This is a genomic window from Pseudomonas sp. TWI628 (assembly GCF_039673865.1).
Lineage (GTDB): Bacteria > Pseudomonadota > Gammaproteobacteria > Pseudomonadales > Pseudomonadaceae > Aquipseudomonas.
In genome coordinates this window covers 56,078-113,748 of record NZ_JBDJMM010000008.1, presented here as the reverse complement: position 1 = coordinate 113,748, position 57,671 = coordinate 56,078, and the positions used below count along the sequence as shown (strand labels likewise).

At 63.4% G+C, this 57,671-nt stretch carries 46 protein-coding genes (2 of these 46 running past the window's edge); 26 read left to right on the top strand and 20 right to left on the bottom strand.

The genetic code is table 11. From position 1 onward, the window contains the following. From ABE528_RS08355 to glpD, 4 genes are all read left to right on the top strand, one after another. A protein-coding gene (locus ABE528_RS08355; protein WP_152954512.1) for an MIP/aquaporin family protein crosses the window boundary here: on the top strand, positions 1-511 show its 3' portion. 341 nt of this gene lie to the left of the window's left edge; the window shows 511 of its 852 coding nt (coding positions 342-852); the start codon falls outside the window, past its left edge; the stop codon is at positions 509-511. Positions 512-553: 42 nt separating this feature from the next. Then, positions 554-2,053 (top strand): glycerol kinase GlpK, encoded by a 1,500-nt coding sequence (gene glpK / locus ABE528_RS08350; RefSeq protein ID WP_346652656.1) that lies wholly within the window; start codon positions 554-556, stop codon positions 2,051-2,053. A 100-nt stretch (positions 2,054-2,153) separates the two neighbouring features. Beyond that, the gene (gene glpR, locus ABE528_RS08345; RefSeq protein ID WP_152954517.1) at positions 2,154-2,909 is read left to right on the top strand and encodes a DNA-binding transcriptional repressor GlpR; all 756 of its coding nucleotides are present in this window, start codon (positions 2,154-2,156) and stop codon (positions 2,907-2,909) included. Between the two features lie 245 nt (positions 2,910-3,154). Then, entirely contained in the window at positions 3,155-4,681 is a 1,527-nt protein-coding gene (gene glpD, locus ABE528_RS08340) for a glycerol-3-phosphate dehydrogenase (RefSeq protein ID WP_346652655.1), read from the top strand. A gap of 21 nt (positions 4,682-4,702) precedes the next feature. On the opposite strand, the gene ABE528_RS08335 is transcribed toward glpD, so the two are convergent. Continuing rightward, positions 4,703-8,851 carry an NEL-type E3 ubiquitin ligase domain-containing protein gene (locus ABE528_RS08335; protein WP_346652654.1) on the bottom strand — a complete coding sequence of 1,383 codons (4,149 nt, stop codon included), beginning with the start codon at positions 8,849-8,851 and terminating at the stop codon, positions 4,703-4,705. 357 nt (positions 8,852-9,208) lie between these two features. Between ABE528_RS08335 and ABE528_RS08330 the strand changes: the two genes are divergently transcribed. The 6 genes from ABE528_RS08330 to ABE528_RS08305 all read left to right on the top strand — a co-directional run bounded on the left by ABE528_RS08330 (position 9,209) and on the right by ABE528_RS08305 (position 15,717). Beyond that, complete coding sequence (locus tag ABE528_RS08330; protein ID WP_152954521.1) at positions 9,209-10,126, top strand: glutamate/aspartate ABC transporter substrate-binding protein; 918 nt, start codon at positions 9,209-9,211, stop codon at positions 10,124-10,126. Between the two features lie 142 nt (positions 10,127-10,268). Further along, positions 10,269-11,015 carry an amino acid ABC transporter permease gene (locus tag ABE528_RS08325; RefSeq protein WP_085675218.1) on the top strand — a complete coding sequence of 249 codons (747 nt, stop codon included), beginning with the start codon at positions 10,269-10,271 and terminating at the stop codon, positions 11,013-11,015. Then, complete coding sequence (locus ABE528_RS08320; protein ID WP_152954523.1) at positions 11,016-11,687, top strand: ABC transporter permease subunit; 672 nt, start codon at positions 11,016-11,018, stop codon at positions 11,685-11,687. Then, entirely contained in the window at positions 11,684-12,418 is a 735-nt protein-coding gene (locus tag ABE528_RS08315; protein WP_152954526.1) for an amino acid ABC transporter ATP-binding protein, read from the top strand. The genes ABE528_RS08320 and ABE528_RS08315 overlap by 4 nt, the downstream gene beginning before the upstream one ends. 69 nt (positions 12,419-12,487) lie before the next feature. Continuing rightward, a complete protein-coding gene (locus ABE528_RS08310; RefSeq protein ID WP_152954528.1) occupies positions 12,488-14,392 on the top strand; it encodes an ATP-binding protein in 1,905 nt (634 codons plus the stop codon). Continuing rightward, a complete protein-coding gene (locus ABE528_RS08305) occupies positions 14,389-15,717 on the top strand; it encodes a sigma-54 dependent transcriptional regulator (protein WP_346652653.1) in 1,329 nt (442 codons plus the stop codon). The genes ABE528_RS08310 and ABE528_RS08305 overlap by 4 nt, the downstream gene beginning before the upstream one ends. An 18-nt stretch (positions 15,718-15,735) precedes the next feature. Here the strand turns inward: ABE528_RS08305 and ABE528_RS08300 are convergent, their stop codons facing one another. Next, positions 15,736-16,731: an alpha/beta hydrolase gene (locus tag ABE528_RS08300; RefSeq protein ID WP_346652652.1), complete on the bottom strand. Its 996-nt coding sequence runs from the start codon at positions 16,729-16,731 to the stop codon at positions 15,736-15,738. Between the two features lie 197 nt (positions 16,732-16,928). Between ABE528_RS08300 and metR the strand changes: the two genes are divergently transcribed. Further along, complete coding sequence (gene metR, locus ABE528_RS08295) at positions 16,929-17,846, top strand: transcriptional regulator MetR (RefSeq protein ID WP_003258025.1); 918 nt, start codon at positions 16,929-16,931, stop codon at positions 17,844-17,846. On the opposite strand, the gene ABE528_RS08290 is transcribed toward metR, so the two are convergent. After that, the gene (locus ABE528_RS08290; RefSeq protein WP_346652651.1) at positions 17,830-18,243 is read right to left on the bottom strand and encodes an NUDIX domain-containing protein; all 414 of its coding nucleotides are present in this window, start codon (positions 18,241-18,243) and stop codon (positions 17,830-17,832) included. The genes metR and ABE528_RS08290 overlap by 17 nt on opposite strands. A gap of 90 nt (positions 18,244-18,333) precedes the next feature. Between ABE528_RS08290 and ABE528_RS08285 the strand changes: the two genes are divergently transcribed. Both ABE528_RS08285 and ABE528_RS08280 read left to right on the top strand, forming a co-directional pair. After that, positions 18,334-22,620 carry a DEAD/DEAH box helicase gene (locus tag ABE528_RS08285; RefSeq protein ID WP_346652650.1) on the top strand — a complete coding sequence of 1,429 codons (4,287 nt, stop codon included), beginning with the start codon at positions 18,334-18,336 and terminating at the stop codon, positions 22,618-22,620. A 136-nt stretch (positions 22,621-22,756) separates the two neighbouring features. Then, positions 22,757-24,376, top strand: a complete 1,620-nt coding sequence (locus ABE528_RS08280) for an FMN-binding glutamate synthase family protein (protein WP_346652649.1) — start codon at positions 22,757-22,759, stop codon at positions 24,374-24,376. A 42-nt stretch (positions 24,377-24,418) separates the two neighbouring features. Here the strand turns inward: ABE528_RS08280 and ABE528_RS08275 are convergent, their stop codons facing one another. Genes ABE528_RS08275 through ABE528_RS08265 form a run of 3 tightly spaced genes read right to left on the bottom strand, consistent with a single transcriptional unit; the run spans position 24,419 to position 26,222 of the window. Beyond that, a complete protein-coding gene (locus tag ABE528_RS08275) occupies positions 24,419-24,904 on the bottom strand; it encodes a glycosyltransferase family 39 protein (protein WP_346652648.1) in 486 nt (161 codons plus the stop codon). A gap of 2 nt (positions 24,905-24,906) precedes the next feature. Beyond that, a complete protein-coding gene (locus ABE528_RS08270) occupies positions 24,907-25,869 on the bottom strand; it encodes a glycosyltransferase family 2 protein (protein ID WP_346652647.1) in 963 nt (320 codons plus the stop codon). Further along, positions 25,854-26,222 carry a GtrA family protein gene (locus ABE528_RS08265; RefSeq protein ID WP_346652646.1) on the bottom strand — a complete coding sequence of 123 codons (369 nt, stop codon included), beginning with the start codon at positions 26,220-26,222 and terminating at the stop codon, positions 25,854-25,856. Before ABE528_RS08265 ends, ABE528_RS08270 begins: the two co-directional genes overlap by 16 nt. Positions 26,223-26,438: 216 nt before the next feature. Here ABE528_RS08265 and ABE528_RS08260 point away from each other — a divergent pair, with 216 nt between their 5' ends. Continuing rightward, positions 26,439-26,939 (top strand): DUF417 family protein, encoded by a 501-nt coding sequence (locus tag ABE528_RS08260; protein WP_346652645.1) that lies wholly within the window; start codon positions 26,439-26,441, stop codon positions 26,937-26,939. A gap of 36 nt (positions 26,940-26,975) precedes the next feature. Here the strand turns inward: ABE528_RS08260 and ABE528_RS08255 are convergent, their stop codons facing one another. After that, positions 26,976-28,394, bottom strand: coding sequence for an amino acid permease (locus tag ABE528_RS08255; protein WP_152954546.1), 1,419 nt, complete (start codon positions 28,392-28,394; stop codon positions 26,976-26,978). A gap of 389 nt (positions 28,395-28,783) precedes the next feature. Between ABE528_RS08255 and ABE528_RS08250 the strand changes: the two genes are divergently transcribed. From ABE528_RS08250 to ABE528_RS08240, 3 genes are all read left to right on the top strand, one after another. Then, on the top strand, positions 28,784-31,921 hold the full coding sequence (locus tag ABE528_RS08250) for a transglycosylase domain-containing protein (RefSeq protein WP_346652644.1): 3,138 nt from the start codon (positions 28,784-28,786) through the stop codon (positions 31,919-31,921). Between the two features lie 86 nt (positions 31,922-32,007). Then, entirely contained in the window at positions 32,008-32,553 is a 546-nt protein-coding gene (locus ABE528_RS08245; protein WP_152954550.1) for a PadR family transcriptional regulator, read from the top strand. Then, the gene (locus ABE528_RS08240; RefSeq protein WP_346652643.1) at positions 32,546-33,304 is read left to right on the top strand and encodes a siderophore-interacting protein; all 759 of its coding nucleotides are present in this window, start codon (positions 32,546-32,548) and stop codon (positions 33,302-33,304) included. Before ABE528_RS08245 ends, ABE528_RS08240 begins: the two co-directional genes overlap by 8 nt. A 73-nt stretch (positions 33,305-33,377) precedes the next feature. Here the strand turns inward: ABE528_RS08240 and ABE528_RS08235 are convergent, their stop codons facing one another. Together ABE528_RS08235 and ABE528_RS08230 are read right to left on the bottom strand one after the other, a co-directional pair. Continuing rightward, positions 33,378-34,013, bottom strand: a complete 636-nt coding sequence (locus tag ABE528_RS08235) for a Pr6Pr family membrane protein (RefSeq protein ID WP_346652642.1) — start codon at positions 34,011-34,013, stop codon at positions 33,378-33,380. A 1-nt stretch (position 34,014) separates the two neighbouring features. Then, positions 34,015-34,236: a VF530 family protein gene (locus ABE528_RS08230; RefSeq protein ID WP_008093990.1), complete on the bottom strand. Its 222-nt coding sequence runs from the start codon at positions 34,234-34,236 to the stop codon at positions 34,015-34,017. Between the two features lie 165 nt (positions 34,237-34,401). On the opposite strand from ABE528_RS08230, the gene ABE528_RS08225 reads away from it, so the two are divergent. From ABE528_RS08225 to cmoB, 7 genes are all read left to right on the top strand, one after another. Continuing rightward, on the top strand, positions 34,402-36,441 hold the full coding sequence (locus ABE528_RS08225) for a TonB-dependent receptor (RefSeq protein ID WP_346652641.1): 2,040 nt from the start codon (positions 34,402-34,404) through the stop codon (positions 36,439-36,441). Positions 36,442-36,663: 222 nt separating this feature from the next. Continuing rightward, positions 36,664-38,010 carry a carbohydrate porin gene (locus ABE528_RS08220; RefSeq protein WP_346652640.1) on the top strand — a complete coding sequence of 449 codons (1,347 nt, stop codon included), beginning with the start codon at positions 36,664-36,666 and terminating at the stop codon, positions 38,008-38,010. 42 nt (positions 38,011-38,052) lie between these two features. Beyond that, a complete protein-coding gene (locus ABE528_RS08215) occupies positions 38,053-40,464 on the top strand; it encodes a glucose/quinate/shikimate family membrane-bound PQQ-dependent dehydrogenase (protein WP_346652639.1) in 2,412 nt (803 codons plus the stop codon). A gap of 159 nt (positions 40,465-40,623) precedes the next feature. Then, a complete protein-coding gene (gene lon / locus ABE528_RS08210) occupies positions 40,624-43,050 on the top strand; it encodes an endopeptidase La (RefSeq protein WP_346652638.1) in 2,427 nt (808 codons plus the stop codon). A gap of 108 nt (positions 43,051-43,158) precedes the next feature. Beyond that, positions 43,159-43,551, top strand: a complete 393-nt coding sequence (locus tag ABE528_RS08205) for a protease inhibitor I42 family protein (protein ID WP_103449375.1) — start codon at positions 43,159-43,161, stop codon at positions 43,549-43,551. A gap of 89 nt (positions 43,552-43,640) precedes the next feature. Beyond that, positions 43,641-44,384, top strand: coding sequence for a carboxy-S-adenosyl-L-methionine synthase CmoA (gene cmoA, locus ABE528_RS08200; RefSeq protein ID WP_346652637.1), 744 nt, complete (start codon positions 43,641-43,643; stop codon positions 44,382-44,384). Then, complete coding sequence (cmoB, locus tag ABE528_RS08195) at positions 44,381-45,337, top strand: tRNA 5-methoxyuridine(34)/uridine 5-oxyacetic acid(34) synthase CmoB (protein ID WP_152954565.1); 957 nt, start codon at positions 44,381-44,383, stop codon at positions 45,335-45,337. Before cmoA ends, cmoB begins: the two co-directional genes overlap by 4 nt. A gap of 70 nt (positions 45,338-45,407) precedes the next feature. Here the strand turns inward: cmoB and ABE528_RS08190 are convergent, their stop codons facing one another. Further along, positions 45,408-45,611, bottom strand: coding sequence for a hypothetical protein (locus tag ABE528_RS08190; RefSeq protein ID WP_152954567.1), 204 nt, complete (start codon positions 45,609-45,611; stop codon positions 45,408-45,410). 241 nt (positions 45,612-45,852) lie between these two features. On the opposite strand from ABE528_RS08190, the gene ABE528_RS08185 reads away from it, so the two are divergent. Both ABE528_RS08185 and ABE528_RS08180 read left to right on the top strand, forming a co-directional pair. Beyond that, positions 45,853-46,527: a heavy metal response regulator transcription factor gene (locus ABE528_RS08185; RefSeq protein WP_054884998.1), complete on the top strand. Its 675-nt coding sequence runs from the start codon at positions 45,853-45,855 to the stop codon at positions 46,525-46,527. Beyond that, positions 46,524-47,906 (top strand): heavy metal sensor histidine kinase, encoded by a 1,383-nt coding sequence (locus tag ABE528_RS08180; protein ID WP_346652636.1) that lies wholly within the window; start codon positions 46,524-46,526, stop codon positions 47,904-47,906. Before ABE528_RS08185 ends, ABE528_RS08180 begins: the two co-directional genes overlap by 4 nt. A gap of 46 nt (positions 47,907-47,952) precedes the next feature. Here the strand turns inward: ABE528_RS08180 and pdxJ are convergent, their stop codons facing one another. The 10 genes from pdxJ to rpoE form a co-directional block, all read right to left on the bottom strand. Next, positions 47,953-48,693 carry a pyridoxine 5'-phosphate synthase gene (pdxJ, locus tag ABE528_RS08175; protein WP_027917871.1) on the bottom strand — a complete coding sequence of 247 codons (741 nt, stop codon included), beginning with the start codon at positions 48,691-48,693 and terminating at the stop codon, positions 47,953-47,955. A 43-nt stretch (positions 48,694-48,736) separates the two neighbouring features. After that, entirely contained in the window at positions 48,737-49,420 is a 684-nt protein-coding gene (gene recO, locus ABE528_RS08170) for a DNA repair protein RecO (protein ID WP_152954570.1), read from the bottom strand. A gap of 169 nt (positions 49,421-49,589) precedes the next feature. Further along, the gene (era, locus tag ABE528_RS08165) at positions 49,590-50,492 is read right to left on the bottom strand and encodes a GTPase Era (RefSeq protein ID WP_016498176.1); all 903 of its coding nucleotides are present in this window, start codon (positions 50,490-50,492) and stop codon (positions 49,590-49,592) included. After that, entirely contained in the window at positions 50,485-51,174 is a 690-nt protein-coding gene (gene rnc / locus ABE528_RS08160; protein ID WP_060508426.1) for a ribonuclease III, read from the bottom strand. The genes era and rnc overlap by 8 nt, the downstream gene beginning before the upstream one ends. Positions 51,175-51,335: 161 nt before the next feature. After that, positions 51,336-52,190 carry a signal peptidase I gene (gene lepB, locus ABE528_RS08155; RefSeq protein WP_152954572.1) on the bottom strand — a complete coding sequence of 285 codons (855 nt, stop codon included), beginning with the start codon at positions 52,188-52,190 and terminating at the stop codon, positions 51,336-51,338. A 5-nt stretch (positions 52,191-52,195) separates the two neighbouring features. Beyond that, positions 52,196-53,995, bottom strand: coding sequence for a translation elongation factor 4 (gene lepA, locus ABE528_RS08150; protein ID WP_294326581.1), 1,800 nt, complete (start codon positions 53,993-53,995; stop codon positions 52,196-52,198). A 182-nt stretch (positions 53,996-54,177) separates the two neighbouring features. Then, positions 54,178-55,614, bottom strand: coding sequence for a DegQ family serine endoprotease (locus tag ABE528_RS08145; RefSeq protein ID WP_152954574.1), 1,437 nt, complete (start codon positions 55,612-55,614; stop codon positions 54,178-54,180). 187 nt (positions 55,615-55,801) lie between these two features. Next, the gene (locus tag ABE528_RS08140; RefSeq protein WP_346652635.1) at positions 55,802-56,767 is read right to left on the bottom strand and encodes a MucB/RseB C-terminal domain-containing protein; all 966 of its coding nucleotides are present in this window, start codon (positions 56,765-56,767) and stop codon (positions 55,802-55,804) included. Between the two features lie 12 nt (positions 56,768-56,779). After that, positions 56,780-57,370, bottom strand: a complete 591-nt coding sequence (locus ABE528_RS08135; RefSeq protein WP_152954578.1) for an RseA family anti-sigma factor — start codon at positions 57,368-57,370, stop codon at positions 56,780-56,782. Between the two features lie 31 nt (positions 57,371-57,401). Then, positions 57,402-57,671: the end of an RNA polymerase sigma factor RpoE gene (rpoE, locus tag ABE528_RS08130; protein WP_003252049.1), read on the bottom strand. Its footprint extends 312 nt past the window's final position; 270 of the gene's 582 nt are visible here — the last part of the coding sequence; its start codon lies off the right edge, out of view; its stop codon occupies positions 57,402-57,404.

Below are 57,671 nucleotides of genomic sequence, written 5' to 3'. Positions count from 1 at the left end.
GTTCTTCGATTTCGAACAGGCCCACGCCATGTTGCGTGGCAGCGCCGAGAGCCTCGAGCTGGCCTCGGTATTCTCGACGTATCCGCACCCGTCACTGTCCACTGGCCAGGCGTTCCTGGTCGAAGTGGTGATCACCGCGATCCTGATGGCGGTGATCATGGCCCTGACCGATGACAACAACGGCCTGCCGCGCGGCGCCATGGCGCCGTTGCTGATCGGCCTGCTGATTGCCGTGATCGGCAGTGCCATGGGCCCGCTGACCGGCTTTGCGATGAACCCGGCCCGCGATTTCGGGCCCAAATTGATGACCTTCCTGGCTGGCTGGGGCGAAATCGCCTTCACTGGCGGTCGGGACATTCCGTATTTCCTGGTGCCGGTGTTCGCACCGATCCTCGGCGCTTGCCTGGGCGCCGCGAGCTATCGAGGCCTTATCGCCCGCAACCTGCCGACGGTGCAAAGCGCAAGCGCCGAGACAACCGACAATCGCCAGGGCGATACTCAAGCCAACTGATGCCGACCGCCCTGAACTCCTCTTTATGCAAGGCCTACGACCATGACAGACACCCAGGATAAGAACTACATCATCGCCCTGGACCAGGGCACCACCAGCTCGCGGGCGATCATCTTCGACCGCGATGCCAATGTGGTCGGTACCTCGCAGCGCGAGTTCGCCCAACACTACCCGCACGCTGGCTGGGTCGAGCACGACCCGATGGAGATCTTCGCCACCCAGAGCGCGACCATGGTCGAGGCCCTGGCCCAGGCCGGCATCAGCCATGCCCAGGTGGCCGCACTGGGCATCACCAACCAGCGTGAAACCACCGTGGTGTGGGACAAGGAAACCGGCCGCCCGGTGTACAACGCCATCGTCTGGCAGTGCCGCCGCAGCACCGAGATCTGCGCCCAGCTCAAGCGTGATGGCCATGAAGAGTACATCCGCGAAGCCACCGGCCTGGTCACCGACCCGTACTTCTCCGGCACCAAGCTGAAATGGATCCTCGATAACGTCGAAGGTGCTCGCGAACGCGCCGAGCGCGGCGAGCTGCTGTTCGGCACCATCGATACCTGGCTGATCTGGAAATTCTCCGGCGGCAAGGTGCATGTCACCGACTACACCAACGCCTCGCGCACGCTGATGTTCAACATCCACAGTCTGCAGTGGGACGAAACACTCCTGGGAATCCTCGGCATCCCGCGGCAGATGCTTCCCGAGGTGCGCCCGTCGTCGGAAGTCTACGGCCACACCAAGAGCGGTATCGCCATCGCCGGTATTGCCGGCGACCAGCAGTCCGCGCTGTTCGGCCAGATGTGCGTGGAGCCAGGCCAGGCGAAGAACACCTACGGCACCGGCTGCTTCCTGCTGATGAACACCGGCGACAAGGCCGTGAAGTCCTCCCACGGCCTGCTCACCACCATTGCCTGCGGCCCGCGTGGCGAGGTGGCCTATGCCCTGGAAGGCGCGGTCTTCAACGGTGGTTCCACCGTGCAGTGGCTGCGTGACGAGCTGAAAATCGTCAACGATGCGCTGGATACCGAATACTTCGCCAGCAAGGTCAAGGACAGCAACGGCGTCTACCTGGTGCCAGCCTTCACCGGCCTGGGTGCGCCGTACTGGGATCCGTATGCCCGCGGCGCGCTGTTCGGCCTGACCCGTGGCGTGAAAGTCGACCACATCATCCGTGCGGCGCTGGAGTCGATCGCCTACCAGACCCGCGATGTGCTCGACGCCATGCAGCAGGACTGCGGCCAGCGCCTGTCGGAACTGCGCGTGGACGGTGGCGCAGTGGCCAACAACTTCCTCATGCAGTTCCAGGCCGACATCCTCGGCACCTGCGTCGAGCGCCCGAAAATGCGCGAAACCACCGCCCTCGGCGCCGCCTACCTGGCAGGCCTGGCCTGTGGCTTCTGGAGCGGCCTGGAAGAACTGCGCGACAAGGCGATCATCGAGCGCGAGTTCAGCCCGCAGCTGGATGAGGCGCAGAAAGAGCAGCTGTACGCTGGCTGGAGAAAGGCCGTCGAGCGCACCCGTGACTGGGAAGATCACGAGGCGTAACACAGATTGGGGCCGCAATGCGGCCCCATCGTCTACTGGCCGTAGTCCCCATCCTACGGCATCATTGCAGAATTTGTCCGGCAGCCCCAAAGGACCGCCCATGAATCTGCCTCCACGCCAACAACAAATCCTCGAACTGGTGCGCGACCGCGGCTACGTCAGTATCGAAGAAATGGCGCAGCTGTTCGTCGTAACCCCGCAAACCATCCGCCGCGACATCAACCAGCTCGCCGAGCTCAACCTGCTACGCCGCTACCATGGTGGTGCGGCTTATGACTCGAGCATCGAGAACACTGCCTATGCCATGCGCGCCGACCAGATGCGCGACGAAAAGCAGCGCATCGCCGAAGCCGTGGCGCGGCAGATTCCCGACCATGCCTCACTGTTCATCAATATCGGTACGACCACCGAATCGATTGCCCGGGCATTGCTCAACCACAACCACCTGAAGGTCATCACCAACAACCTGCATGTGGCTGCGATCCTGGCCGCCAAGGATGACTTCGAGGTCCTGGTAGCCGGCGGCACGGTGCGTCGTGACGGTGGCGTGGTGGGCCAGGCCAGCGTCGACTTCATCAACCAGTTCAAGGTCGATTTCGCCCTGGTGGGCATCAGCGGCATCGATGAAGACGGCAGCCTGCTCGATTTCGATTATCAGGAAGTGCGGGTTTCCCAGGCGATCATCGCCAACGCCCGCCAGGTGGTGCTTGCCGCCGACTCCAGCAAGTTCGGGCGCAATGCCATGGTGCGCCTGGGCTCGATCAGCCTGGTCGACTGCCTGGTGACCGACCAGGCACCTGCGCCTGCCCTCACTCAATTGCTGAACCAGTACAAGATTCGGCTTGAGGTGGTGTGAGGGCCTCTGGGTGCATGCCATGAGGCGCCTTTGAGACCATGCGCCGCCCGCGCGGCGCTCGGTCTCACAGGCGACAACTCTCTCAAACCGATCACCCAGAATTTTCGTTAATGTTCACTTTGTTGTCATCTGATCAGTTTTTTCTATAAAGACCGACTGGCAGCCGGCTTTCTGTTGCGCTAATATTTTCGGAAACGAACATATATGTTCATATTCGATGTGAACAGCCTCAGGAGGCCTTGCCCGTGTCCCAGCCCGTTTCGTCCCAGCCCCCACTCGCAGACTGCTATGACCTCGCCGTGATTGGCGGTGGCATCAATGGCGTGGGCATCGCTGCCGACGCCGCCGGGCGTGGCCTCAAGGTATTCCTCTGTGAGAAGGACGACCTGGCCCAGCACACCTCGTCGGCCAGCAGCAAGCTGATCCACGGTGGCCTGCGCTACCTGGAACATTATGAATTCCGCCTGGTGCGTGAAGCGCTGGCCGAACGCGAAGTGCTGCTGGCCAAGGCCCCGCACATCGTCAAACCGATGCGCTTCGTGTTGCCGCACCGCCCGCACCTGCGCCCGGCCTGGATGATCCGCGCCGGGCTGTTCCTCTACGACCACCTGGGCAAGCGCAAGCGCCTGGGTGCTTCGCGCAGCCTGCGCTTCGGCCCGGGCTATCCGCTCAAGCCGGCAATCACCCGCGGTTTTGAATACGCCGATTGCGCAGTGGACGACGCCCGCCTGGTAGTGCTCAACGCCATGGCTGCACGTGAGCACGGCGCGCACATCCGCACCCGTACCCGCTGCCTGCGCGCCGAGCGCGTGGATGGCCTGTGGCAAGTGGAACTGCAGCACGCCGATGGCAGCTTGCAGACCCTCCGTGCCCGGGCACTGGTCAACGCGGCCGGCCCATGGGTCGCCAGCTTCATCAAGGACGACCTCAAGCTCGATGCGCCTTATGGCATCCGCCTGATCCAGGGTAGCCACCTCATCGTGCCGCGCCTGTACGAAGGCGAACATGCCTACATCCTGCAGAACGAAGACCAACGCATCGTCTTCTGCATCCCTTACCTGGAGCGTTTCACCCTGATTGGCACCACCGACCGCGAATACAGCGGCGATCCAGCCAAGGTGGCGATCACAGAGCAGGAAACCGACTACCTGCTCAAGGTGGTCAACGAGCATTTCAACCATCAGCTGGTGCGTGGCGATATCGTGCACACCTACTCCGGGGTTCGCCCGCTGTGCAACGACGAATCCGACAACCCGTCCGCCGTGACCCGTGACTACACCCTGGCGCTGTCGGCCAGTGAAGGCCAGGCACCCTTGCTGTCGGTGTTCGGCGGCAAGCTGACCACCTACCGCAAGCTGGCCGAATCGGCAATGGCCGAACTCAAGCCACACTTCCCGCACATGCGTGGCAGCTGGACGGCCAGCGCGCCACTGCCGGGTGGTGAGAACATGACTACCGTGCAGGCCTTGCTAGATGACGTGCTGGCGCGCCACGGCTGGTTGCCGGTGGATATCGCCAAGCGCTGGGTGCTGACCTATGGCTACCGCGTGTGGCAGTTGCTCGACGGTGTGCAGGGTCCGGAACAGTTGGGTCAGGCCATTGGCGGCGGATTGTTCAGCCTCGAAGTGGACTATCTGCGCCGTCAGGAATGGGCATGCGACGCCGAAGATATCCTTTGGCGTCGCACCAAGCTCGGGCTGTTTACCAGTGAGAGCGAACAGCAGGCATTGAAGCACTACCTGGAGGAGTCCAGGCACGAGCAGGCTGCCTGATGCAGAGCGGTCTCGTGGCCCTCAGCCACGAGACCCTCGGGCACTCGCCCATACCTCGGTCGTCAGGTTACGTATCATGGCCGCCTCCTCGGCTTGATGCTCGCGCATCAAGTTTTCAGCCTGCGCGGCATAGGCACCTTCCTGGCCGCCCCTGGCCGTTGCTTCAAGTGCCTCCAGGCGCTCATGGTAGGGTTCGAGCACGCTGTCGAAACGCTCAGGATAGGTCTCGCGCAGATAGGCCTGCCAGAAGGGGCGCCGCGCCAAGGCGTCAAGCATGGCCACATCCGTATCCGTGCTCACCACTTCCAGTTGTGCCTGTGCCAGATCGGCTGGCGTGACACGGGCAAATGCCGCGTAGTACATCTCATCTGGCGCAACGGGTAGATCAAGCGCGCCGGCAAGCTGTGCACGGTAGTACAACCGTATCTCGATCTCGTCGACCCTGACCATTGCCGATGCGCGCAACCTGTTCACGTGCCGCGTGGCAATCGCATCGAGCAGGTCCAGACGATGCAATTGCCTGCCCAGGCGCAGCAATCGGCTGGCGCGCACTGCAACTGGGACGCCGTCAATGCCCTGATGAACAAGTACCGCCACCTCCATCTGATTGAGCATCAACAACAGGCGGTCTTCGCAACTGCGCGGAGCTTCGGCCTCGCGAAAGACCTGCTCGCGCAGCACTTCGTTACTTTCGCAGGCGTTCAGCAGACGCCACACTCGGCGCCGATAATGGCGCGGCTGCTCTTCGAAGTCATCGCCTTCGGCAAAGTCGGCGAGGAACGTGAACAGCCCCGCTGAGCCCGGCTCTTCTCGCAAGCGGTCCCAGGTGGCTTCTCGTTGCGCACGCAGAACCGGCTCCTGGCGGCCTATCCACGCAGTGCGGGTATCGGCAGTGACCGATGCGTGAACATAGGCTGCACTGCCCCGGTCTCGGCTATTGCTGACGCCACGGGCTTGATCATGAAGTTCTGCGCTGCTTTCATTCAAAGGGTTGTCATGCAGGTTCAACTGCCTCAGGCGCTGGCGCAACCCTCGCACCTCATGATGCAGCTCGCTGATGCGGTTATCACGCAAATCGGCATGCGCCAGCAACGGCATGTTCTGGACGACTCTACCCAAGTCGACCTGGCCAGTGCCACGCAAGCTGACCTCACGTACATGATGCAAGGCCGATATCCCCGGAACGTCGCCAAGCGGGTTGAAGCTGAGGTTCAAGCTGTAGAGGCGTTGCAGGCGGGCCAGCCGCAGGCTGCCGGCATCATCCAGAACAATCTGGTTATTGCCCAGGTCGAGCCTGCGCAGCCGGGAGAGCTGCTCGATGCCCTCAGGCAGCTGGGTGAGTTGGTTGCCGCTGAGGTCGAGTTCGACCAGGTTGGGAAACATTCGCAGGAATGCCGCGTCGATGCTCTGCAAGTGCATGTTGCGCAGCGCCAGCCGTTGCACGTGGACGAAGTCGATCCCCGCCGGCAAGGTCGGCAATTGAGCGACACGCTCGCCGTCAATCCTCAATTCGTAATGGTCATTGTCATCGACCAGCTTGCGCCGCCAGCTGCGACGCAGGGTATCCGCAACGCGCCGGCGGCGTATGCCATCGAAGGGGTTTCGACGCTCGGCCTGCCATTGTTGCAGCACATCACGCAGCTCACTCAGCTGCCGCTGCAACATCATGTAATGGTCCCACAAGCTCTCCCCTCGCAGGCGCACGGCGTTCAGGTAGGCATCGAGCTGCAGCTGGCTGAGCGTGGGAAATATCTGATGAATGCCGCGCCGGATCGCCTGCTGGCTGCTTTCACCGCTGGCGCCATTGAGCTGATAACCCAGTCGCCCGTCGGCAAACCGCCGAGGTGGACGCACAGTATGACCTTCTGGCGCCAGCCCGATGAGCCTGGCAGACGCCTCACGCTGCGCGGCGATGGTTTCGAGCAACCAGTCACGCAACTGGACTACCCGTAACGCCGGATCCCCCAGTGCGGTTTTCTGTTGCTCGCCCAGGCACTGCAATACTGTCTGCAGCAACGTTTTGCCAGGCAAGGTCGGCTGCTCCCCTGCTGCCTCGGCCACCGCGTACCCCTGCTCATGCCTGATGAGGGTGTGGACCTGCGTAGCCTCCTTGCCTTGACTGGCGAACAGCAGCAGGCCATCCCGCTTGCCGGCACGCAGCTCCACGCGAACCGAGGCTGGCCATGGTGCATGGTGATCGATCATGCCCAGCACCAGGCGTTCACTGTCAGTGTTGGCCAGTTTGCCCAAGGCTATGCCCAGTCCAGCCTTATCGAGCCGGTTTTCGCGCAAATAACCACGTGCGCGCTCCGCCATGCTCAGGGGCAGGCGCTGTGTGCTGCGCAGTGCCTGCAAGTGCTCGCTGCTGGTGTGCTCGATGATTTCCTGCGCAGCGTCCGGGGTAAGCCCTTTGAAAGCACGGATGAGCAACGCCTGGTCGGCGCTGGGCTGCTCGCGCAGGCTGGCAAGCTTCTGCTCGAACCCTTTGCCATACAGAAGCGGCTCGCTGGCGTGCAGTTTCAGCCGTGCGTGGATGTCCAGCAACCGCGCTGGAACAGGCGCGCCTTCGACGCACAGGCGCCGCAATTGCTCAGCCCCCAGGCCGGTCACGCGCATCAGCGTGCTGGCCTCTGTCGAGAGCACATCCGCGAAGCGATCGGCATCCAGCCCCTGCAGCAAGGACGATGGCGCATTATCGAACTGAGCAGCCGTCTGCGCCTTGCACAGCCTCACACCACCGTGGCCAAGCACTTCAGGCGCCAACTGGTCGATGAAAGGCACTCGCCGCACGGCGTGAATCGCACCGGCGCTGGCCACGCCCAGCGCCACGCTCCCGGCGACATTGAACAGGTGGTCGACTGCTGCTGCCCGGTCACCCAACCGCCAGGCCTGATAGCCTTGGTAAACTTCATCCAGCAACTGTGCGGCGTTCACGGCCAGCATGAGCTCGCCAAGCACAGGCACAAAGAATGCGGCCATGTTCAGCAAGTCCAGACCGGCGTTCAGCATGCGGTTCAAACGCTCATGCCGGCTTTTGCGATCCTCGACATCCGTAGGCACTGCCATGAACGAAGCATCGGCAAAGATCTTGCTGATCTGCTCGGCGCCCAGGAACAGGAACAGGTCTTGCTCAAGCGGGAAACTGCGCCCATCCAGTTGCAGCGGAGCATGAGCACCGGCTCTCTTCACGGCATCAGCAAAGTGCCCGGCAAACCCCTGCAGGTCCTCTGCCTTGATGAAACGCTGGAAAAACGCGCGGTAGGCCTGGTCGCGCAAACGGGCCGCCAACGCCTCGTAGGCGCCAGCCCAGGTGTCGTGGAAATGTAACTCCCGAACGGGATCGTCCGGGATCCACAAGGCCACTTCTTCAAGCTCGCCTCCCGGCGCGGGCCGGTATTCCAATGCCACCACACCGACCACCGGTTTGCCCAGCAGGTAGAGCTGACAGGCCGTCCAGTGGGTTCCCTGGGTTGGCGTGCCTGCCTCACTGTCGAGCAACTTCAGCAAACGTTGCAGATCCGCCTGGTCGACAAGGCCGTTGATTCGCGACGCGTAGACCGACACACGCATGCGGGTGCGCCAGCTTTCTGCGAAGCGTTTCTCTACTACTTTGTGATTGGTGTCCTCAGGCTGGCCACGGGGTGGCACAGGCTTCAGTACTTTCGTGAGCAATGCCTGGTACTTCCCGCCAATATCAAGGTCCCTGCATAACTTGGCGTAGTGCCTGAAGGACAACTTCAGCACCTCCCCTTTGGCCCCCGTCAGCTGAGCCTCGCGAAGGAACCAGGACCTGGTTTCCTCCTCATCGAAGTTATGCAAGGCCGCGGCAAGCAGGGTTTGCCGCGAGCGGTAGGTGATCATTGGCTTGTGCGATTTTGACGCCGAGGGCAGTTCGAATTGCTCCTTGATGTCCACAAAGCAATGCTGTGGTTCGACATGATCCACTCCGGCCCGTTGCAATGCCTGCTCGAGCCGGGGCAGAGCAAAATCGTCGAGGGCGGGTATCTGTTGCAGCACTTGCTGCAGGCGATCTGCTGCCGCCTGCTGGGCCAGTAGCGCGCGCTGATACCCTTGACGATGTTCGGCCTCGGCGCTTGTCAGCCAAGGCGGCAGTTGGCGGGCGATCAGGTGGTCGACCGACCCCTCGGGAAAAATAGCAGTGGCATTCAAGGTTGCGCTCTCCAGGTAAGGAAAGCGGCATCAGAGCATCGAGCTTGACTGGCAAGGTGGTAGTTTAAGCTAGCGCAGGCAGCCCCAAAGCAGGCTATGGCACACCCGCTCACCCATTCGGATTTCCGAACGGCGCGCGACCATTCATTCGGAAATCCGCATGACGAACTCAGCTGAAATTAGTGCTCACAGGCATTGCCATCCTGTAAACACGGGGCGTTATGATCGGTCCCAGAGCTTGGCACGACTCATGCTCTACACTTGGTAGCCGAATGCAATCGCTTCTAGCGGTATTCGTTGAACGAAAGAGTCCGCCAACGGCTCCATAAAAAAAACAAACACGTCGAGGAAAATTTGATGCGTATCGTTCGTCATCTGTTGGGCGCAACCATCGCCGCCGCGATCATCGCTTCGCCAGCCATGGCCGAAGAACTGACCGGTACCCTGAAGAAGATCAAGGACTCGGGCACCATCACCCTGGGCCACCGCGACTCTTCCATTCCATTTTCCTACCTGGCCGGCGGTCAAACGCCCGTGGGCTACTCCCACGACATCCAGCTGGCCGTGGTCGATGCCCTGAAGAAGCAACTGGGTACCGACATCAAGGTCAAGTACAACCTCGTCACTTCCCAGACCCGCATCCCGCTGGTGCAGAACGGCACCGTCGACCTTGAGTGCGGCTCCACCACCAACAACGTCGAGCGCCAGCAACAGGTCGGCTTCTCGGTCGGTATCTTCGAAGTGGGTACCCGCCTGCTGACCAAGGTCAAGGACGGTCAGCCTTCCTACAAGGACTTCCCGGACCTGGCCGGCAAGAACGTGGTGACCACTGCCGGTACCACCTCTGAGCGCCTGCTCAAGGCGATGAACGCCGACAAGCAGATGAAGATGAACGTGATTTCCGCCAAGGACCACGGTGAAGCCTTCAACATGCTCGAAAGCGGCCGCGCCGTGGCCTTCATGATGGACGACGCCCTGCTCGCCGGTGAAATGGCCAAGGCCCGCAATCCGAAGGACTGGGTCATTACCGGTACTCCACAGTCGTACGAAATCTACGGCTGCATGGTGCGCAAGGATGACCCGGCCTTCAAGAAAGCGGTCGATGACGCCATCGTTGCCTACTACAAGTCGGGCGAAGTCAACAAGAGCTACGACAAGTGGTTCACCCAGCCGATCCCGCCAAAGGGCCTCAACCTGAACTTCCAGATGAGCGACGAGCTGAAGAAACTGATCGCCGAGCCGACCGACAAGGCCGCGGACGAGAAGAAGTCCTGATACCCAGCCCGTGGCCTGCCGCGCTGCAACGCGCGAATTAAACGAGCAGGCCACCTGTTAGTGTCTAACCTTTCATCCGAGGGCCTTACGCCCTCGGATGTTGGAAGGTGCCCGTGAAACAACCGTCTGAGGGGAAATCCCGATGAATTACAACTGGGACTGGGGCGTGTTCTTCAAGTCCACCGGCGTGGGCAGCGAGACCTATCTGGACTGGTACATCACCGGTCTGGGCTGGACCATCGCCATCGCCATCACCGCCTGGATCATCGCATTGCTGCTGGGGTCGGTCCTCGGCGTCATGCGTACCGTGCCGAACCGTCTGGTATCGGGCATCGCCACCGCCTACGTGGAACTGTTCCGCAACGTGCCGCTGCTGGTGCAGCTGTTCATCTGGTACTTCCTGGTGCCGGACCTGCTGCCCGAAGGCCTGCAGGAATGGTTCAAGCAAGACCTCAACCCGACCACTTCGGCACTGATCAGCGTGGTCATCTGCCTGGGCCTGTTCACCGCCGCCCGCGTCTGCGAACAGGTGCGTACCGGTATCCAGGCACTGCCCCGCGGCCAGGAAGCCGCCGCCCGCGCCATGGGCTTCAGCCTGCCGCAGATCTACAACAACGTGCTGCTGCCGCAGGCCTACCGGATCATCATTCCGCCGCTCACCTCGGAGTTCCTGAACGTGTTCAAGAACTCCTCGGTGGCCTCGCTGATCGGCCTGATGGAGCTGCTGGCGCAGACCAAGCAGACCGCCGAATTCTCGGCCAACCTGTTCGAGGCCTTCACCCTGGCCACGTTGATCTACTTCACCCTGAACATGGGCCTGATGCTGCTGATGCGCATGGTCGAGAAGAAAGTCGCCGTGCCTGGCCTGATCTCCGTGGGGGGCAAGTAAATGGACATGGATTTCAGCGAAATCATCCCCGCCTTGCCCGCCCTCTGGGACGGCATGATCCTTACCCTGCAACTGATGATCATGGGCGTGGTCGGCGGCATCGTGCTGGGCACCATCCTGGCGCTGATGCGCCTGTCGTCGAGCAAGCTGCTGTCGCGCCTGGCCGGTGCATACGTCAACTACTTCCGCTCGATCCCGCTGCTGCTGGTGATCACCTGGTTCTACCTGGCGGTGCCGTTCGTACTGCGCTGGATCACCGGCGAGGACACCCCGGTGGGTGCATTCACCTCGTGCGTGGTGGCGTTCATGATGTTCGAGGCCGCCTACTTCTGCGAAATCGTCCGCGCCGGTGTGCAGTCGATCTCCAAGGGCCAGATGGGCGCTGCCCAGGCCCTGGGCATGACCTACGGCCAGACCATGCGCCTGATCATCCTGCCCCAGGCCTTCCGCAAGATGACCCCGCTGCTGCTGCAGCAGAGCATCATCCTGTTCCAGGACACCTCGCTGGTATACACCGTGGGCCTGGTGGACTTCCTCAACTCGGCACGTGCCAACGGCGACATCATCGGGCGCTCCCATGAGTTCCTGATCTTCGCCGGGGTCGTGTACTTCGTCATCAGCTTCTCCGCTTCGTGGCTGGTCAAGCGCCTGCAAAAAAGGATCACCGTATGATTTCCATCAAGAACGTCAACAAGTGGTACGGCGACTTCCAGGTGCTGACCGACTGCAGCACCGAGGTCAAGAAGGGTGAAGTGGTTGTAGTCTGCGGCCCTTCGGGCTCGGGCAAATCGACCCTGATCAAGTGCGTCAACGCCCTGGAGCCATTCCAGAAGGGCGACATCGTGGTCGATGGCACCTCGATCGCCGACCCCAAGACCAACCTGCCCAAGCTGCGTTCGCGGGTCGGCATGGTGTTCCAGCACTTCGAGCTGTTCCCGCACCTGAGCATCACCGAGAACCTGACCATCGCCCAGCGCAAGGTGCTCGGCCGCAGCGAGGCGGAAGCGACCAAGAAGGGCCTGGCCCTGCTTGACCGTGTCGGCCTCGGCGCCCACGCCAAGAAGCACCCCGGCCAGCTGTCCGGTGGCCAGCAGCAGCGCGTGGCCATTGCCCGCGCGCTGTCGATGGACCCGATCGTCATGCTGTTCGACGAACCGACCTCGGCGCTGGACCCGGAGATGGTCAACGAAGTACTGGACGTGATGGTCGAACTGGCCAACGAAGGCATGACCATGATGTGCGTGACCCACGAAATGGGCTTCGCCCGCAAAGTGGCAAACCGAGTGATCTTCATGGACAAGGGCAACATCATCGAGGACTGCCAGAAGGAAGACTTCTTCGGCAACCCGAGCGCCCGCCACGAACGCACCCAGCACTTCCTCAGCAAGATCCTGCAACACTGATTCGGCAACAACGGCACCGCTGCCAGGGTTCGCCCGGCAGCGGATGCTGGCCGTGACAAGGCCACTGTGATGAAATGCGACCCTTCGCTTCTTCTCCCTGCCAAGCCCGCCGTGAAATCCCGTCTGATTCGTCAATTGCTGCTGCCGCCCCTGATCATCCTGCTGATGGTCGGGCTGGGCATGGCCGGCTTCCTGATCAGCGAGAGCAACGGCATCCGCACCTTGAGCGAAAGCGGCGAGCGCGCGCTGGAGTTGCATGCGCGCACGGTCGAGAGCGAGATCAGCAAGTACACCTACCTGCCGAGCCTGCTGGAGCTGGAAGACAGCGTCTCGCTGCTGCTCACCGACCCTGATGGCGCCAATCGGCAGACCGTCAACGAATACCTCGAAGGCCTGAACCGCCGCAGCCGCAGCCGGGCGATTTTCGTCCTCGACACCAACGGCCGGGTGCAGGCCAGCAGCAACTGGCGCGATGCCGATTCGTTCCTGGGTGAAGACCTGTCATTCCGGGCCTATTTCCAGAGCGCCGTGCGCGGCGAACCGGGCCGGTTCTACGGCATCGGCAGCACCACGGGCGAAGCTGGCTACTACCTCGCCCACGGTCTGGAAGAACACGGCAAGATCATCGGCGTGGCGGTGATCAAGGTCCGCCTGGACACCCTCGAAGAGCGCTGGCAGCGCGCCCGCCTGGAAGCCTTCGTCAGCGACGAGAACGGCATCATCATTCTCTCCAGCGACCCGGCACGGCGCCTGAAATCGGTGCGCCCGCTGACCCCGCAGATCAAGGAGCGCCTGGCGCGCAGCCTGCAGTATTACTGGTGGCCGCTGAACGAACTGCAGCCGCTGGCGCGGGAAACCCTGGCCGATGGTGTCGAGAAACTGACCTTCCCGGCCAACACCGAAACCGCCCGCGGCAAGCCCCACGAAGTAAGCTACCTGGCGCAGACCCGGCGCCTGGCCGACACGCCCTGGCACTTCACCCTGCTCACCCCACTACAGGACCTGCGCCGCGAGTCCATGGTGCAAGGCATCCTGGTCGGCGTGGCCTTCGCCCTGCTGACCATCCTCGGTATCGCCTGGAACGAGCGGCGCAAGGTCGTTGCCACGCGCCTGGCCGCCCGCGAGGCACTGGAAGAAGCCAACAGCCAGCTGGAACGGCGCATCGCCGACCGCACCGCCGACCTGCGCGCCAGCAACGAACGGCTCAAAGGCCAGATCCGTGAACGCCGGCATGCCGAACAGACCCTGCGCCATGCCCAGGACGAACTGGTCCAGGCCGGCAAGCTGGCGGCGATCGGGCAGATGTCCACCAGCATCGCCCACGAGCTCAACCAGCCGCTGGCGGCACTGCGTACCCTGTCTGGCAATACCGTGCGCTTTCTTGAGCGAGGCGCACTGGAAACCGCCAGCACCAACCTGCGCACCATGAACGACCTGATCGACCGCATGGGCCGCATCACCGCCAGCCTGCGCTCGTTCGCCCGGCGCGGTGACGACAGCGGCCAGGCGTCACTGGCCAAGGCCGTGGAGGCGTCCTTGCAGGTACTGAGCAACCGCATTGCCGGCTGCCATCTGCAGTTGCACAATCAGTTCGACGACCAGCAGCTGGCCATCGACCAGACCCGCCTGGAGCAGATCCTGGTCAACCTGATCGGCAACGCCCTGGATGCCATGGCCACCCAGCCACTGCCCGAGCTGTGGCTCGAAGGCGAGCTGCAAGGCGACAAGTACCGCCTGCGGGTGCGCGACAACGGCCACGGCATCGATGCCGAAACCCGCAAGCACCTGTTCGAACCTTTCTTCACCACCAAACCGGGCGAACACGGCCTGGGCCTGGGGCTGACCCTCTCGGCGAGCCTTGCCGCCGCCGCCAAGGGCAGCCTGAACGTCGAGCACCCCGCCACCGGCGGCACAGCCTTCGTCCTCGCCCTGCCCCTGGTCACGCCCCCCAGCGAATCGGCAGAGCAACCATGAATCCAGCGCCACTTACCGTCCTGATCGTTGAAGACGACCCGCATGTGCTGCTCGGCTGCCAGCAAGCGCTGGCCCTGGAAGACATCGCCTGTGAGGGCGTCGGCAGTGCCGAACAGGCCCTGGAGCGCATCGGCGATGATTTTGCCGGGATCGTCGTCAGCGATATCCGCCTGCCGGGCATCGACGGCCTGGAGCTGCTCAACCGCCTCAAGGCCCGCGACCGCAGCCTGCCGGTGGTGCTGATCACCGGCCATGGCGATATCGACATGGCGGTCGGTGCCATGCGCAACGGCGCCTACGACTTCATGGAGAAGCCGTTCTCACCCGAGCGCCTGGTCGATGTGGTGCGCCGTGCGCTGGAGCAGCGCGGGCTGTCACGCGAGGTGGTGGCCCTGCGCCGGCAGCTGGCCGAACAGAGCAGCCTGGAGGGGCGCATCATCGGCCGTTCGCCGGCCATGGAGCACCTGCGCGAGCTGATCGCCAACGTCGCCGATACCTCGGCCAACGTGCTGATCGAAGGTGAAACCGGCACCGGCAAGGAGCTGGTCGCCCGCTGCCTGCACGATTTCAGCCGGCGTCAAGGCCAGCCGTTCGTAGCGCTGAACTGTGGTGGCCTGCCGGAAGCCCTGTTCGAGAGCGAGATCTTCGGCCACGAAGCCAACGCCTTCACCGGTGCTGGCAAGCGCCGCATCGGCAAGATCGAACACGCCAATGGTGGCACGCTGTTTCTCGACGAGGTCGAGAGCATGCCGATCAACCTGCAGATCAAGCTGCTGCGCGTGCTGCAGGAGCGCACCCTGGAGCGCCTGGGCTCGAACCAGAGCATTGCGGTGGATTGCCGGGTGATTGCAGCCACCAAATCCGACCTCGACGCCCTCGGCCAGACCGGGCAGTTCCGTAGCGACCTTTACTACCGCTTGAACGTGGTGACCCTGGAGCTGCCGCCGCTGCGCGAGCGCCGGGAAGACATCCTGCAGCTGTTCGAGCACTTCCTGCAGCAGTCGGCGCTGCGCTTCGACCGCGAAGCGCCGACGCTGGACAGCCAGACCCTGTCGCGGTTGATGGCCCATGAGTGGCCAGGCAACGTGCGCGAGCTGCGCAACGTGGCCGAGCGTTATGCCTTGGGGCTGCCAGCGTTCAAGAAAGGCCCGAGCGGTGGCGCCAGCCAAGGGGTCGGGTTTGCCGAGGCGGTGGAAGCGTTCGAGCGCAACCTGCTCAGCGATGCCTTGCAACGCACCGGCGGCAACCTCAGCCAGGCCAGCCAGGAGCTGGGCATGGCCAAGACCACGCTGTTCGACAAGGTGAAGAAGTACGGGCTCGGCTGAAGAGCCGGCGACGCCAAATCAAAGGCCGGCGATATGGCTGACATCCTGCCGATGCGACTGCAGGTAAGGCAGTACCGCCGCCAGCAGCGGCGCCTTGAATTTCTCCTGGAAGCGATGCGCCAACCCCGGAATCAGCCGCAGCTGGCTCCCCTGGATATGCGCCGCCAAATGCACCCCATGCATCACCGGCAACAATGGGTCGGCCGTGCCATGCACCACCAGCGTCGGCACGCGCAACGCATTCAGTAACTGCACCCGGCTCGGCTCGGCCAGGATCGCCATGATCTGGCGCTTGGCACCCTCCGGGTTGAACGCCCGGTCATACGCCACCGCCGCCTGCTGCAACAATGCGGCCCGGTCGTCATGCACCTCAGGGCTGCCCAACGCCGCCAGCAGGTCGGCCTGCTGCTCGATGGCCACCTCACGATTCGGTGCACTGCGCCGCGCCAGCAACTGCACCAACGCCGGGGCCGGCGCCGGCAGCCCGGCCGCTCCTGAACTGGACATCACCAGGGTCAGGCTACGCACCCGCTCCGGCGCCATGGCTGCCAGGTGCTGGGCGATCATCCCGCCCATGCTGACCCCCAGCACATGGAACTGGCGGATACCCAGTACATCCATCAAGCGCAGGCCGTCATTGGCCATCTCGGTCAGGGTATAGGGCGCCGATACCGGCAGGCCCAGCTTGTAGCGCAACAGCTCGACCGTGAGGTTGGCCGAAGGCGGCAGCTGGTTCCAGCGCGACAGGCCGACATCGCGATTGTCATAACGAATTACCCGGAAGCCCTGGCGGCACAGCGCCTCGACCACATCGTCAGGCCAATGGATAAGTTGCCCGCCCAGGCCCATGACCAGCAGCAAGGCCGGATCACGAGGCGCGCCGACGCTCTGGTAAACCAGGCTCAGCTCACCGATTTCGGCACGTTGTACCGGCACATGGGCGTCGCAACGCGTGTCGGCGAAGCTTGCCGAAGCGCTGAACAGCAGAAAGAAAAACAGCAGAAAAGCCCGCATGAAAGAAACACCAGAATGCAGATCCCCAGTAGAGCGCGAGTCTGATGAATTTAATTCGGGCGCGCTGCCACAGTTCAGTGACAGTTTGATGAACCCTGCCGAGCGGTGCGGCCAATCGCCCAGTCGACAGCCTGGGGCAACATGAGCGAAACTCAACTCATTGCCCGTTTTCCTTTAAAATTTGCTCGGAGTCAGCTGTGCTGGAGATCCGCCACCTGAAAACCCTTCATGCCCTGCGCGAGGCCGACAGCCTGGTGGAGGCCGCCGAACGCCTGCACCTGACCCAGTCGGCGCTGTCCCATCAGTTCAAGGAGCTTGAAGAGCGCCTGGGCCTGCCACTGTTCGTGCGCAAGACCAAGCCGATCCGCTTCACCAGCGCCGGCCTGCGCCTGCTGCAACTGGCCGATGCCACCCTGCCGCTGCTGCGCGGCGCCGAGCGTGACATCGCCCGCCTGGCCGGTGGTACTGCCGGGCGCCTGCACATGGCCATCGAATGCCACAGCTGCTTCCAGTGGCTGATGCCAACCATCGACCAATTCCGCGATGCCTGGCCGGAAGTGGAGCTGGACCTGGCCTCGGGCTTTGCCTTCGCCCCCTTGCCGGCGCTGGCCCGGGGCGACCTCGACCTGGTGGTGACCTCCGACCCGCTGGACCTGGCCGGCATCACCTATGTGCCGTTGTTCACCTACGAAGCCATGCTCGCCGTGGCCAACCAGCACCCGCTGGCCAGCAAACCGTACATCGTGCCCCAGGACCTGCTCGACCAGACCCTGATCACCTACCCGGTGGAGCGCGACCGCCTGGATATCTTCACCCGCTTCCTGGAGCCAGCCGACATCGAGCCGGCTGCCGTGCGCACGTCCGAGCTGACGGTGATGATGATGCAGCTGGTGGCCAGCGGCCGTGGCGTGTGCGGCATGCCGCACTGGGCGCTGCACGAGTACAGCTCGCGCGGCTATGTGAAGGGCAAGCGCCTGGGCGAGAAAGGCCTGTTTGCCACGCTGTATGCGGCGGTGCGCACCGACATGCTCGATGCGCCCTACATGCGCGACTTCCTGCTGACCGCCAAGGACACCTCGTTCGCCACCCTCGACGGTGTCAGCGCGGTACGCTGACGGCCTGGCGGTACAGCGGCAGGATCAGGTCGCGGGTCAGCGGTGCCAGCTCCAGTACCGGTGCCTGGTCGGCGGCCAGCCACACCACTTCCTCAATCTCCGCCGCCGGGGCCACGGCCTCGGCGCTGTCGACGCGAAACAGCTCGGCCTGCACCTCGAAGCCTGGCTCGTTGGCGGCCGGCGCGCTGAACTGGCCCAGGTGCACTGCCTGGGCGGGGTCGATGCGCAGGCCCAGCTCTTCGAACAGTTCGCGCGTCAGTGCCTGAACCGGCGACTCCCCGGCATCGATCTTGCCACCAGGTTGCATGAACGCCTGGGTGCCACGCTTGCGCACCAGCAGTGTGCGGCCTTGCGGGTCGATCAACAGGGCGGCGGCGATGCGGATGATGTTGGGCATGGGTGGGCTCGCTGAAAAGGCGACAGTCTACAGAAGATCCACGACGAACGGCCCCTTGCCAAGCGCACGCCGACCCGCCATAACCAACGTATGAACCTGCCAGCCCACCAGCACCCGGTGCTCGAGCTGTTCCACCCGGCCGTCGGCACCTGGTTCCGCCGCCACTTCGCCACGGTTACCGATGCCCAGGCCCGTGCCTGGCCGCTGATCCATGCCGGCCAATCAATGCTGCTCGCCGCGCCGACCGGTTCGGGCAAGACCTTGAGCGCTTTCCTGGCCGTGCTCGATGAACTGTTCCGCGAAGCACTGGAGCATGGCGGCGAGCTGCCTGCGCAAACCCAGGTCGTCTATGTGTCGCCACTCAAGGCGCTGTCCAACGACATCCGCCTGAACCTGCAGGCCCCGCTCGAAGGCATCAGCCAGGCATTCCAGGGGCTGGGCCTGAAAGCCCCGCGCATCACCACCGCCGTGCGCACCGGCGATACGCCGCAGAAGGAGCGCGCGGCAATGCGCAAACTGGCGCCGAATATTCTGGTGACCACCCCCGAATCGCTGTACGTGCTGCTGGGCTCGGCGTCCGGCCGCGAAGGCCTGGCCAGCGTGCACACGGTCATCGTCGACGAGATTCACGCCCTGGCCGGCAACAAGCGCGGCGCCCACCTGGCGCTGAGCCTGGAACGCTTGCAGGCCTTGTGCGGGCGCCCGCTGCGGCGCATCGGCCTGTCCGCCACCCAACGGCCGGTGGAGCGCGTGGCGCAATTCCTGGTCGGCCAGCAACGCCCTTGCGCGATCGTCGACGTCGGCCATGCGCGCCAGCGCGACCTCGCCATCGAAGTGCCGCCGGTGCCGCTCGGCGCGGTCATGGCCACGGACGTCTGGGGCCTGGTCTACGACCGCCTGGCGGCCCTCGCCCGCGAACACCGCACCACGCTGGTATTCGTCAACACCCGGCGCCTGGCCGAGCGCATCACTCGTCACCTCAGCGACCGCCTGGGCAAGGAAGCGGTGGCCGCGCACCATGGCAGCCTGGCCAAGGAACTGCGCCTGGACGCCGAACAGCGCCTGAAGAACGGCCAGTTGCAGGTGCTGGTGGCCACCGCCTCGCTGGAGCTGGGTATCGACATCGGCGATGTCGACCTGGTCTGCCAGATCGAGTCGCCCGGCTCGATCGCCGCCTTCCTGCAGCGTGTCGGGCGCTCCGGGCACCAGGTCGACGGCATTCCCAAAGGGCGGCTGTTCGCAACCTCGCGAGACGACCTGATCGAATGCGTAGCCTTGCTCGACTCTATCCGCCTGGGCGAGCTCGACGAACTGCATATACCCAAGGCGCCGCTGGACGTGCTGGCCCAGCAGATCGTCGCCGAAGTCAGCAACCAGGCCTGGCAGGAACAGGCGTTGTTCGACTGCCTGCGCCAGGCTACGCCGTACGCGGAGCTCGACCCAGCGCATTACCAGGCGCTGCTGCGCATGCTCGCCGAAGGCTACAACGGCCGCCTGGGCATCCGTAGCGCCTATCTGCATCGCGATGCGGTCAGCGCCACCTTGCGCGGCCGACGAGGCAGCCAGCTGACGGCGCTGACCAGCGGCGGCACCATTCCCGAGAATGCCGACTATGCGGTGCTGCTCGAACCGCAGGCGCTGAACATCGGCAGCGTCAACGAAGACTTCGCCGTGGAGAGCATCGCTGGCGACATCTTTCAGCTGGGTAACGCGTCCTACCGCATCCTGCGGGTCGAGCCTGGCCGGGTTCGGGTCGAGGACGCTCAGGGCCTGCCACCCACCATTCCGTTCTGGCTTGGCGAAGCACCAGGGCGCAGCGATGAACTGTCCGCTGCGGTCGCTCGCTTGCAGTCGCGCATCGACCAACAGCTTGGGCTGAACGAAGGCGATCTTGCAGCAGTGCTGCAGTGGCTGCAGAGCACCTTTGAATTGAGCGAAACCAGCGCCAGCCAATTGCTCGACTACCTAGGCCGCACCCGCGAAGTGCTGGGTGCCCTGCCCTCGCAGCAGACCCTGGTGATGGAGCGCTTTTTCGACGAGTCTGGCGGCACCCAGCTCATTATCCACTCGCCCTATGGCAGCCGCATCAACCGCGCCTGGGGCCTGGCCCTGCGCAAGCGCTTCTGTCGCACCTTCAATTTCGAGCTGCAGGCGGCGGCCAGCGAGGACGCCATCGTGCTGTCGCTGTCGACCAGCCACAGTTTCGAACTCGATGAAGTGTGGCGCTACCTCAACAGCCGCAACGCCGAACAGATCCTTATCCAGGCCGTGCTCGACGCGCCCTTGTTCGGCGTGCGCTGGCGCTGGAATGCGGGCGTGGCCATGGCCCTGCCGCGCTTCGTCGGCGGGCGCAAGGTGGCCCCGCAGATCCAGCGCATGAAGAGCGAAGACCTGATCGCTGCGGTGTTCCCCGACCAGATCGCCTGCCTGGAAAACATCGTCGGTGAACGGCAGATCCCCGATCACCCGCTGGTCGAGCAGACCCTCGACGACTGCCTGCACGAGGCCATGGACAGCGAAGGCTGGCTGGCATTGCTGCGGCGCATGGAAAGCGGCCAGGTGCGCCTGCTGTGCCGCGACCTGCCAGCCCCCTCGCCGCTGGCCTCGGCGATTCTCAATGCACGGCCCTACACCTTCCTCGACAACGCCCCGCTGGAGGAGCGACGCACCCAAGCGGTGCTCAACCGGCGCTGGAATGAAGTGCATGACGGCGACGACCTCGGCGCGCTGGACGCCGATGCCATCACCGCCGTGCAGGCCGAGGCCTGGCCGCAGCCGGGCAATGCTGACGAGATGCACGAGGCGCTGATGACCCTGGGCGCCATCAGCCATGCTGAAGTCCAGGCCAACCCCAGCTGGGACTTGCTGCTGCGCCAGCTGGCCAAGGCCGGGCGTGCCCTGCGCCTGGCCGATGAAAAGCTCTGGTTGGCGCGCGAACGCCTGAACCTGCTGCAAACGCTGTATCCGGCAGCGCGCCTGGAGCCCGCACTGGGGGTACTGCCCGGCTTCGACCAGGCCATCGACCCGGACCGCGCACTGAGCGAACTGTTACGCGCCCGCCTGAGCGGCTACGGCCCGCTGAGCGTGGCGCAGATTGCCGCACCACTGGGCAAGCCTGCTGTTGAGGTCGAGCAGGCGCTGGCCCGCCTGGAAGCCGAAGGCTATGTGCTGCGTGGTCACTTCAGCCCAGGCGCATTGGCCGTGCAATGGTGTGAGCGCCACCTGCTGGCGCGTATCCATCGCTACACGGTGAAACGCCTGCGCCGAGAGATCGAGCCGGTCAGCCTGCAGGACTTCATGCGTTTTCTGTTCGACTGGCAGCACCTGGCCCCTGACGAGCGCCTGCGCGGTCCCCAGGCAGTGGCCGAAGTGCTGGGGCAGTTGGAGGGTTTTCCCAGTGCCGCTGGCGCCTGGGAAGCGGAACTGCTGCCCGCACGCATCAAGGACTACAGCCCGCACTGGCTGGACGATGCCTGCCGCAGCGGGCAGTTTGCCTGGAGCCGGCTAGCGGCGACGCTGGCGAGCAATACCTTGTCCAGCACACCGTTGGTGTTGCTGCCGCGTGAGCACATGGGGCTGTGGCGTAGCCTCGCCCCTGAGCCGGCTGCAGAAGCCATTGGCGGCCGGGCAAAACGCGTGCTTGAGGCGTTGCAGGCTCATGGTGCGTTGTTCTTTGACGAGTTGACCGTTGATGCCCACCTGCTGCCTAGCGAGCTGGAAACGGCGCTGCAAGAGCTGGTCGGTGCCGGCCTGGTAGGCGCCGACAGTTTCACCGGCCTGCGCAGCCTGATCACCCCGGCGGCCAAGCGCACCTCGCGCAACAGCCGGCGCGGTCATCCGTCGCTGTCCAGCAGCATGGCCCACGCCGGGCGCTGGGCCTTGTTGCGGCGGGGCAGTGGCAATGTCGACGAGCATCAGCGCCTGGAGCACATCGCCCGCGCCCTGTTGCGGCGCTATGGGGTGGTCTGCTGGCGGTTGCTGGAGCGAGAGAGCGATGTGCTGCCGCCCTGGCGTGAACTGCTGCGTTGCTATCACCGGCTGGAAGCGCGTGGCGAGATTCGTGGCGGGCGTTTCATTGCCGGGCTGGCCGGTGAGCAGTTCGCCTTGCCGGAGGCGGTCGGGCTGCTGCGGCAGGTACGCCGGCGAGCCTTGGATGGAGGGTTGGTGGTGGTGAGTGCCAGCGACCCGCTGAACCTGATCGGGTCGCTGCTGCCCGGGGCGAAAGTGCCTGCGGTCGGTGGCAACCGGCTGCTGTATCGCGATGGCGTGCCGGTGGCGGTGCGGGTGGCTGGGCGTTACAGCTATCTGGTGGATGCCTCGGCGCAGGAGCAGGAAGACTGGAAGCAGAAATTGCTGCGTACACCGACAGGGTTTTAGCGCCTGTGAGATCGAGCGCCCCCGGGCGAGAATGATTTTCGCTACCCCGATTTTGATTTGCACTGCCACGCAAGTTGGCTATGGTCGGGGTTTGCTCCAGGCCCTGAGCCTGACCGCGCCATCGCAAGGATCCCGTATGAGCCTGTCACTTCTCAGCCGCTATGCCTTCTTCACCGCCTGTGTACTGTTCACCCTGGCGAGCCTGCCGTTCCTCCACCACGAATGGCTGTGGCCGTTCACCCTGGCCACCGGAGTACTCAGCCTGATCGGGGTGTTCGACCTGCTGCAGCAACGCCACGCGGTGCGCCGCAACTACCCGATCCTCGGCAACATCCGCTACCTGGTCGAGGCCATCCGCCCGGAAATCCGCCAGTACCTGCTGGAAGCCGACAGCGACGCCCTGCCCTTCTCCCGCGCCCAGCGCTCGCTGGTGTACGCCCGGGCCAAGAACGAAGCCTCGGACAAACCCTTCGGCACCCTGATCGACGTCTACGAGTCGGGCTTCGAATTCATCGGCCACTCCATGCGCCCGGCGCCACTGACCGACCCGGCAAGCTTCCGCGTCATCGTCGGCGGGCCGCAATGCAGCCAGCCATATTCGGCGTCGATCTTCAACATCTCGGCCATGAGCTTCGGCTCGCTCAGCGCCAACGCCATCCGCGCCCTGAACAAGGGTGCCAAGCTGGGCAACTTCCACCACGACACCGGCGAAGGCAGCATCAGCCCCTATCACCGCGAAAACGGTGGCGACCTGGTGTGGGAACTGGGTAGCGGCTACTTCGGTTGCCGCACCGCTGATGGCCGCTTCGACCCGGAACGCTTCGCCGCCCAAGCCCGCACCCCGCAGGTGCGGATGATCGAGATCAAGATGAGCCAGGGCGCCAAGCCCGGCCACGGTGGCATCCTGTCCAAGCACAAGGTGACCCAGGAAATTGCCGAAACCCGTGGTGTGCTGATGGGCGTGGACTGCATTTCGCCCTCGCGCCACAGCGCCTTCTCCACCCCGATCGAAATGATGCACTTCATCGCCCAGCTGCGTGAGTTGTCCGGCGGCAAGCCGGTAGGCTTCAAGTTCTGCCTCGGCCACCCGTGGGAATTCATGGGCATCGCCAAGGCCATGCTGGAAACCGGCATCCTGCCCGACTTCATCGTGGTCGATGGCAAGGAAGGCGGCACCGGCGCCGCGCCGGTGGAGTTCACCGACCACATCGGTGTGCCGCTGCGCGAAGGCCTGCTGTTCGTGCACAACACCTTGGTCGGCCTGAACCTGCGCGACAAGATCAAGCTCGGGGCCAGCGGCAAGATCGTCAGCGCCTTCGACATTGCCAGCGCACTGGCCATCGGCGCCGACTGGGCCAACTCGGCGCGCGGCTTCATGTTCGCCATCGGCTGCATCCAGTCGCAGAGCTGCCACACCAACAAATGCCCGACCGGCGTGGCCACCCAAGACCCGCTGCGCCAGCGCGCCCTGGTGGTGCCGGACAAGGCCCAGCGGGTGCTGAACTTCCACCACAACACCCTGCGGGCGCTGGCCGAGATGCTGGCCGCAGCGGGCCTTGAGCACCCGGCGCAACTGGAGGCCAAGCACCTGGTGCGACGCGTGTCGGCCACCGAGATCAAGCTGTTCTCACAGATGCATGTGTTCCTCAAGCCGGGCGAGTTGCTCACCGGCGAGGTCAACGGGCAGTTCTACTCGCGCATGTGGCAGATGGCCCGGGCCGACAGTTTCGAGCCGCATGACCAGGCCGTGGCCTGACCATTGACTGGCGGGCGGACCGAAACCAGCAAGGCATAAGCTTCACCGCGCTCGAATCGGGCAACCGCGCGGCAGGAACATCCCTTGCTTCGTCCAAGGTAAGGAAAACCCACAGCGTTGTGGTTCCTGACTGTAACGCACAGCGATGGGCAACAAGGCGAATATAACGCCTGTCAGCAGCGCGGCCCTGCGATTGGCCAAGCGCTGCGCAATCGCCATGGCGCTAACGACCACACTAAGGCCTCGCACGGCGAGCAGACTGTCGCCGAAAACAATGATCCAGTAATGCAGCAATAGGTAATACAGTGGCGGGTGGACATCACGGGTAACGTGGAACAGTATTTCCGGTACAGAAAAGCGGGCCAGCAACACTGAATAGGCTTCATCCATCCACAAGACGGGCGAAGTTATGTGGTACAGCCGGACGATGCAGGCCAGCACGACAATCAAGATACCTGCGAACAACTGCACAGCGTCTCGCTGATCACCCACAAACCTGGACAGGCGCGTTTGACGTGGCAAGTTCACCATCACTCTTCTTCGAGGTTCGATCGAGCTTGCCGGGGCGACCTGATGCCGGCCGTCGTCCTTATGACATAACGTGGGCGGTGCTTTGACTCCAGGTAGATCCGCCCGATGTACTCACCCAATACCCCGATGCCAATCAACTGCACGCCACCTAGAAAGAGGATGGCAGTGATCAGCGAGGGGTACCCGGGTATCGGGTTTCCGAACAACCATTTATCTGCCACTTGCAGACCTGCGTAGGCCAGCGAGGCAAAGGCAATACTGACACCAACGTAGGTCCACAAACGTAAAGGCACCGTGCTGAACGAGGTGATGCCGTCCAGTGCCAGGTTCCAAAGTTTCCAGCCGCTGAAACGGCTCCTGCCCACCAGGCGCGAAGAGCGCTCGTACTCCACCACCGCAGTCTTGAAGCCAGGCCACGACAGCATGCCCTTCATGAACAACTGCTGTTCGGGCATCGACTTGATCACCTCCACGACCTTGCGATCGAGCAGGCGGAAATCACCGACATTCTTCTCGATGCGAATCTGCGAGATCCGGTTCAACAGGAAGTAAAACCCAGCCGCCGTGAATTGCTTCAGGTAGCTTTCGCATGCACGATCACGTCGTTTGGCGAGCACGACATCGAAACCTGCTCGCCATTGTTCGATCAGCAGTGGAATCACCTCGACCGGATCTTGCAGGTCGACGTCGATCGGAATGACGGCATCGCCACTGGCCTGCTCCAGCCCGGCGAACAACGCAGCTTCCTTGCCAAAGTTGCGTGAAAGGTCGATGAGGGCGACATCGGGATCACCCGCAATCAGTTGGCGGATCTGTTTTTCGGTTCCATCCTGACTACCGTCATTGATAAAGATCAGTTCGACCTGATCTGCCTGGCTGGCAAGCGCCTGGCGCACTGCGTCATAGAACGGCCTGATCGCCTGCTCCTCATTGAACACTGGCACGATCAGCGAAATATCCATCTACGCTTCTCCGTGAAGACCCATCGCGAAAATACAAAGCCCAGCAACAGGCTGACCAGCGAAAACAGCCCGACCGTCAGCCATGGCGTCCAGCCGCGCCCATCGGCAAGGTGCCCCACCCACACACTGATGCTGCCCATTCCCGCTACGAACACGACGTAGCGCATGAGCGAAACAGGCACTCTGAAGGTGAACCTGGCGTTGCCCAGGAATGAAAAGGAAGTGGCAATGATGAAGGCGACCAAGTTGCTAAGTGCCTGGCCATTGCCCGCCACCTGCATGGCGGTGAACACCACCACATGAATGGCGGTGTTGAAGATGCCCACAATGATGTATTTGATAAATGCCGGCATATCCAACGCCTTCGCGTTTTCACCTGCCGACCAACTTAGGGTAAACCTCGCAGACGCACTACTGGCAAATATGCCAGTTGACGCTGGCGGTCCACGCACGCCCAAGTCCATCTCGTAATGCATAGCGCCGATTCCCACAACCTGCGTGGTTACCACCTCATAGCGAAGTACAACCCGTCTACCAATACTGGTGCACGTTCTCAAGGAGCCTGCACAATGTCGCTAATGCAACGATTTACTGACCTTCCGTATCTGCCGACGCCTTGCCAGTTACAGGCGACCGGCAGTCTGATCGCCATGCTGGGCGTGGCCTTGCCAATGCTGATGATCGGCCTGCTCAAGTTCACTGCCATCGAAGTGGAGGCGCTGATACCGCTGATCAGCAATACGCCTTGGCTGGCCTGGCTCCACCTGCTGTTCGGCGAGGCGGGCGCATCCTATTTCCTGGGCATCGTCGAGATACTGGCGGCGATCCTCGTCTTGGCCTCACGCTGGAGCAGCAAGGCTGCCATCGCCGGGGGGGCGCTGTGCTCGCTGACGTTCATCATCACCCTGTCAACCATGCTCAGCGTCCCCATCTGGGATGCGCAATCCGGTGGTTTCCCATGGCTGAACCACTACGGAAGCTTCCTGATCAAGGACACCGCGCTGCTGGGCATCAGCCTGATGATCCTGGCCCAGGGCCTGGCGCCAGCAGGCACGGCAGCGAGCCGCTGACAGCAAGGCCCCGGCTGCAGGCCGGGGCTTTTGGGTTCAGGCGAGGCCGTTGACCGCGCCGGGCTCCTGGCGCGGTGCCAGACGCAGCGTGTAGTACAGCACCGTCAGCACGACCAGGAACGCCGGGCCGATGTACAACGCCACGCGAGTGTCCTCGAAGTACGCCATCAGGCCCACCACCAGCACCAGGAAGGCCAGGGCCAGGTAGGAGCTCAGCGGCCACAGCCACATGCGATATTTCAGCGCCTTCTGCTCGGCGGTCGACAGGCTGGCGCGGAACTTGATCTGCGCCAGCAGAATCATCACCCAAGTCCAGATCGCGCCGAAGGTAGCAATCGACGTCACCCAGACGAACACCTTTTCCGGCACCAGGTAGTTGGCCAGCACGCCCAGCAGCAAGGCAGCGATCGACAGCAGCAGCGCATTGCGCGGCACACCGCTTTTCGAGGTGCGGGCAAAGGCGGCCGGAGCCTGGCCGTTCTGCGCCAGGCTGTAGAGCATGCGCCCGGTGCTGAAGATGCCGCCGTTGCACGACGACAGCGCGGCGGTAATCACCACGAAGTTGATGATGCCGGCAGCAGTCTTGATGCCCAGGCGCTCGAAGGTCATGACGAACGGGCTGCCTTGGCTGCCGATGCCGTCCCACGGGTAGATCGACAGGATCACGAACAGGGCACCGACGTAGAACAGCAGGATGCGCCAGAACACCGAACCGATCGCCTGGGGGATGGTTTTCTGCGGGTTGCGCGCTTCGCCGGCGGTAAGGCCGATCATTTCCACGCCCAGGTAGGCGAACATCACCATCTGCAGCGACATCAGCACGCCGGTCACGCCGTTGGGCATGAAGCCGCCGTTGCTCCACAGGTTGGAAATGCCCACGGCGACGCCGTCATTGCCGAAGCCGAACGCGATCACACCAATGCCACCGAGGACCATGGCAATGATGGTGACGATCTTGATCAGCGCAAACCAGAACTCGAACTCGCCGAACGCCTTGACCGCGATCAGGTTGACTGCGCCCATGCTGCCCAGCGCCATCAAGGCCCAGATCCAGCGCGGCACGTCAGGGAACCAGATGCCCATGTAGATGGCTACCGCGGTGATTTCCGCGACGCAGGTCACCAGCCACAGGAACCAGTAGTTCCAGCCGGTGAGAAAGCCCGCCAGCGGGCCAAGGTAGTCCTGGGCATAGCGGCTGAACGAGCCAGCGACCGGGTTGTGCACGGCCATCTCGCCGAGGGCACGCATGATCACCAGGATCGCCAGGCCACCAATGATGTAGGAAAGCATGATCGCGGGGCCGGCCATTTCGATGGCTTTGGCCGAACCAAGGAAAAGACCGACGCCGATACAGGCGCCCAGCGCCATCAGACGAATGTGCCGTTCGCCCAGCTCACGCTTGAGCGGGCCGCCCTCGGAGGGCTCGGCAGGGGCAGGATGGTTGCCGACTGGCATAGCAATACAACCTCATTTTGTTATTGGAGTTGGCCTTCGTGCAGCACCGGCCATGCCGATAGGCGTGGCGTTGGCTTGCCAGGCTGGCCTCGTGGGCCGGCCTGTGTGCCGGTCTAGAGCGGCCGGCAGGGCGAAGGGCCGAGCAGTATAGGAAGTCCGATACAGGGGTTTTCGCTGTATAAACAGGAAAATTCAGAGAGTTTTTCGGAGGTGACTGCACCAACCCCGGTTCCGCTGCCACCCTAACAACAACGCCGCAGGAATAAACCCACACCAAAGCCGCATGGCCTAAGCCACTTTTCTCGGCTTCCTACAATTTTTTCACCTGTTCCCGCCAACGTCTAAGCTTCAGACAAGCAAGACGAAAATACCTGGCCGGATAGAAGACTATGGGCGCACTGTGGCAATCGGAACCAACCAGAACGGAAGCATCTGAAGCACCTCCGGCCAAGACGCCACAACCGCAGCCCCCACGTCAGCGCAGGCTTTGGTGGCGGCTGATTTTCCTGATTCTGCTGGTCGCACTGATCGCCATCGGTTTCGCTGCCTACGACGAGTTCCGCACCTCCAACCTGCAATCGCGCGAATTCAGCAAGCTGGCCACCACCCTTACCTATTCGCTGCAGCCAGGGCCGAGCGATGCAATCATCTACCCGGGCGAAGGGCCGTTCGACAAGCGCCTGGGCTACAGCGGGCTGGGCGAGTTCCTGCCACGCCTGCTGAAACGCGATTACCTGATCAGCGAACAGGTGCAGTTCTCTCCGGCCCTGATGCGTTATGTCGAGCATGGTCTGTTCGCCCCCTATATCGAGAAGATCCAGGCCGGCCTGTCGATCACCGACTGCCGGGGCGAGATGCTGTACCAGTACAACTACCCGCAGCACCTGTACCCTGATTTCGCCTCCATCCCGCCGGTGATGGTCAACAGCCTGCTGTTCATCGAAAACCGCGACCTGCTCGATACCAAGGACGTGAAGAACAACCCGGCCGTGGACTGGCCGCGCTTTGCCAAGGCTGCCTACAGCCAGGTAGCCAAGTACCTGGCCCTGCCCGGTCAGTCGGCGGGTGGCAGCACCCTCGCCACCCAGCTGGAGAAGTACCGCCATTCGCCGGATGGCCTGACCGTCAATGGTGCCGAGAAGATCCGCCAGATGATCTCGGCCAGCGTGCGCGCCTACCAGGGTGGCCCCGATACCAGCGAAGCGCGCCACCGGATCGTGCGTGACTACCTCAACAGCGTGCCGCTGTCGGCTGTGCCCGGGCATGGCGAGGTGCATGGCATGGCCGAGGGCCTGCGGGTGTGGTACGGCGCCGATTTCGACCAGGTCAACCAGGCGCTGACCTCCACCGCCACCGACCCGGACAGCATGGCCGCGCGCGGCCTGGCCCTGCGCCAGGTGCTGTCGCTGATGATCGCCCAGCGCCGACCTTCGCATTACCTGTCCAAGGGCCGCGTCGAACTGGCCGAGCTCACCGACGCGCACATCCGCGTGCTGGCGGCCGCCAAGATCATCGAGCAACCGCTGGCCGATGCAGCGCTGGCCAGCAAGGCGGTCTACCGCGACTGGGTCGCCCAGCCGACCATCGTGCCGATCATCACCAACAAAGGCATCAGCCTGGCCCGCAACCGCCTGGCGGCCATGCTCAACCGGCCGCTGTACGACCTTGACCGCTTGGATGTGTCGGCCACCAGTACCCTGCAGGCCGACCTGCAGCTGCAAGTCAGCCAGTACCTGAAAAACCTTGCCGACCCCGAATTCGCGGCGCAGATCGGCCTGATCGGCGAACGCCTGCTCACCGCCAAGACCACCGACCAGGTGAGCTACAGCTTCACCTTGTTCGAGCGCACCGCCGATGGCTCGCGGGTACGGGTGCAGACCGACAGCACCAACCAGCCTTTCGATATCAACGAAGGCAGCAAACTGGAACTGGGCTCGACCGCCAAACTGCGAGTGCTCACGACTTATCTGGAGATCATCGCCGAACTGCACGACAAGTACGCCGGCAAACCTGCAGCCGAGTTGAAGAAAGTCGACGTCGCCGAACTCGACCGCATCACCCAGTGGTCGCTGGAATGGCTGGCACAGAACAGCAAGAACCAGAGCCTGGACGCCATGCTCGATGCGGCACTGGAGCGCAAGTACTCGGCCAACACTGGCGAGGCGTTCTTTACCGGCGGCGGCATGCACGTATTCAACAACTTCCGCAAGGAAGACAACAACCGCAACCCGACCCTCAAGGATGCCCTGCGTGAGTCGATCAACCTGCCGTTCATCCGCCTGATGCGCGACCTGGTGCGTTACGTCACCTACCAGCAGCCGTTCAACCGCGTGCCGCTGCTCAAGGACGACTCCGACCCGCGTCGCCAGGAATACCTGGCCCGCTTCGCCGACAAGGAAGGCACCAGCTACCTGATGCGCTTCTGGAAGAAATACCAGCGCAAGACCTCGCAACAGCGCCTGGATACCTTCCTCGACAGCATGCGCGCCACCCCGCAGCGCCTGGCTGCGGTGCACCGTTACCTGTTCCCGGAAGCCGGCCAGGAAACCTTCAACGCCTTCGTCCGTGCCCACAGCAAGGATGACAAGATCGCCTTGGGCAAACTCACCGACGGCAAGCTGGCGGAGATGTACGAAGCCTACGGCCCCGGCAAGTACGACCTGCCCGACCAGGGCTATATCGCCAAGGTCCACCCGCTGGACCTGTGGCTGCTGGGCTACCTGTTGAAGCACCCGAGCTCCACGCTCACCGAAATGGTCAATGCCAGCCATTTCGAGCGCCAGGAAGTCTACAGCTGGCTGTTCAAGAGCCGGCACCAGGGTGCGCGTGACAGCCGCATCCGCACCATGGTCGAGATCGAGGCGTTCCTCGATATCCATCAGCGCTGGAAACGCGTGGGCTACCCGTTCGATCACCTGGTGCCCTCGCTGGCCACCGCCATCGGCAGCTCCGGCGACCGCCCGGCCGCGCTGTCGGAACTGGTCGGCATCATCCAGAACGACGGCGTGCGCCTGCCGACGCTGCGTATCGACACCCTGCACTTCGCCGCCAATACACCCTACGAGACCAAGCTGGTCAGCGACCCGGACCGCGGCGTGCGAATCCTGCCGGTGGAAGTGGCCCGCGCGCTGAAAGGCGCCATGTCGCAGGTGGTCGATGCCGGTACCGCACGGCGCATCTCCGGCAGCTTCAAGCTCAACGACGGCACACCGCTGGTGATGGGGGGCAAGACCGGCACCGGCGACAACCGTATCGAAAGCTTCGGCGCTGGTGGCCGGCTGATCGGCTCGCGCTCGCTCAACCGTACCGCCACCTTCGTGTTCTTCCTGGGTGAAAACCACTTCGGCACCCTGACCGCCTTCGTCCCCGGGCGCTCGGCAGAAGCGTTCAAGTTCACCTCGGCGCTGCCGGTGCAGGTGCTCAAGGGCATGGCGCCGATCCTGATGCCGTACTTGCAGCCGGGTAACCCGAACGAGTGCAAACCACCGCAGGTTGCCATGCATGGCAACGATTCATCTAAAACATAGATGATAATCATCGGCATTTAGCGGCTTGTGTTTAGATATATCTTGAGTAATATCTTTCGATATATCGAAACACAGGGAACCTCTAAATGCGTGACCATGGCGCACATGACCCTTTTGAACGCCGCCCCGCCCGAGGCGAGCGTGGCCCGCGGGTTTTCGCCCCGGGTGACCTCAAGCTGCTGATGCTGTCGATGCTGGCCGAGCAACCGGGCCACGGCTATGACCTGATCCGCCAGATCGAGAACCTGTTCGACGGCAGCTACACGCCGAGCCCCGGCGTGATCTACCCCACCCTCAATTTTCTCGAAGAAGCCGAACTGATCAGCGGCCAGGTGCACGGCAGCAAACGCCTGTACGCCATCACCGCTGCCGGCCGTAACGCACTGGCCGATCAGGCCGTCGCCCTGGATGGCGTGCGCATGCGCATCGAAGTCAGCAAGCGCGCCCTGCGTGGCCACGAGCGCCCGCCAGAAATCCACGAAGCGGTCGGCAACCTGCGCCATGCCCTGCACATGCACAGTGGCCGCTGGACGCCGGAAGAAATCGAACGGGTGCGCAACCTGCTCAACGACACTGCCAAGGCCATTGCCTCCGGGCCGGCCGATCCAGTCAGGGAGAATCCCCATGAGTGACACCATTCACCGCGTCAACCACGAAATCCGCCAACGTCGCCTACAGGTACTGCGGGTTACCGACCTCACCCCGCGCATGCGCCGCATCACCCTGGGTGGTGAAGAACTGCAGGGTTTCACCAGCCTGGGCAGTGACGACCACATCAAGTTGCTGTTCGCTGAAACGGCCGAACAGCAGCAAGCCATCGACGCCCGCAACCTGGGTCGTGACGGCGGTGCCCGGCCGACCATGCGCGAGTACACGCCGCGCCGTATCGACCTGGTGGCCAACGAGTTGGACATCGACTTCGTGCTGCACGGCGACGGCCCTGCTTCGACCTGGGCTGCGCAGGCGGCACCGGGGCAAACCCTGAACATCGCCGGGCCACGGGCATCGATGGTGGTGCCGGATATCTTCGACAGCTACCTGCTGGTGGGTGACGAGACGGCGATTCCGGCGATTGGCCGGCGCCTGGAGGCGCTGCCAGCGGGCCGCCGCGTGCTGGCGGTGATCCAGATCGAGGATGAGCAGGAGCGCCAGCCGCTGCCGAGTGCGGCGCAGGTGGAAGTCATCTGGGTAAAACGAGATGAGGACCTGCTGGCGTTGCTGAAGGAGCTGAACCTGCCCGAAGGCAAGCTGTACAGCTGGGTCGCGCTGGAGAAGTCGCTGACCCGCCTGGCCAAGGCATTGCTGCTGGAAAAGGGCGTGTCAGAGGATGCCCTGAAGGCCGCCGCTTACTGGCGTGCTGACGGGACCACAGACGACGAGTGATCTGCGCTCTTCTGTACCGGCCTCTTCGCGGCGGTTCGACGCCTCGATATACCCGCGAAGAGGCCAGCGCAGGTCAAGCCAATCCATACCTTCCCCGCCACCGATCCAGCCCCAGCAAGACCAGGCCAATCCCCCAGAACCCCGCCAACACGCCCAGGGCATTGAGCATCACCTGCCCATACCCCAGGCTCGCCACATCGATGAACGGGTAGGCATACGCCCCTATCTCACTCCCCCGCCACAGCGCATAGCCGAAATACACCGCCGGGTACAGCGCCCACACCGCCAGGTGCCGGAACCGCAGGCTGCCCTTGGGCACCTCGAACCACCAGTACAAGGCGAACAGCACTGGCATCACATCATGCAGCAACTCATCCGCCAGCCACTGCCAGCCTTCTGGTTGCCACAGATGCCGCAGCAACACGCTATAAGCCAATGCCACCAGCACGATGCTGGCCGCCACCGCAGAACTCACCGAGGGCGACAAAAAAAAGCGCCTCGCCGCTGACGCCCGGCCAAAGGCTGCGTAGCTGAGTACCGTCGCCACCAGGGTATTGGTCAGCACGGTGAAATAACCGAACACATTGATCAGCCCGCCAATCAGGCTGGCCTGCTCCTGCCAGCGTGCCAGCAGCACCAGGTAGACCTGCACCGCCAGGCCGAACCAGCCAAGCAACGCCATCGACGTCAGCCAGAGGCGCCGTGGCATATCAGGCCTGGCGCTGCAGCTTCACGTACAACTGCTCGACCTTCTCCCGCGCCCAGGGGGTCTTGCGCAGGAAGGTCAGGCTCGACTTGATCGTCGGGTTGCTCTTGAAGCAGCGCACGTCAACGCGTTCGGCCAGGCCCTGCCATTGGTAGTGCGCCACCAGTTCGGTAAGGATCTGTTCGAGGGTCTTGCCGTGCAGCGCGTTGTGTTGGGCCGTGCTCATGCCAGTGCTCCGTAGGAAAGATGCGCACCTTACACGAGTGTAGTGGCAGGTGGGATCCGTGTTGCCTGCGGAAAAAGCGCTGGCCAGGCGCAAAACCTCTGTGCTGAAATAGTGATGTTATATTGTAACACTTCAAAAGCATCTGCCAAGGAACGCCTCATCCCCATGCTGCACATCCCGCTTCGCCTCTCCCCCCTCGCTGTCGCCCTGTGGCTCGCCTCATCACCCAGCCAAGCCGTGGAACTGGAGCCCCAGGTCATCACCGCCAACCCGCTGGGCAACCGTCAACTGGCGGCCCCCAGCACCGTGCTTGAAGGTGACAACCTGCTGCAACAGCAGCACGGCAGCCTCGGTGAAACCCTGAACAAGCAACCCGGTGTAGCCTCCACCTGGTTCGGCCCCGGCGCCAGCCGCCCGGTAATTCGTGGCCTGGATGGCGACCGCATTCGCATCCTGCGCAATGGCGTGGGTGCTCTGGATGCCTCGTCGCTGTCCTACGACCACGCGGTGCCGCTGGACCCGGTCACGGTCGAGCGCGTGGAAATCGTCCGCGGCCCGGCCGCCCTGCTCTATGGCGGCAATGCCATCGGCGGCGTGGTCAACACGTTCGACAATCGCATCCCCGATTCGCCGATCGAGGGCATCCACGGTGCCGGCGAACTGCGCTACGGCGGTGCCGACACCACCCGCAGCAGTGCCGGCAAGCTGGAAGCCGGTGACGGCACCTTCGCCCTGCACCTGGACGCCAACAGCCGCCAGTTCAATGACCTGCGCATTCCCGGCTACGCGCAAAGCGCCAAGGTCCGTGACGCCGACGCGCCAGGCAGCCGCCACCGCCTGGAAAACAGCGACGGCCGCCAGGACGGTGGCGCGATCGGCGGCGCCTACAACTGGGAGCATGGCTATGCCGGGCTGTCCTACAGCCGTTACGACAGCAACTACGGCTCGGTGGCCGAGGCTGGCGTGCGCCTGGACATGAAGCAGGACCACTACGCCTTTGCCTCGGAACTGCGCGACCTGGACGGCCCGTTCAGCTCGGTCAAGGTCGATGCTGGCTACACCGACTACGAGCACAGCGAGATCGAGGAAGGCGAGGTACACACCACCTTCAAGAACAAGGGCTATGAGGCCCGTATCGAAGCCCGTCATCAGCCGCTCGGCCCGCTTGAAGGCGTGATCGGCGCACAGGTCAGTCGCAACGCGTTCTCGGCGCTGGGCGAGGAAGCCTTCGTTCCGCACACCGACACCGACAGCCTGGCGCTGTTCATGCTCGAACAATGGCAGGCCACCGAGCGCCTGAACCTGAGCCTTGGCGCCCGCCTGGAACATACCCGGGTCGACCCCGACGCCAAGGGCAATGAAAACTTCGTCGATGCCGACAGCGCCAGCAGCTTCAATGCGTTCAGCCTGTCCTCAGGCGCGGTGTACCAGCTCGACCCGATCTGGTCGCTGGCTGCCAACCTCGGCTACACCGAACGCGCCCCGACGTTCTACGAGCTTTACGCCAACGGCGCCCACGTGGCCACCGGCGCTTTCGAAGTCGGTGATGCCAGCCTGAACAAGGAAAAAGCCATCTCCGCCGACCTGGCCCTGCGCTTCGACAACGGCACCCACAAGGGCAGCGTCGGGGTGTTCTACAGCCACTTTCGCAATTACATCGGCCTGATCGGTACGGGCAACCTGCGTGAAGGCCATGACCATGACGAGGATGATCACGACCACGATCATGACGATGGTGGCTTCCCCGAATACCGTTACCAAGGCGTGCGTGCACGCTTCTACGGCATCGAGGCACAAGATCGCTGGAAGCTGCTGGAAAACCGCTATGGCAGCTTCGCGCTGGAACTGTCGGGCGACTACACCCGGGCCAAGAACCTCGACAGCGGCGAGCCATTGCCGCGTATTGCCCCACTACGGCTGAACAGCGGACTGGTATGGGAACTGGACCGCTGGCAGGCACGGGTGGATGTGCAACATGCCGCATCACAGCATCGCAAGCCTGAGAACGAGACCCGTACCGATGGCTACACCACGCTCGGGGCCAGCGTCGGCTACCGCTTCGACATCGGCCAGAGCCAGTGGCTGGCCTTCGTGCGCGGCGAGAACCTGACCGACCAGACCGTGCGCTATGCCAGTTCGATCCTGCGGGATATCGCGCCAGCACCGGGGCGCAGCGTGGAAGTTGGACTGCGGACCAGCTTCTAAGCCGCGAGGGGGCTGCCAAGCAGCCCCTTTCTCAGCGGACTGTTACCGGATCAGCAACAATCAACTGCGACAATTTGTCTTTTTTTCTTACAACTTCCCCTATATTCTCCCCGCCGCAAGCTGAATCGCTTCATCCAGCATTCCCAATTGCCTTTTCCATCGAAGAGCCCGCTCATCGGTGCGCTTGCCATTTGCTCAATAATCAAAAGATAGCGCTATCTCATGTTCCAGCTGCCCAAAACCCGCTACACCAGTTTTGCCCTCATCGCCTTTACCGCCAGCCTGCCAGGCACGGCCAGCGCCAGCGAACCCTTCGCCAAGGACTCCCCCTGGATGTTCGGCGACTGGGGCGGCAGCCGCACCGAGCTGCTGGAAAAAGGCTACGACTTCACCCTCGGCTACACCGGCGAGATGGGCAGCAACCTGCACGGCGGCTACGACCACGACCGCACGGCACGCTACAGCGACCAGTTCACCTTTGGCAGCCACCTGGACCTGGAGAAGATCCTCGGCTGGAACGACACCGAGTTCCAGCTGACTATCACCGAACGCCACGGCGACAACATCAGCAACGACCGTATCAACGACCCGCGGGTCGGCGGCTTCACTTCGGCCCAGGAGGTCTGGGGCCGTGGCGAAACCTGGCGGCTGACGCAAATGTGGATCAAGCAGCAATACTTCGACGGCGCCCTGGACGTGAAAGTCGGCCGTTTCGGCGAAGGCGAGGATTTCAACAGCTTCCCTTGCGACTTCCAGAACCTGGCCTTCTGCGGCTCGCAGGTGGGCAACTGGGTCGGCGGCATCTGGTACAACTGGCCGGTCAGCCAGTGGGCCATGCGCGTGCGCTACAACCTCAACCCAGAGCTGTACGCCCAGGTAGGCGTGTATGAGCAGAACCCGTCCAACCTCGAATCGGGCAACGGCTTCAAGCTCAGCGGCAGCGGCACCCAAGGCGCGGTAATGCCGGTTGAACTGGTATGGAGCCCACGCCTGAATGGCCTGAAAGGGGAATATCGCGCCGGCTACTACTACAGTAATGCCAAGGCACAGGATGTTCTCAAGGACAGCAACGGCCAGCCGGCCGCCCTCAGCGGCGCCGCCTACCGTAGCAGTTCGAGCAAGCACGGCTTGTGGCTCGGGGCCCAGCAGCAGGTCACCTCGCAGGCCACCGACCAGTCGCGCGGCCTGAGCCTTTTCGCCAACGCCACGGTGCACGACAAGAAGACCAATGTCATCGACAACTATGTTCAGGCTGGACTGGTTTACAAGGGCCCCTTCGACGCCCGTGCCAAGGACGACATCGGCTTCGCCGTCGCCCGCGTGCACGCCAACCCGGCCTACCGCAAGAATGCCCGCCTGGCCAATCAGGTGGCCGGCCTCGACGACTACGACAACCCGGGCTACCTGCCGGTGCAAGACACCGAGTACAGCGCCGAACTCTATTACGGCATTCACCTGGCCGACTGGCTCACGGTGCGCCCGAACCTGCAGTACATCCGCCATCCGGGCGGGGTGTCGCAGGTTGACAGCGCGCTGATCGGCGGCCTGAAGATTCAAAGCACGTTCTGACCACCTTCACACTGACTACCTTCAAAAAAGGGAGAACCTACGATGAGCACTGACGGTGCCAACCAAGGAACCCGCTGGCTGCCACGCCTGATGGGCGTGTTGCTGTTGCTGATGGGCCTGGCCCTGCTGGCCGGCGGCATCAAGTTGAGCCAGCTGGGCGGCTCGCTGTACTACCTGATTGCCGGTATCGGCTTTGCCCTGTCGGGCGCTCTGCTGCTGGCCAAGCGCCGCCTCGCCCTGGGCCTTTATGGCCTGGTGCTGCTGGGCAGTACGGTGTGGGCGATGCTGGAAGTGGGCCTGGACTGGTGGCAACTGGTGCCGCGCCTGGCCATCTGGTTCGCCATCGGCGTGGTGTTGCTACTGCCGTGGGCCCGTCGCCCGCTGACCGGCCCTGCAGCCAGGGCCAACACCGCGCTGCTGAGCGTTGCCGTGCTGGCTTCGGGCGCCTGTGCCTTGGGCAGCCAGTTCACCCACCCGGGTGAAGTGTTTGGCGAACTCGGCCGCGACAACAGCGAAATGGGCAGCGCCGCACCGGCCATGCCGGATGGCGACTGGCAGGCCTATGGCCGCACCGAGCACGGCGACCGCTATTCGCCGCTGCGCCAGATCACCCCGCAGAACGCCTACCGCCTGGAAGAAGCCTGGCGCATCCGCACCGGCGACCTGCCGACCGACAACGACCCGGTCGAACTGACCAACGAAAACACCCCGCTGAAGGCCAACGGCATGCTCTATGCCTGCACCGCCCACAGCAAGGTGCTGGCCCTGGACCCGGACACCGGCGCCGAAATCTGGCGCTATGACCCACAGATCAAAACCCCGGTCGGCACGTTCAAGGGCTTCGCCCACATGACCTGCCGCGGCGTCTCGTACTATGACGAGAACAGCTACGTCAGCCGTGACGGCAGCCCGGCACCGAAGGTGTCCGACGCCGGCCAGGCCGTGGCCCAGGCCTGCCCACGCCGCCTCTACCTGCCGACCGCCGACGCCCGCCTGATCGCCATCAACGCCGACAACGGCAAGGTCTGCGAAGGTTTCGCCAACCAGGGCGCGATCGACCTGACCACCGGCATCGGCCCGTTCACCGCAGGCGGCTACTACTCCACCTCGCCCGTGGCGATCACCCGCAGCCTGGTGATCATCGGTGGCCATGTCACTGACAACGAGTCGACCAACGAACCGTCCGGCGTGATCCGCGCCTACGACGTGCACGACGGCCGCCTGGTGTGGAACTGGGACAGCAACAACCCGGACGACACCAAACCGCTCGCCGCGGGCAAGATGTACAGCCGCAACTCGGCCAACATGTGGTCGCTGGCCAGCGTCGACGAAGACTTAGGCATGGTCTACCTGCCGCTGGGCAACCAGACCCCTGACCAGTGGGGCGCCGACCGCACCCCAGGCGCCGAGAAGTACAGCGCCGGCGTGGTCGCCCTCGACCTGGCCACCGGCAAGGCCCGCTGGAACTACCAGTTCACCCACCACGACCTGTGGGACATGGACGTCGGTAGCCAGCCGACCCTGGTGCACCTGAAGACCAAGGACGAGGTGAAGCCGGCGATCATTGTGCCGACCAAGCAGGGCAGCCTGTACGTGCTCGACCGCCGCGACGGCACACCGATCGTGCCGATTCGCGAGATCCCGGTGCCGCAGGGCGCGGTCAAGGGTGACCACACCGCACCGACCCAGGCCCGCTCCGACCTCAACCTGCTGGGCCCTGAGCTGACCGAACAGGCCATGTGGGGTGCCACGCCGTTCGACCAGATGCTCTGCCGCATCCAGTTCCGCGAGCTGCGCTACGAGGGCCAGTACACCCCGCCGTCCGAACAGGGCAGCCTGATCTACCCGGGCAACGTCGGCGTGTTCAACTGGGGCGGCGTGTCGGTCGACCCGGTGCGCCAGCTGCTGTTCACCTCGCCCAACTACATGGCCTTCGTGTCGAAGATGGTGCCGCGTGAGCAGGTGGCCGCCGGCAGCAAGCGCGAGAGCGAGACCAGCGGTGTACAGCCGAACACCGGCGCGCCCTACGCAGTGACCATGCATCCGTTCATGTCGCCGATCGGCATCCCCTGCCAGGCACCCGCCTGGGGTTATGTGGCAGCCATCGACCTGTTCACCAACAAGGTGGTATGGAAGCGCAAGAACGGCACTACCCGCGACAGCACCCCGGTGCCGATCGGCATGCCGGTGGGCGTACCGAGCATGGGCGGTTCGATCGTCACCGCCGGTGGCGTCGGCTTCCTCAGCGGCACCCTCGACCAGTACCTGCGCGCCTATGACGTGAACAACGGCAAGGAACTGTGGAAGGCCCGCCTGCCAGCGGGTGGCCAGGCCACGCCGATGACCTATACCGGCAAGGACGGCAAGCAGTACGTGTTGATCGTCGCCGGCGGCCATGGCTCGCTGGGCACCAAAATGGGCGATTACATCATCGCTTACAAATTGGCTGAGTAACGCCATCGAGCCCCGCTCAGGGGCTCATTTACCTGTACCGGCGATGCCGCCGGTACAGGCCAACAAAGATGAAACCCTCCCCCTGCGCCCTTCGTCTACCATTGAAACCCATCCACCCGCGCCCCATCTAAGCACCATAGTCATTCACGCAGGTGCCCCATGAGCGACCAGCAGGATTTCCCGGAACAACCCGACGAACACAGCGCAATCGAACAGCCTGACACCCAGGCCAACACCGGCCACGGCCACGCCCTCGCCCTGCCCGGCCAGCAGTTGCCGGACAAGGTCTACGTGATCCCGATCCACAACCGCCCGTTCTTCCCCGCGCAAGTGCTGCCGGTAATCGTCAACGAAGAGCCCTGGGCCGAAACCCTCGACCTGGTGGCCAAGACCGAACATCACTCGCTGGCTCTGTTCTTCATGGACAGCCCGCCGGAAGACCACCGCCATTTCGACACCTCGGCCCTGCCGGAGTACGGCACCCTGGTCAAGGTTCATCACGCCAGCCGTGAAAACGGCAAGTTGCAGTTCGTTGCCCAGGGCCTGACCCGGGTGCGCATCCGCACCTGGCTCAAGCACCATCGCCCACCGTATCTGGTCGAAGTCGAATACCCGCGCCAGCCGGCCGAGCCGACCGACGAGGTCAAGGCCTACGGCATGGCGCTGATCAACGCGATCAAGGAGCTGCTGCCGCTCAACCCGTTGTACAGCGAAGAGCTCAAGAACTACCTCAACCGCTTCAGCCCCAACGACCCGTCGCCCCTCACCGACTTCGCCGCCGCGCTTACCTCCGCCACCGGTAATCAGCTGCAGGAAGTGCTCGACTGCGTGCCCATGCTCAAGCGCATGGAGAAGGTCCTGCCGATGCTGCGCAAGGAGGTCGAGGTCGCGCGCCTGCAGAACGAGATTTCCGCCGAGGTCAACCGGCAGATCGGCGAGCACCAGCGCGAGTTCTTCCTCAAGGAACAGCTCAAGGTCATCCAGCAGGAGCTGGGCCTGACCAAGGACGACCGCAGCGCCGACCTCGAACAGTTCGAGCAGCGCCTTGCCGGCAAGACCCTGCCCAAGCAGGCGCAAAAGCGCATCGACGAAGAAATGGGCAAGCTGGCCATCCTCGAGACCGGTTCGCCCGAATACGCTGTCACCCGTAATTACCTGGAGTGGGCCACCGCCCTCCCCTGGGGGGTATACGGCAAGGACAAACTCGACCTCAAGCATGCGCGCAAAGTGCTCGACCAGCACCACGCCGGCCTGGACGACATCAAGGAACGTATCCTCGAATTCCTCGCCGTCGGTGCCTGGAAAGGCGAGATCAGCGGCTCGATCGTGCTGCTGGTGGGCCCGCCCGGGGTGGGCAAGACCAGCATCGGCAAGTCCATCGCCGAATCCCTCGGCCGGCCGTTCTACCGTTTCAGCGTCGGCGGCATGCGCGACGAGGCCGAAATCAAGGGCCACCGCCGCACCTACATCGGCGCCCAGCCGGGCAAGCTGGTGCAGGCGCTGAAGGAGGTCGAAGTGATGAACCCGGTGATCATGCTCGACGAGATCGACAAGATGGGCCAGAGCTACCAGGGCGACCCCGCCTCGGCGTTGCTGGAAACCCTCGACCCCGAGCAGAACGTCGATTTCCTCGACCACTACCTGGACCTGCGCCTGGACCTGTCCAAGGTGCTGTTCGTGTGCACCGCCAACACCCTCGACTCGATCCCCGGGCCGCTGCTCGACCGCATGGAAGTGATCCGCCTGTCCGGGTACATCACCGAAGAGAAGCTGGCCATCGCCAAGCGCCACCTGTGGCCCAAGCAGCTGGAAAAGGCCGGCGTGGCCAAGACCAGCCTGAGCATCAGTGACAGTGCCCTGCGCACGGTGATCGAGGGCTATGCCCGTGAAGCCGGGGTGCGCCAGCTGGAGAAACAGCTGGGCAAGCTGGTGCGCAAGGCCGTGGTCAAGCTGCTGGAAGCCCCGGACGCCAAGCTCAAGATCGGCAACAAGGACCTCGAGGCCGCCCTGGGCATGCCGGTGTTCCGCAGCGAGCAGGTGCTGTCTGGCAAAGGCGTGATCACCGGCCTTGCCTGGACCAGCATGGGCGGTGCGACCCTGCCGATCGAGGCCACCCACATCCACAGCCTCAACCGCGGGCTGAAACTCACCGGGCAGCTAGGTGACGTGATGAAGGAATCGGCGGAGATCGCCTACAGCTACATCAGCTCGAACCTGAAGCAGTTCGGTGGCACACCTGGCTATTTCAATGAAGCGTTCATCCATTTGCACGTGCCCGAAGGCGCCACGCCCAAAGATGGCCCCAGTGCCGGGGTGACCATGGCCAGCGCGCTGCTGTCGCTGGCCCGCGACCAGGCGCCGAAAAAAGGCGTGGCCATGACTGGCGAGCTTACCCTCACCGGCCAGGTACTACCGATTGGCGGCGTGCGCGAGAAAGTGATCGCGGCGCGGCGGCAGAAGATCTTCGAGCTGATCCTGCCGGAGCCGAACCGCGGGGACTTCGAAGAACTGCCGGACTACCTGCGTGAAGGCCTGACCGTGCATTTCGCCAAGCGCTTCTCCGACGTCGCCAAAGTCCTGTTCTGACCTGCACCGGCCTCATCGCGGGTGAACCCGCGATGAGGCCAGCACTGACAACACAAAACCCCACCAGCATCGGGTATCCTCAGGCCATCGCCAGCCTCCGGAGCCACCATGACCGCATCTCGTCTGCTCGTTCCCCTGAGCCTCGCCCTGCTCGCTGCCTGCGCCCAGCAGCCAAAACAGACCGTCGAACTGGACGCCGAAAGCGAATGCCCCAAGCGCCTGCAGGTCGGCCAGAGCCTCACCCTGACCCTGCCCAGCAACCCCACCACCGGCTACCGCTGGCTGGTACAGAACCCTGCATCCAACGTGCTGCAAAGCCTGGGCCCTGAGGTCTACAGTGCCCCCGAGGACGCCGGTATCGTCGGCAGCTCGGGCATCTCGACCTGGCGCTACCAGGCCCGCACCGCCGGTGAAGGCCACCTGGTCCTGGTCTACCAGCAGCCCTGGGCGCCGGAAGTGCGCCCGGTACAGACCTTCGATTGCGCCATCCGGGTCAACTAAACGCAAAGCGCTGGTCAGCCAACCATGCATCCACGTCGCGGTTTGGCTAGAATGCCGGCCCTGCATATTGCCAGCCGCCTGGATTCACCGTGAGCAAACAACCCGACCGCCTTTTCGCCCAACCTCTGGAGCAAGTCCCCGACTTCGTGTTCAACGAAGACGTGGTGCGCGTGTTCCCGGACATGATCAAGCGCTCGGTGCCCGGTTACCCGACCATCGTCGAAAACCTCGGCGTGCTGGCCGCGCGCTTCGCCCAGCCGAACACTGCGCTGTATGACCTGGGCGCCTCCCTGGGTGCCGTCACCCAATCGCTGCGCCGCCATGTACGCAGCGACGGCTGCCGGGTGATCGCAGTGGACAATTCCGCCGCCATGGTCGAGCGTTGCCGCCAGTACCTCACCGCCCAGGACTCGATGTTCCAGGAATTGCTGCCGGTCGACGTGCTGGAAGCCGACATCCTCACCCTGCCCTTCGAACCGGCTTCGGTGGTGGCAATGAACTTCACCTTGCAGTTCATCGCCCCTGAACAACGCCTGGCGCTGCTCAGCCAGATCCGCCAGGCACTGCTGCCCGGCGGCGCGCTGATCCTCTCGGAGAAACTGCGTTTCGCCGATGACGAAGAGCAGACCCTGCTCAACGAACTGCACCTGGACTTCAAGCGGGCCAATGGCTACAGCGAACTGGAAATCGCCCAGAAGCGCAGCGCCATCGAGAACGTGATGAAGCCCGACACCCTGCAAGCCCATAAAGAACGCCTGCACGCGGCCGGCTTCACCAAGGTGGTGCCGTGGTTCCAATGCCTCAACTTTGCCTCGCTGATAGCCCTGCCATGATCGATCTGTCCCCCCTCGTCCGCCGCCTGGCGGGCACGCCCCTGGCTTCCTGGTCCCAGGGCCTGCAAGCACAACTGCAAGCCAAGCTGGAAAAAGGCCACGGCGACCTCGACCGCTGGCGCGGCGCGCTCGACGCACTGCCGAACCTGCAGCCCAGCGAAATCGACCTGACTGACGGCCTGCGCCTGGATTGCGCATGTGATGACGCCACCCGTGCGCAGATGCGCCAGGCGCTGATGGGCCTGTCGCCCTGGCGCAAGGGGCCATTCGACCTGTTTGGCGTGCACGTCGACACCGAATGGCGCTCGGACTGGAAGTGGTCGCGGGTCGGCCCGCACCTCGACCTCAAGGGCAAGCGCGTGCTCGATGTCGGTTGCGGCAACGGCTACTACCAGTGGCGCATGCTCGGTGCCGGTGCCGACATGGTCATCGGCGTCGATCCCAACTGGCTGTTCTTCTGCCAGTTCCAGGCCGTGCAGCAATACCTGCCCGAACTGCCCGCGTGGCACCTGCCCTTCGCCCTGGAAGAGCTGCCAGCCAACCTTGAAGGCTTCGACACCGTGTTCTCCATGGGCGTGTTCTACCACCGCCGCTCACCCATCGAGCACTTGCTGGCGCTCAAGGACTGCCTGGTCAAAGGCGGCGAGCTGGTGCTGGAAACCCTGGTGATCGAGGGTGACGAAAACCAGGTGCTGGTGCCCGAAGACCGTTACGCGCAGATGCGCAACGTCTGGTACCTGCCGTCGGTACCGGCCCTGGAACGCTGGTTGCGCCGCGCCGGCTTCACTGACGTGCGATGCGTGGATGTGAGCGTCACCAGCATCGAGGAACAGCGCAGTACCGAATGGATGCGCTACCAGTCGCTGGGCGATTTCCTCGACCCGAACGACCACAGCAAGACCATCGAAGGCCTGCCCGCCCCGCGCCGCGCCACCTTGCTGGCGCGCAAATAAAAAGGGCGTCCCTACGGACGCCCGAATCACACCTGTGCCGGGGAGCAGTGCCGGCACAGCTGCTGTTGCCTCAGTCCTTGGCCACCTCGCGGGCCTTCTCCTGTGCCTTGCGCTCGCGCTCGGCGATGGCCTGTTGCTTGTCGCCGTGCAGGCGCTCCTGGTCCTGGCGGAATGCTTGCCAGAACTGCTTGGAACGTTCGCCGCCGCCTTCGGCGTAGGCGCTGGCGCTGCCCAGGGCGAGGGCCGCCAGGAGCAGGTATTTGGTCAGGTTCATCGTGCTTGCCTCGTTGATAACCGATCAGACAGGGCAATCCTACCCAGGGGCAGCTAACGCCAAGGTGAGGCGGACATTACAGTCTTGCAATGTGCCCTTGGCAGGCAGCCAGTTAACACCAGGATTACAAATCCGTTATCTAGGCCGATGGGGCATTCGCATGCCGTAACATCCTGCGGCTTGACCCTGAAGCCCCTACAGGCTTGAGAATCCTGCCCTTTCCAGCACACCGAGCCCGCCCATGCGCCTACTGATCATCGAGGACGAACTGCGTACCGCCGACTACCTGCAACAAGGCCTGCGCGAAAACGGCTATGTAGTCGATTGCGCCCACACTGGCACCGATGGCCTGCACCTGGCGCGCCAGCAGCCCTACGAGCTGATCATCCTCGACGTCAACCTGCCCGAGCTGGACGGCTGGACAGTGCTGCAGCGCCTGCGCGCCGAATCGGCCACGCGGATCATGATGCTGACGGCCCATGGTCGCCTGTCAGACCGGGTCAAAGGCCTGGACCTGGGCGCCGATGACTACCTGCTCAAACCGTTCGAATTCCCCGAGTTGCTGGCCCGTATTCGCAGCCTGCTGCGGCGTAACGATCAACAACTGCAACCGAGCACACTGCGCGTCGCAGACCTTGAGCTGGACCCAGGCCGCCACCGCGCCTACCGCGCTGGCAAACGCATCGACCTGACCGCCAAGGAATTCGCCCTGCTCCACCTGCTGATGCGCCAGAGCGGCGAGGTGCTGTCACGCACGCAGATCATCTCGCTGGTGTGGGACATGAATTTCGATTGCGACACCAATGTGGTCGAGGTTTCGATCCGCCGCCTGCGGGCGAAGATCGATGATCCGTTCGAAGACAAGCTGATCCACACCTTGCGCGGTGTCGGCTACGTACTTGAGGCCCGCGTGTGAAGCACGCCAGCCTGTCACTCCGGCTGGGTCTAAGCGTGACCCTGATGGGCGCCGCCCTGGTGTTGCTGCTCGCCTGCCTGGCAGTGTTCGCCCTCGACCACGAACTGGACAGCCGCGCCCGCAAGGACCTGGCGCGCAAGATGCTGCAGGTGGAACACAACCTGCGGGTCGACCTGCGCAGCGAAGACCTTGGCAGCCGCGCCCATCCGTTGCTCGACCTGGTGATGGGCCATGACAACCTCAGCCTCAGCGTACTGGCCCTTGAGGGCCGCCACCCGCACCTGCTCAGCCTCGGCCCTGCGCTTGAGTCCCGGGTAGGCGAACTGCATACCGATTCACGGCTGAACTACCACGAGTGGCGTGACAGCAGCGGCAAACAGATCCTCACCGTCACCCGGCAGATGCGCCTGCGCGACGACACCCCGGTGCGGGTGATGATGTCGCTCAACCGCGCCGACGACCATGCCCTGCTGCAAGCCTACCTGCACTCGACGCTGCTGGCCCTGCCCCTGTTGCTGCTGCTGATCGGCGCCGGCGCCTGGTGGCTCGTGCAACGCGGCCTGCAGCCACTGCGCCACTTTCGCCGCATCGCCGGCCAGGTCTCAGCCCAGGACCTGCAACACCGGCTGCCCGCGACCGGGTTACCGCAGGAGCTGGCGGAGCTGGCACGCAGTATCAACGTGATGCTCGATCGCCTGGACCAAGGCGTGCGCCAGCTGTCGCAGTTTTCCGACGACCTGGCCCACGAGCTACGGACCCCGCTGAGCAACCTGATGGGCAAAGCTCAGGTCACCCTGGCCCGTGAGCGCGACACGGAAAACTACCGGGAAGTACTGGAAGACAGTATCGAGGAGCTGACCCGGCTCAACCGCATCATCAACGACATGCTGTTCCTCGCCCAAGTCAGCCAACCCCAGGCGCAGGTAGCGCTCAAGCCGCTGGCGTTGGCGGACGAAGCGGCGCAGGTGAGTGAGCTGTTTGCCTTCAGTGCCGAGCTGAAGGATATCGAGCTGCGTCTGCAGGGCTGGGGGACGGCGCTGGTGGATCGGCTGATGTTCCAGCGGGCGCTGTCGAATCTGTTGAGCAATGCCATACGGCACGGACCAGACGGACAGGCGGTGAGGCTGGGCGTCGAGCGCCAAGGCAGCGAAGTACTGATGTGGGTGGAGAATCAGGGGCCGGGGATTGCCGAAGAACATTGGCCGCAGTTGTTCGAGCGCTTTTACCGGGTGGGATCGGGGCGTTCGCGGCTGGAGGGCGGGACGGGGCTGGGGTTGGCGATCGTGAAGTCGATCATGCAGTTGCATGGGGGGCGGGTCGAGGTCCGCAGCAGGCTTGAAGGGCCCACTCGGTTCACCCTGGTGTTTCAAGCGGAATAAAGGGCTGCCTGTACCCGCGAAGAGGCCAGTACAGGCAGCCGATGAATCAGCGCGAAGCCGCGACGATCAACGCCTTCATCTCGGCCACAGCGGCCTTGAAACCGACGAACAGCGCATGCGCAACCAAGGCATGGCCGATGTTCAGTTCATTGATGCCCTTGATCGCCGCTACTGCCTCGACGTTGTGGTAATGCAGGCCATGGCCGGCATTGACGATCAGCCCCTGACCCACGCCAAACGCCACGCCATCGACGATGCGCTGCAGCTCCTCGGCCACTTCGGTCGGTGTTTCGGCATCAGCATAACGCCCGGTGTGCAACTCGATGGCCGGGGCACCGACACGGCGCGAAGCCTCGATCTGCCGCTCGTCGGCATCGATGAACAGCGACACTTCAGCACCGGTACGCGACAGGCGCTCAACCGCCGCCTTGATCCGCGCCTCCTGGCCGGCCACGTCCAGGCCACCCTCGGTGGTCAGCTCCTGACGGGTTTCGGGGACCAGGCAGATATGCGCCGGGCGGATTTTCTCGGCGAAGGCCATCATCTCTTCAGTGACGCCCATTTCGAAGTTCATGCGCGTCTGCAGCACGTCCTTGAGCAGCACCACGTCGCGCTCCTGGATATGCCGCCGGTCTTCGCGCAGGTGCACGGTGATGCCATCGGCGCCCGCTTCCTCGGCATCCAGCGCAGCCTTGACCGGGTCCGGATAGCGGGTGCCGCGGGCCTGGCGCAGGGTTGCCACGTGGTCGATGTTGACGCCGAGAAGCATGCGGTTGCTGTGAGTCACGAAAGGCTCTCCTGAAGATTGAGCCACACAGCATACGACGTGCTCAGCGCTTGCGAAACAGTTCCCGGCTGACCAGCGGCTTTGCCCCCAGGTGCACCGCCAGTGCCTGGCGCATCAGGCGCTTGGCGGCCAGCAAGGCGCCAGGGGCATCCCAGTCGGCCTGGGCCAGGGCCAACAGCTCGGTGCCGTTGAACAGGCCAGGCTGGGCCAGGTACACCCGCTCCAGGCCAGCGTCGACCCGCAGGCGGTACAGGCCGACGGCTTCGATCGGGTCTTCGTTGATGTCGTGGCTGAGCGAAAAGGTGTAACCCAGGTCTTCCAGCAGCCGCCATTCGAAGGAGCGCAATAGGGGTTCGAGCGGCCTTCCTGCCGCCAATGCCTGAAGGGTCAGGGCGTAATGCTCGAACAATTCGGGTTGCGGTGCCTCGGCGGGCAACAAGCGCATCAGCAGCTCATTGAGGTAGAGGCCGCTGAACAGCGCGTCGCCATTGAGCCACGCGGCAATGCCCACAGTGTCCAGGCGCCTGACGTTTTTCAGCTCACCTTTGCCGAACAGCTCCACTTCCAGCGGCACGAACGGCCGCACCAGGCTGCCACCCTTGCCGCGCGCACGGCGCAGCACCGCACGCATGCGGCCCTGTGGCGTGAAGAAGTCCACCAGAGCGCTGGTTTCCTTGTAGGCACGGCTGTGCAGGACGTAGGCCGGCTGGCCGACTGGCTGTTCCATAAAGATCACTCGTTACCTGCGCCCGGTAATACTGCTTGTTGGGGCTGCTGTGCAGCCCATCGCAGGCAAGCCAGCTCCCACCCCGACCGCATCGACTTCAAGTCATGTGCAGTCCCTGTGGGAGCTGGCTTGCCTGCGATGGGCCGCAAAGCGGCCCCAACAATCTTGATTACAGGTCGCCGTAGCCCAGCGAACGCAGGGCGCGTTCGTCGTCGGACCAGCCGCCCTTGACCTTGACCCAGAGGTTGAGCATGACCTTGGAGTCGAACAGCACTTCCATGTCCTTGCGCGCTTCAGAGCCAATGCGCTTGATGCGCTCGCCCTTGTCACCGATGATGATCTTCTTCTGGCCATCACGCTCGACCAGGATCAGTGCATGGATGTGCAGCACATGGCCCTGCTGCTTGAACTCTTCGATTTCCACGGTGATCTGGTACGGCAGCTCGGCACCCAGCTGGCGCATGATCTTCTCGCGTACCAGTTCGGCGGCGAGGAAACGGCTGCTGCGGTCGGTGATCTGGTCTTCCGGGAAGAAGTGATCGTTTTCCGGCAGGTGCTTGGCAATCTGGGCTTCCAGCGCTTCCAGGTTGTGGCCCTGCTGCGCGGAAATCGGCATCACTTCAGCGTTCGGCAGCTGTTCCTGCAGCCACTGCAGGTGCGGGATCAACTCGGCCTTCTCTTCCATGCGGTCGGTCTTGTTGACGGCAATGATCAGCGGGCCGGTCACGTACTGCACGCGCTCCAGCACCAACTGGTCCTCATCGGTCCACTTGGTGCGGTCGACCACGAAGATCACCACGTCGACGTCCTTCAGGGCTGCCGAGGCGTTGCGGTTCATGTAGCGGTTCAAGGCCTTGTCGTTGGCCTTGTGCATGCCCGGGGTGTCGACGTAGATCGCCTGCACGTCACCCTCGGTCTTGATACCGAGCATGTTGTGGCGGGTGGTCTGCGGCTTGCGCGAGGTGATTGCCAGCTTCTGGCCGAGGATGTGGTTGAGCAAGGTCGACTTGCCCACGTTCGGGCGGCCGACGATGGCCACGTAACCGCAGCGGGTCGGATTGTTATCAGTCATTGCCATTCTCCACGCCCAGGGCGATCAATGCAGCAGCAGCGGCGACCTGCTCGGCGATACGCCGGCTGACGCCTTGGCCACGGCTCTTGTTGTTCAGCAGCACCACTTCGCATTCGACGAAGAACGTGCGGCAGTGCGGTTCGCCCTGGATGTCGACCACCTCGTAGCGCGGCAGCTCGCAGCTGCGCGATTGCAGAAACTCCTGCAGGCGGGTTTTCGGGTCTTTGTTGGTGTCGACCAGGGTCAACCCTTCGAACTCGTCAGTCAGCCAGGCGAGGACACGCTCGCGCGCGGTCTGCATGTCCGCGTCCAGGTAGATGGCACCGATCAGCGCCTCCAGGGCGTCGGCCAGGATCGACTCGCGGCGAAAGCCTCCGCTCTTGAGCTCACCCGAGCCCAGGCGCAGGTAATCGCCCAGGTCGAAGCCACGGGCCAGGCGAGCCAGGGTCTCACCCTTGACCAGCCGGGCGCGCAGGCGCGACAGCTGGCCTTCGCGGGCCTGCGGGAAGCGCTCGAACAGCGCCTCGCCGGCGACAAAGTTGAGGATGGCATCACCGAGGAACTCCAGGCGCTCGTTGTTGCGCCCGGCGTAGCTGCGGTGGGTCAGGGCCAGCAGCATCTGCTCCTGATCCTTGAAGGTGTAGCCGAGCTTGCGCTCGAGACGGGCAAGGGAAGCAGTCATGCAGCCACCCGTTGGTTATTCAACGCGTTGTTCAAATCAACATCCTGAAAGACTGTTTGGCTGTGGTCCGTCGCGGCGAGCGGCGAATCTCTCGTTCCTTGAGAACACAGCCTATGTCAGAAATGCATTCGGCGCTGTCTGCAGGACAGCGCCGAAGGGTATCAATGGATCAGGCCGACCCGCGACAGGTTGGGCAAGTGGCTGAGCTTGGGCTCTGGCCAGCTCATCCAGACCGCGAAGGCCTTGCCGACGATGTTCCGGTCCGGAACCATGCCGTGCAGCGCTTGAGGGATTTTCGGGTCATCCCAGTAGCGGCTGTCGTTGGAGTTGTCGCGGTTGTCGCCCATCATGAAGTAATGGCCGGCCGGCACGGTCCATTGCTGGTCCGGCGGCATGCGATAGCGGGTCATTTCCTTGCGGATCAGGTGCTCGGCTTCGCCGAGTTTTTCCTTGTACAGCTCGGCGCTGCCCAGGGTACCCGGCTCGGCACCGACCAGTTGCTCGGCAATCGGCTGGCCGTTGACGAACAGCCGCTTGTCGCTGGTATAGCTGATCTTGTCGCCCGGCAGGCCGACCACACGCTTGATGTAGTTGACGTTCGGGTCGCTCGGGTAGCGGAACACCATCACATCGCCGCGTTGCGGGTCACCCACCTCGATGACCTTCTTGTCGATCACCGGCAGGCGGATGCCGTAGGAGAACTTGTTCACCAGGATGAAATCGCCCACTTCCAGGGTCGGTTTCATCGAGCCCGAAGGGATCTGGAACGGCTCGACCAGGAACGAGCGCAGCACCAGCACGATGAACAGCACCGGGAAGAACGACTTGCCGTACTCGACCAACAGCGGCTCTTTGCTCAGGCGCTCGACCACCGCCATTTCTGGCTGGGTGACGCTGCCCTGGTAGTTGGCGATCGCTGCCCGCCGGCGCGGAGCCAGGAACAGCAGATCAATCAAGCCCAGCAGACCGCAGACGAAGACGGCGATGACTAGCAACAGCGGGAAATTTAGCGACATAGGACCTAGCTATCCAACCTGAGCACGGCGAGGAAGGCTTCCTGTGGAATCTCCACGTTGCCCACCTGTTTCATGCGTTTCTTACCGGCCTTCTGCTTCTCCAGCAGTTTCTTCTTACGGCTGACGTCACCACCGTAGCACTTGGCCAGTACGTTCTTTCTGAGCGCCTTGACGGTCGTCCGCGCGATGATCTGGCCGCCAATGGCTGCCTGGATCGCCACGTCGAACATCTGCCGAGGGATCAGCTCCTTCATCTTCTCGGTCAACGCACGGCCTTTGTAGGCCGCGTTGTCGCGGTGCACGATCAACGCCAGGGCATCTACCTTGTCGCCGTTGATCAGTACGTCCAGCTTGACCAGGTTGGCCGACTGGTAGCGATCGAAATGATAGTCCAGCGAAGCATAGCCGCGGCTGGTCGACTTCAGGCGGTCGAAGAAGTCCAGGACCACTTCGTTCATCGGCATGTCGTAGCGCACCTGCACCTGGCTGCCGAGGAACTGCATGTCGCGCTGCACGCCACGTTTCTCGATGCACAGGGTGATGACGTTGCCCAGGTGTTCCTGCGGCACCAGGATGGTCGCGGTGACGATCGGCTCGCGGAAGTCGGCCACCGCAGACACGTCTGGGAGCTTGGACGGGTTGTCGACGATGATGGTTTCGCCGGTTTTAAGTTCCAGCTCATAGATCACGCTTGGCGCGGTGGTGATCAGGTCCAGGTCGTATTCGCGCTCCAGGCGCTCCTGGATGATCTCCATGTGCAGCATGCCGAGGAAGCCGCAACGGAAGCCGAAGCCCAGGGCGTCGGAGCTTTCCGGCATGTACTGCAGCGACGAGTCGTTGAGGGTCAGCTTCTGCAGGGCGTCGCGGAAGTCCTCGAAGTCATCGGAGCTGACCGGGAACAGGCCGGCGTAGACCTGTGGCTGAATCTTCTTGAAACCGGCCAGCACTTCGACTTCAGGCGTCGAGGACAGCGTCAGGGTGTCACCGACCGGTGCACCGTGAATGTCCTTGATGCTGGCGATGATGAAGCCTACTTCACCGGCTTTCAGGTCAGCCGTCTGGGTGTGCTTGGGGGTGAACACACCGACGCTGTCGACCAGGTGCACCTTGCCGGTGGACTTGACCAGGATCTTGTCGCCTTTCTTGACGCGGCCGTGGCGCACACGCACCAGCGAGACCACGCCCAGGTAGTTGTCGAACCAGGAGTCGATGATCAGCGCCTGCAGTGGCGCTTCGATATCACCTTCCGGCGCGGGGATGGTCTGCACCAGGCGCTCGAGCACCTCGTCCACGCCCATGCCGCTCTTGGCGCTGCAGGCCACGGCGTCGGTGGCGTCGATGCCGATGATCTTCTCGATCTCGTCCTTCACGCGGTCCGGATCGGCCTGGGGCAGGTCCATCTTGTTCAGGACCGGCATGACCTCCAGGCCCTGTTCGATGGCGGTGTAGCAGTTGGCCACGGACTGGGCTTCGACGCCCTGGCCGGCGTCCACCACCAGCAGCGCACCTTCACAGGCCGCCAGCGAGCGCGAGACTTCGTAGGTGAAGTCGACGTGGCCGGGGGTGTCGATGAAGTTCAGCTGGTAGACCTTGCCGTCCTGCGCCTTGTAGTTGAGCGTGACGCTGTGGGCCTTGATGGTGATACCGCGCTCGCGCTCCAGGTCCATGGAGTCCAGTACCTGGGCTTCCATTTCGCGCGCCGACAGGCCACCGCACATTTGAATGAAACGGTCGGCCAGCGTCGACTTGCCATGGTCGATGTGGGCGATGATGGAGAAATTGCGGATATGACTCAAATCACTCACGGGTCAACACTCGGAAAAGGCTGCGAGCCGGACGCCCGCCGAAAAATAGCCGGGAATTGTACCTTAAGCTGCTGGGATATGGGAGATTCCTCTATCGGACTGTACACAGCATTCGCGCCTGCAATTGTGAACTTTCATGAAAAAGGGCAGCCAGAGCTGCCCTTTCCTACTTCTGAACCCGCTTATTCAGCGAGTTTGAAGGTGATGAAGCTGGCACGCCCCTGACGTAGCACGCGCATCGACACCGAACGGTTCTTTGGCAAGTCCTTGGCGATCTCGGTGAACTGCTTGGCCGAAGTGACCGCCTGGTTGTTCAGGTGGCTGATGACGTCACCCGGGCGCAGCCCGATCATCGCGGCCGGGCCGTCCTGGACTTCCTTGATGACCACGCCGCCCTTCAGTTCCAGGGTCTTCTTCTGCTCGTCGGTAAGGTCCGATACCGACACACCCAGGCGGTTGCTGTTGCGCTCGGCGCTGCCTTCAGGGCTGCTACCGGTGCCGATGTCGGCATCGTCATCCGGCATCGGGCCGACGGCGACGTCCAAGGTCTGGCGCTTGCCGTTGCGAATGATCTCGAGCTTGGCCTTCTCACCGTCCTTCAGGCTGCCGACCAGGTGCGGCAGGTCGGCCGACATGACGATCGGCTGGCCGTTCATGCTCAGGATCACGTCACCCACCTGCAGGCCGCCCTTGGCTGCCGGGCCGTTTTCCAGCACTTGCGCCACCAGGGCGCCAGCCGGCTTGTCGAGGCCGAACGATTCAGCCAGGTCCTTGTTGACCTCCTGGATCACCACGCCCAGCCAGCCGCGGCTGACCTTGCCGTCTTTCTTCAGCTGGTTGGACACATCGAGCGCCACGTCGATCGGGATGGCGAAGGACAGGCCCATGAAGCCACCGGAACGGGTGAAGATCTGCGAGTTGATACCCACCACTTCGCCCTTCATGTTGAACAGCGGGCCACCGGAGTTACCCGGGTTGATGGCCACGTCGGTCTGGATGAACGGCACATAGGTGTCGTTGGGCAGGGTCCGGCCCTTGGCGCTGACGATACCTTTGGTCACCGAATGGTCGAAGCCGAACGGCGAACCGATGGCCAGCACCCATTCACCGACCTTGAGTTTCTCGGAATCACCCAGCTTGACGGTCGGCAGGTTCTTGCCCTCGACCTTGAGCAGGGCCACGTCGGTGCGTGGATCGGTGCCGATCAGCTTGGCCTGCAACTCGCTGCGGTCCGACAGGCGGACGATGATCTCGTCGGCATCGGCAACCACATGGTTGTTGGTCAGTACATAACCATCGCTGGAGATGATGAAGCCCGAACCCAGCGACATGGCCTCACGCTGGCGGTCACCACGCGGCGAACGCGGCTGTTGCGGCATATTGCGTTCGAAGAACTCACGGAACATCGGTGGCAGGCCTTCGAGGTCCGGCATCTGCCCGGAGGCGACACGGTCCGGCAGCTTCTGCTTGGTGCTGATGTTGACCACGGCCGGCGAGGCCTGCTCGACCAGGGTGGTGAAGTCCGGCAGGGCTTCATCGGCCTGGGCACTGAGCACCTGGCCGAGCATCAGCACGGCGGCGAACATCGTTAGGTAGGATTTCAAGCGTGGTATTGACATACGGCTCCCGTCACAACGAGCGGTAGTTGGAAATAGCCCTGCACAAAGCAGCAAAGGCCAGACTCCTAGAAGCCTGACCTATAGAAAATTTGCCGAAGGATTGCAAATGACAATGCTTTAATTTCATTTCAGCCGCGTGTCCGTTCGCCTGTGCATTGCCCTTGATCCGGCCCGCAAAAGCGCGCCGTTACTGGCGCGCCTGGGCATCCTGAGGGCGCATCGACAACGCGACACGTTCTGCCGTACCCAGCGGAATTTCGCCGACCACGGTGACCTGCACCTTGCCCTTGGGCGTGTTCAGGCGCCGGGAAACGGCCGAGGTCGGGCCAAGCTGGGTGCGCACATCGGCACCGGCATCATCCTTCACGGGTTCGAGGAACACCGAGAAACGGGCCAGGCCATCGTCATACATCAGGCTGCTGATCGAGCTGTTGCGCTCGGGATCCCGGCGCACCGCACTGTTGATCAGCTCGAAACCCGGCGGCAGCCAGTCTGAACGCCAGCCAGCGACGGCTTCGGTGGCGGTAGTGGGCGCACGCTCGATCGGCTTGCAAGCGGCACTGGCTTGCAGGTCCTGGTCGCTAGGCAGGTCGTCGGTGTCCAGGCGAGTCATCTGGAAGCGTTCGAGCAACTGCCCCTTGTCATTGAGCATCAATGAACGCAGTGGCAGGCCGGTGCGGCGGTCCAGATGAAGTTCGAACGCATAGCGATGCTGGTCGCGCGGCGTCAACGTGACGATCACGGCGTCGCGGTCGGCGACCCGTGACCTGCCCGCCACGCTCAGGTCGTACCAGCTCATCAGCTTGAGAGGGTCGAGCGAACGCTGCGCAGAATCAGGAGGGCTGCCTACCCCGCTCGCCAAGGCACCACTGACGCACTGCACCTTGCCATCCACGCGCACGATTTCCTGGGCGGCGCCATCGAGCTGCAGAAGCCGCTCGCTGACCTTGCCGTCCTGAACGCGATGCCAGATATCGTGGGAAGAAAAGCTGCCGTTACGTTCGTAGACGAAGGCGCCTTGGTAACTCTGCTTCTGCTCGGCCTGTGCCAGCTTGTTCAACCATTCGCTCGCCTCGGGCGAGGAGTTGGCTGCCAACGCTGGCACCGTCATGCAGCTGCCTATCAGCAGCGACAGGAGAGGTAGCGCGCGCATGATCCTCCTTACTTAGCGGTTTTCCAGGCTGGCGGCGCGGGCATACGGCAGGGCGGTTTCAGTGCCCTTGAGCGCGGATTCCTGCGCGTGCTGGCGCAGATAGCCTGGCAGACGCTGATCCCAGCCGGCCTGGTTCTGCAGCACGCCGTTGGCCATCGGCCCGGTCGGTTGCTCACTGCTTTCACTATAGCCTGCCAAAACCGCCGGGCCCTGACTTTGTGGCAGGGTCAGGCCTTGCTGTACTGGCTGCTGGGCAGCCAGCTCGGCGCCGGTGATCTCGTCCTGGTTGTACATACGCACACCAGCCAGCACCGCCACGGTGACCGAGGCAGCCACGGCCAGGCGGCCAAGGCTGCGCCACGGGCCCTGCTTGACCTTGGCCGGCACGGCTTCGTCAGCCAGCGCGGCGGAGACCGCCGAGGCGATATCCAGCTTGGGCAGCAACAGCTCCTTGTGCATCGCTGCCCGGGCTACCTGGTAACGCGACCAGGTGGCACGGGTTTCGGCATCGTCGACGGCATTCAACACCCGACGCAATTCCAGTTCGTCCGCTTCGTTATCCATTACCGCGGACAGCGATTCCTGCAAAGCTTCACGACTCATGGCGGTTCCTCTCTTGGCTGTCGCCGCTGTCTCAGGTTTCCTGCAACAACGGCTGCAGGGCTTTGTCTATGGCCTCCCGAGCGCGGAAGATTCGAGAGCGCACGGTACCCACCGGACATTGCATGACGCTCGCAATGTCTTCGTAACTCAACCCGTCGAATTCACGCAGGGTCAATGCCGTGCGCAGATCTTCGGGCAGTTGCTGGATGGTGCGATGGACAGTGCCTTCGATTTCATCCCGCAACAACGAGCGCTCTGGGGACTCGAGATCCTTGAGACCATGATCGCCGTCGTAAAACTC

Bases quoted from the DNA above. Each gene is read 5' to 3' on its own strand.
- ABE528_RS08255 (WP_152954546.1), bottom strand. From the start codon at position 28,394: ATGCCAGTCGGCAACCATCCTGCCCCTGCCGAGCCCTCCGAGGGCGGC.
- ABE528_RS08320 (WP_152954523.1), top strand. From the start codon at position 11,016: ATGGACATGGATTTCAGCGAAATCATCCCCGCCTTGCCCGCCCTCTGG.
- era (WP_016498176.1), bottom strand. From the start codon at position 50,492: ATGACTGATAACAATCCGACCCGCTGCGGTTACGTGGCCATCGTCGGC.
- ABE528_RS08205 (WP_103449375.1), top strand. From the start codon at position 43,159: ATGACCGCATCTCGTCTGCTCGTTCCCCTGAGCCTCGCCCTGCTCGCT.
- ABE528_RS08305 (WP_346652653.1), top strand. From the start codon at position 14,389: ATGAATCCAGCGCCACTTACCGTCCTGATCGTTGAAGACGACCCGCAT.
- ABE528_RS08235 (WP_346652642.1), bottom strand. From the start codon at position 34,013: ATGCCACGGCGCCTCTGGCTGACGTCGATGGCGTTGCTTGGCTGGTTC.
- ABE528_RS08215 (WP_346652639.1), top strand. From the start codon at position 38,053: ATGAGCACTGACGGTGCCAACCAAGGAACCCGCTGGCTGCCACGCCTG.
- ABE528_RS08220 (WP_346652640.1), top strand. From the start codon at position 36,664: ATGTTCCAGCTGCCCAAAACCCGCTACACCAGTTTTGCCCTCATCGCC.
- ABE528_RS08265 (WP_346652646.1), bottom strand. From the start codon at position 26,222: ATGCCGGCATTTATCAAATACATCATTGTGGGCATCTTCAACACCGCC.
- ABE528_RS08140 (WP_346652635.1), bottom strand. From the start codon at position 56,767: ATGCGCGCGCTACCTCTCCTGTCGCTGCTGATAGGCAGCTGCATGACG.
- ABE528_RS08230 (WP_008093990.1), bottom strand. From the start codon at position 34,236: ATGAGCACGGCCCAACACAACGCGCTGCACGGCAAGACCCTCGAACAG.
- glpR (WP_152954517.1), top strand. From the start codon at position 2,154: ATGAATCTGCCTCCACGCCAACAACAAATCCTCGAACTGGTGCGCGAC.
- ABE528_RS08250 (WP_346652644.1), top strand. From the start codon at position 28,784: ATGGGCGCACTGTGGCAATCGGAACCAACCAGAACGGAAGCATCTGAA.
- glpK (WP_346652656.1), top strand. From the start codon at position 554: ATGACAGACACCCAGGATAAGAACTACATCATCGCCCTGGACCAGGGC.
- ABE528_RS08260 (WP_346652645.1), top strand. From the start codon at position 26,439: ATGTCGCTAATGCAACGATTTACTGACCTTCCGTATCTGCCGACGCCT.
- ABE528_RS08315 (WP_152954526.1), top strand. From the start codon at position 11,684: ATGATTTCCATCAAGAACGTCAACAAGTGGTACGGCGACTTCCAGGTG.
- ABE528_RS08330 (WP_152954521.1), top strand. From the start codon at position 9,209: ATGCGTATCGTTCGTCATCTGTTGGGCGCAACCATCGCCGCCGCGATC.
- cmoB (WP_152954565.1), top strand. From the start codon at position 44,381: ATGATCGATCTGTCCCCCCTCGTCCGCCGCCTGGCGGGCACGCCCCTG.
- lon (WP_346652638.1), top strand. From the start codon at position 40,624: ATGAGCGACCAGCAGGATTTCCCGGAACAACCCGACGAACACAGCGCA.
- ABE528_RS08190 (WP_152954567.1), bottom strand. From the start codon at position 45,611: ATGAACCTGACCAAATACCTGCTCCTGGCGGCCCTCGCCCTGGGCAGC.
- ABE528_RS08240 (WP_346652643.1), top strand. From the start codon at position 32,546: ATGAGTGACACCATTCACCGCGTCAACCACGAAATCCGCCAACGTCGC.
- ABE528_RS08245 (WP_152954550.1), top strand. From the start codon at position 32,008: ATGCGTGACCATGGCGCACATGACCCTTTTGAACGCCGCCCCGCCCGA.
- ABE528_RS08325 (WP_085675218.1), top strand. From the start codon at position 10,269: ATGAATTACAACTGGGACTGGGGCGTGTTCTTCAAGTCCACCGGCGTG.
- ABE528_RS08185 (WP_054884998.1), top strand. From the start codon at position 45,853: ATGCGCCTACTGATCATCGAGGACGAACTGCGTACCGCCGACTACCTG.
- ABE528_RS08225 (WP_346652641.1), top strand. From the start codon at position 34,402: ATGCTGCACATCCCGCTTCGCCTCTCCCCCCTCGCTGTCGCCCTGTGG.
- ABE528_RS08290 (WP_346652651.1), bottom strand. From the start codon at position 18,243: ATGCCCAACATCATCCGCATCGCCGCCGCCCTGTTGATCGACCCGCAA.
- ABE528_RS08270 (WP_346652647.1), bottom strand. From the start codon at position 25,869: ATGGATATTTCGCTGATCGTGCCAGTGTTCAATGAGGAGCAGGCGATC.
- ABE528_RS08135 (WP_152954578.1), bottom strand. From the start codon at position 57,370: ATGAGTCGTGAAGCTTTGCAGGAATCGCTGTCCGCGGTAATGGATAAC.
- ABE528_RS08285 (WP_346652650.1), top strand. From the start codon at position 18,334: ATGAACCTGCCAGCCCACCAGCACCCGGTGCTCGAGCTGTTCCACCCG.
- ABE528_RS08300 (WP_346652652.1), bottom strand. From the start codon at position 16,731: ATGCGGGCTTTTCTGCTGTTTTTCTTTCTGCTGTTCAGCGCTTCGGCA.
- rnc (WP_060508426.1), bottom strand. From the start codon at position 51,174: ATGACTGCTTCCCTTGCCCGTCTCGAGCGCAAGCTCGGCTACACCTTC.
- lepB (WP_152954572.1), bottom strand. From the start codon at position 52,190: ATGTCGCTAAATTTCCCGCTGTTGCTAGTCATCGCCGTCTTCGTCTGC.
- ABE528_RS08280 (WP_346652649.1), top strand. From the start codon at position 22,757: ATGAGCCTGTCACTTCTCAGCCGCTATGCCTTCTTCACCGCCTGTGTA.
- recO (WP_152954570.1), bottom strand. From the start codon at position 49,420: ATGGAACAGCCAGTCGGCCAGCCGGCCTACGTCCTGCACAGCCGTGCC.
- ABE528_RS08145 (WP_152954574.1), bottom strand. From the start codon at position 55,614: ATGTCAATACCACGCTTGAAATCCTACCTAACGATGTTCGCCGCCGTG.
- ABE528_RS08310 (WP_152954528.1), top strand. From the start codon at position 12,488: ATGAAATGCGACCCTTCGCTTCTTCTCCCTGCCAAGCCCGCCGTGAAA.